Raw genomic sequence first — 57,671 nt, 5'->3', positions numbered from 1 at the left:
ATTTTACATCAATTAATTCTTCAGCTTCTTCTTGTTCTGGATTATTTGCTGTGATTTTTATTTGATTGTTATGTACATACAATCTTATTCCGCGGAATTTTTCATTAGATAAAATTGCTACCCGAGATAAAGCATTTCTTAATTCATCACATGATACTTCTAGTGGTTTATCCGGATTACGAGGTAGTACTCGTTTATAGTCTGGAAATCTTCCATCAATCAATTTTGATGTAAAAGTGAAATCACCAAGATTAACACGTAAATTATTATTTCCAATTTGTATATTAATCGGTTCCTCATTATCACCAACAAGTTTTGCAAGTTCAATTACCCCTTTTCTTGGAAGAATTACCGAACAAGCAGCAGAAATATTTTGTCCAATAGGTTGAGCACAAAATGCTAAGCGGTGACCATCAGTTGCAACTGATTTTAATAAACCATCCTCAATTTCAAATAACATACCATTTAAATAATATCTTACATCTTGATTAGCCATTGAGAATTGAACTGCATCAATAAGTCGTTTTATGGTTTTTTGTGGGACGGAAAGATCAATGTCACTTTGCCAATTTTCAAGATTAGGAAAATCACTAGCAGGTAATGTCGTTAAAGAAAATTTACTTCGACCAGATTGAATGATTAATCGATTATCGTCAACCGTTATTGAAATTTGAGCATTACTAGGCAAATTACGACAAATATCGAGAAATTTTTTCGCGGGAACCGTTGTTGCACCAGGCTCATTTGCCTCGATCAAAGGTAAATGAGAAATCATTTCAATTTCGAGATCTGTACTTGTCATTGATAAAACATTATCACTTACTTGTAATAATAAATTACCTAAAATTGGTAGCGTCGGACGACTACTGAGTGGTGCGCTAACAAGTTGCAATGGTTTGATAAGTTTTTCGCGATCAATAATAAATTTCATAATGTTGATTCTTTTTTTAGGTTGATAATGTTCGAATTAAATTAGAATAATCTTCTTTAATATCATTGTTTTCTTCTTTTAATTCTGCGATTTTACGGCATGCATGTAATACTGTTGTATGATCTCTCCCTCCAAATCCATCACCAATTTCAGGAAGACTTTTGTTTGTTAACTCTTTCGCTAATGCCATTGCAACTTGACGAGGTCTTGCAACGGATCTTGAACGACGTTTTGATAACAAATCAGATACTTTGATCTTATAATATTCAGCAACTGTTTTTTGTATATTTTCAATAGTTACAAGTTTTTCTTGCAAAGCAAGTAAATCTTTTAGAGCATCTTTTACAAAATCAATAGTAATAGATTTACCAGTAAAATTAGCATTAGCAATAACGCGATTAAGCGCGCCTTCTAATTCACGTACATTGGAACGTAGACGTTTAGCAATAAAAAAAGCAACCTCTTCTAATAGCTTAATATTATTTTCTTCAGCTTTCTTCATTAAAATTGCCACACGTGTTTCAAGTTCTGGTGGCTCTATTGCTATTGTTAATCCCCAGCCGAAACGTGATTTTAAGCGATCTTCTACGCCATTTATCTCTTTTGGATAGCGATCAGAAGTTAATATAATTTGTTGATTACCCTCTAGTAACGAATTAAAAGTATGAAAGAACTCTTCTTGTGAACGTTCTTTATTAGCAAAAAATTGTATATCATCAATAAGTAATGCATCAACAGAACGATAATAGTTTTTAAACTCTTCAATCGCATTATTTTGCAAGGCTTTTACCATATCTTGAACAAAACGTTCTGAATGCATATAAACAACTTTTGCATTGTCTTTTTCTTCAATTATTTGATTACCAACAGCATGCAATAAATGGGTTTTACCTAATCCAGTTGAACCATATAAAAATAATGGGTTATAAGCTTTTCCTGGATTCTGAGCAACTTGTTTGGCAGCGGCAACAGCAAGTTGATTAGACTTACCTTCAACAAAGCTATTAAATGTGTGTTTATGATTAATACCAGAATGATAAGTGTGGTTACTATTACTTTCTTTAGTCATTTTCCAAGCAGGAACAAGTTCTGCTTTTGGTTGTTCATTTTTGACTTTTTTATCCATCGAAAGAGTTGAGCCAACTTCAAGATGTAATTTCAAAGAATCGTTATTAAAATGCTTATTTAGTAATTGAGATATTGTTGTTAAATATTTATTCCTGACCCAATCTAAAACAAATCTATTAGGGGCATAAATATAGAGTTTGTTATCAATCATTTCCGCTTGCAATGGTCGAATCCATAAATTAAATTCAGTTGTCGGAAGCTCTTCTTGTAATTGAGAAAGACAATCTTGCCAAATAGCGGTAGGCACAGCAACTCCTTTAATTTTAATTACTAACAATGCTTTTGTAATTATAATCTTTTTTATGGGTAATTTATAGATAGAAGCGACTATATAATTTTAATGAATAAATATTATATAAATAAAAAAACCCGGGTTAACCGGGTTTTTTAGTAGAAGTAACTATTAATGTGTTGTATCAATAACTCTAACTTCTTGAATGTTACGAGCTTTAACTTCAATTTCAACACGACGATCTGGTGCTAAACATGCTTTTAAGTTAGCGCCACGAAGTGCATTACATTTAGTACCTGTAACTGGTTGTGTTTTGCCTACACCTCGAGCACTAATTAAATCAGCTGGAACACCTTTTTCTACTAGGTATTTCATTACTGAATTTGCACGTTGTTCAGAAAGTTTTTGATTATAGGTATCTGAACCAATGCGGTCCGTATGACCAATTACAACGATAGCACTTTGAGTTGGGTTAATTTTAACAAGAGATGTTAATAAGTTGTCTAATGCTTGACGACCTTCAGCTTTTAAGTCAGATTTCGCATAAGAAAATAAGACATCTTCATTTAATACATAACGGTTTTCTTGTGTTTTAACTTCAACTTCTGGTGGCGTTACAGTTGGTGAACCTAAACGGTAAGTAATACCTAAAGTTAACAAGCCTGCGTCTGGTGATGCATTAGTTTTAGTGTGAATATGTTGAACATATTGATATTCTAAACGAGTAGAGAAGTCTTCATCAAAGCGATAGTCAAGACCTAATGCATAAACAGGAGATAAATCAGTTTTTGTACCACCATGTCCGTAATAATCTTTAACTGAACCGCTATTTTTCCATTTAGCAATAGTTACCATTCCACCTGCACGACCATAAATATCAAGGTCATCAGAAATGAATGATATTGGATAGCTTAATTTACCGGTTAAAGAAACACCTTGTGCCGACACTTTGCTGTGACCTAGATCACGGTGTGTTCCTTGACTATTGTAACTTTGTTTATATTTAGCAGAACCTAACCAATCATAGCCTAATTCAAATGCTAAATAAGGATTTGCTTGGAAACCAAGAAAAGCACCGCCGCCAATATTACTACGATCAGAAGTACTAACACCAACGTTAGAGTTTTCACGGATTTTATTTGCATCTAATCTGTAGAGTTCAGACCAACCTAATTTAGCACCTGTATAAAAAGTATTATCTTCATATGCTGCATTAGCTGCAGTAGCTGTTAAGCTTGCAACTGCGATTGCTAGAGCTAGAGTTGTTTTTTTCATTTTTTGCCTCAACTTTAATGTTGTTATAGACGATGTTTAGTTTCCTTTTGTTTAAATTTCACTTTAAATAAAAGAATAATTACTTATTGTTGTATTAATTATGGTATACATAATCTCATTTGATTATAGCATATCTTATATGCAAATCTACATTTAATAATATTGTGTTCAAAAAAATTTGAACAATGTTATCAAAATATTTTGTTAACCACTGTAGAGAAATCATTAATTGTATTTGATAACACTCTTGACATAATAAAAAAGTCAGCTTCAAGTCGTTTATCAGATTCATCTGAACTTATATCTTCGTTTTCATCTAGTATAGTAGAATCAAATTTAATTCGTTTAAATGTTAGGTCAGAATTAGCGATAAAGTTAACGCCTCTTTCATCGACAATTTTCATTTTAGTAATCCATTTACCAGAATCAAAATGAACGCGCATTTCATCGCTTGTGATTTCTTGATTTTTACAGCTAATAATTCCGTTGCCTTCAAGTGGATCTTTAAGTTCAGCTTGGTCACCTAACATAAAGGGTGAGAAATTGAGCTTCTCTTTAACCCATGTTGTCATAATCTGTTCAAGCGGTTTATCAATTGATAATGGAGTTAATGCTAATGTTCCAAGTTCTTTACGTAAAATTGCTAGAATATCTTCGGCTTGTTTAAAACTACTACAATCAACAACAATACGTTTGTTTTCAGTATCAATCCAAAGCCAATAATGATTATATTTACTAAAAGCCCTTGGCATTAAGTCAATCATAACTTCATCTTTTAAGTTAGCTTTCTCGTTTTTTGTTAGTTTCCTACTCAAAGCTTGTTCTTGTTTATCAATTTTTTCTAATAAAGTTTGTTTAATGACGGGCGCTGGTAATATTTTGGTTTCTTTTTTTATACGTAATAATAAATGTCCTTGCATATCGACAATAAAATCATTTTGATTATTATCATTATAAGGTGAAACCCAACCCATTTTTGTTGTGTCTAAGTTGCCACATGGCGTAAACAGGTGAGATTTAATTGCTTTTTCAATAGTATCTTTGTTAAGTAAAGTGTCATTATTCAATTGGTAAATAATGGCATTTTTAAACCAGAGCATGTATTTATCGTTCCTAAAGTGTGTTTATAGTTGTTATTTTAGCATGTTTAGTTTTTATTGACTGCCTATAAACTGTAAAACAGCTATAGTTTTATTATTGATCTGAACTTTGCCTATTTCTAAAGTTAGAATTTATAAGATATACCCATATAAATAGATGTTACTGTACTATTATCAACCATTGGACTGTCTGCAGCATCGCCAGTTAATTTATCAATATGTATACTACCAAATGTGGCAATATTATCAGTTAATAAATATTGTGCTCCTATTTCAGCGTAGGGCGTGAATGAACTGTCAGCATTAAAGTAATGTAAATTTGAACGGGAAGATTCTTTATGAGAAATACCATAATAATAATCGTTATGTCTGCTGTTTGCCCAGTTTATGCCTATGGTTGGAACAATTATTAAGCTACCTTGCATATAAGGAATACTATAATCAGTATTGGCTAATAAACTATTACTTTCATTTAATACATCAACCCCTATACTACTAGAAAAACTTCCAAAATTGGTATCAATAGAGTATTCAATTTCTGCTAATAAGGTTGAGTGACGGCTATCAAGAATTCTTAATTGATGATTATCGGAATCATGTGGTTTAAATTCGTTAGATAAGTAACGTGCTCCAATAGATAAACTTTGATTATTTGTATTATAAGCATAAATACCAGCAGATAAATCATCTATAAAAAATAGACCATTATCATAATCAATATGGGGAACTGGATAAAATTTTGAACTATAGTTTTTGTACGGAGAATTTCCCCAACCAATACCTAATCCGATAGATGTTGAGTTAGCGGATACTATAGGTATAGTTGATAAAGTAATTATTGATAAAATAGAAATTGCATAAAGTGTTTTTTTCATCTTTTTTATATCCATTTAAGTAATAATGCTATATCTAATAGAATATTATTCATCTGGATTCATGGTCACACAATCAATACATTAATTGTACATTGTAACAAATGAATTTCCTTAATAATAATGTCATATTTTATCATGTTTGAATATCGATTAGTGAGATAACTTATGAGTAAACCAAGTCTAGAAATGATTAATAGTCGTCCTGATGATGCAACATTATTAGCAGATGAAGCAAAATATTGTTCTTTCGGTGACACAGTACATTATGTTGAACCGCCAAAAATTTTTGATGGCTGTGAAGGTAGCTATATGTATGACAAAGAAGGCAAAGCTTTCCTTGACTTACAAATGTGGTATTCTGCATGTAATTTTGGTTATGCCAATGAACGTTTAAATAATGTCCTAAAAAAACAAATTGATACCTTGCCACAATGTGCAAGCCAATACTTACATCCAACCAAAATTGAATTAGCTAAAACGATTGCTCAAGGTATGGAAAAACGTTTTGGTTATGAAGGTCGAGTTCATTTTAATGTAGGTGGTTCTCAATGTATTGAAGACTCATTAAAATTGGTGCGTAATGCTTCGGGCGGTAAATCATTAATGTTTGCCTTCCAAGGTGGATATCATGGTCGCACATTGGGTGCATCTTCAATCACATCAAGCTATCGTTATCGTCGTCGTTATGGCCATTTTGGTGATCGTGCAATGTTTGTACCGTTTCCATATCCTTTCCGTCGTCCAAAGGGAATGACCGCAGAAGAATATGGTGAACATTTAGTTGCTGAATTTGCGCGCTTATTCGAAACCGAATACCACGGTGTTTGGGATCCAAAAGTTGGTCAAGCTGAATATGCGGCATTTTATGCTGAACCTTTACAAGCAACGGGTGGCTATATTGTTCCTCCACGTAATTACTTTAAAGGTCTTAAAAAAGTTTTAGACCAATATGGTATTTTATTAGTGGTTGATGAAATCCAAATGGGCTTCTATCGTACTGGTAAATTATGGTCAATAGAACATTTTGATGTTAAACCTGACGTAGTAGTATTTGCGAAAGCATTAACTAATGGTCTTAATCCATTAGGTGGATTATGGGCACGTGAAGAATTAATTAATCCTCAAGTATTCCCTGTGGGCTCAACTCACTCTACTTTTGCTTCAAATCCTCTTGGTACAGCTGTTGGTCTTGAAGTGTTAAAAATGACCTCTGAAACAGATTATGAAAAGATGGTTATGGATAGTGGTACTTATTTCCTTGAGGGTCTGAAAACCTTAGAGAAAAAACATAAAGAAATTGGTGAAGTTGATGGTTTAGGTTTAGCGCTTCGAGCAGAAATTTGTACTGAAGATGGCTTTACAGCAAATAAAGCATTAGTTGATAAGATGGTTGATATCGGTATGTCAGGTGATCTTGACTGGAAAGGGACCAAGATGGGGCTAGTGCTTGATATTGGTGGTTACTACAAAAATGTTATTACTTTTGCTCCATCATTACATATTTCTCGTCAAGAAATCGATCAAGGTATTGAATTACTCGATCAATTAATCACACGTGCAAAGAAAGAACTTTAATAGTTTAACTTTATTCATTCCTTCCTGCCAACTTTTGTTGGCAGGTTGCGTTTTATAGCCAATCATTTATTAGATTTATGAATTATATCAATCAGTTAGAAAAAAATGAATTAATAGACAGTTTTTTAACTTATCCGCCACAGAATTTTTCAGCTTGGTTAAGCGATGATGGTGTACCTATTTTTTCTGCCAAGTTTGATTTACTTACTACCGCAAGTGATGATTTTAAATATAAGATTCAAAAATTTCCTTTATATAAAAAATGGCAACACTGGTTACAGCCAAAAACATGTTTTGTTGGAACAACTGTTTCGGAATATACATTATTAACAGATAAGATTGATGCAAATCAATTAGCTAAACATCTTAAAATAACTTATGCTAAACAATATCCTTTTATGATTGTTAAAGATCTTCCCTTAGAATCTCCGTTATTAAGTGAACACGATAATCACTATTCAAAGCAGCTTATTGCAGCGTTGAAAGAACAAGGATATATTGAAGTTGAAGGACAAGCATTAGCTTGGGTACCTATTGATTTTATTGATATTAATGAAATTTTTTCTCGTTTTTCGTATAGTCGTCGTAAAAATTTTAGAAGAAAATTAAAATCACGGGAAAAATTAGATATTAATGTTTTGCGTAGTGGGGATGAATGCTTTTTTAATCAAGCAGTTCAAGACGAATATTATCAACTTTATCTTAATGTTTATCAGCAAAGCGAAGTACATTTTGATTTATTAACTAAATCATTTTTTGTTCAATTGTTACAAAGCAAAGCAGCTAAAGCCCATATCTTCACTTATCATCATAATGGCGAATTTATTGGTTATAATATCTGTTTTGAAGTAAATAATAAGCTGGTTGATAAATATATCGGCATGGTTTATCCACAAGCACGCAAACTAAATCTTTACTTTGTAAGCTGGTTTTTCAATCTTGAATATGCATTGCAACAAGGATTTAATTATTATATTGCAGGCTGGACAGATCCTGAAGTAAAAGCATCATTGGGTGCTAAATTCACATTTACTAAACATCTAGTGTATATTCGTAATCCAATATTACGTGTAATATTACGCAAATTGATAAGTCACTTTGAAAGTGACAAGGGGAGAGTATCATGACCTGTCCGATTATACTCAATTTCGATAGAAGTGTAGGTGAGATAAATAATGCTAGAACAATCGATGTGATAGAATGGCAGGATGCCATTCGCTTTGGCTGTACCGAAAAAAAATTCTGTCACTTTGAAAAAGTGTTACAACAATCTCTACCAGATAAATATGGAACAGTATTAATGGGAAGTGGTGATTTTCACCATGTTTCATTATTATTGATTGAACGTTTAGCTAAACAATATTCGGCTAGTAATCCTATTCAAGTTGTCGTTTTCGATAATCATCCTGATAATATGCGTTATTTATTCGGTATACATTGTGGTTCATGGATTAGTTATGTGGCAAATTTACCTTTTGTTAGCCATGTACATGTATTAGGTATTACATCTCAAGATATTGGTCTTTTCCATTTTTGGGAAAACAGATGGTCACCACTTTTCCATAAAAAACTAACTTATTGGAGCTTAGATGTTAATGTTGCTTGGGCAAAAAAAATTGGTTTAAGTCATGCTTTTCGCGATTTCGCTACACCAGCTGATCTCATTGCTAGCTTCCTTTCAGAACAATATCATAGTACACAGCCGATTTATTTATCAATTGATAAAGATGTATTGAGTGAGGAAGTCGTACATACCAATTGGGATCAAGGTAAACTACAAACTTATCATATCCTTGATACTATCACATCAATCAAATCACGGCTTATTGGTAGTGATATTACAGGCGAACTTTCTATATGGAGGTCGTCAAATTGGTTTAAACGTTTTCTTAGTTCACTAGATAAACAACCAATGATATCATCTGATGATCTTTCCAATTGGCAGCAAGAGCAACATCAACTTAATCTAACGTTATTAAAAGCCCTTTCAGGATAAACTATTGTAAAAAAGTTTGAGAAAATATAGGTGTTTGAGTATAAAACTCAGACCTACTTTTCCAATATTCTAAACAAATCTAAGAATGGTGATTAGAAGAATTCTGTTTAGATAATTTGCTTTCCGCTAATGCTAAAAACAAAATACCAGAAACAATTAAAATTGTACCAATTAATTTAAATAACGTAATTGGTTCATTAAATAACCAAATTGATACAATCATTACTGTTACTAGTTCAAAGTGAGATGCGGCAAATGCTGGACCTACTGGTGCTTTTTTTAATAGCGTCATCCAAGTAAAAAAAGTGAAAATATATCCAGTAATTGAGATATAAATCCAAGGATTAGTAAAAACACGTACTAACCAATCAATACTCATTTCTAAAGGTTGTGCATGGATAGCTGTTAATTTAAAGCTGCATTGTGCAATAGTATCAAAAAAAAGTAATATTGAAAAACCAATAATATAGAATCTCGCCATATTAAGACATTCCTACAAAAATGACGCCAGCTGTAATTAATAGCATGCCAATTAAACGATAAAAGGTAAGCAATTCTTTGAAAATAATACGTCCAACAAGCATAATAGTAATAATATTAAATGAGGCCAGCAATACACCTTGTGAAAGTGGAACTAAGGTTAAAAACGCCAACCATAATAAAAATTCAGCAACATAAGATATAATGCCAATCCAAATCCAATGATTTTTTGATAAATCTAGCCAATAATACCAACCATCACGATTATTCGGTGAAGTAGCCGCAAATTTAAAAGCGACTTGCCCTAAGGTATCAAAACAGATGTTACTAACCCAAAGTATGATTACTAACGGTGACATTATGCTTCTATTCCTTCTGCTATGTTATTGAAGAATGTGATGCACTCTTTAATCACTTCTCGACGTTGACTATCAATTGTTATTAAATGATAACTCTCATTTAAGATCACTAGTTTTTTTGAGCCAGAAACGTGTTTTTCAACTAGTTTTGCATTGGTTTCAATATTGGCGATATCATCATTACCTGAATGCATAATTAAACATGGTGAAACAACTTTTGATAGCTGTGCTCGCACATTCTTGGCGAGTAATTGCATTTCAGCAAGTGCTGGGAATGGGTTTCCTGCAAGTCCTGCTGAAGCAGCATCACCATTTAACATGCTTTCAGATACGACGGCTCGAATTCGTTCATCTTTAAGTCCATAAGGCGGTTTTTCAATAAAAGAAACTTTTTGAAAAATCCCTAATTTTTTAAAATAGACTAACAAAAAGAAGAATTTTTTTGCCCAAAAAGGCATACTCCAGCCATCATAATAAAAAGTTGGTGCTAAAACTCCAACCCCCTTAATCTGATCAGGTCTGTCAGCAGCTAGTTTGAGTGCTAATAGCGCACCCATTGATAACCCAGCAACAAAAACATTATCAACATGTTGGGCTAAGTAATTAGCACCTTCTTGTACGCTTTGGTACCAATCTTGCCAAGATGTTTTACAAAGATCAGCTTCCGTACCACAATGACCAGCTAGTTGAATAGCATAAACTGTAAAACCAGCCTTGTGTAAACCATTAGCTAAGATTCGCATTTCATTAGGAGTACCTGTTAAGCCATGAATTAGTAATACACCATTTTTATTACCAGGTAAAAAATAAGATAAATCTTGCATTGTACTCATTATTCTTCCTTTATTATTTTACTATCATGATGGGAATTAAAGAATGTTGTGCTTGTTTTAACGCTTTGGTCACATCAGCAAAACTATTGATAGCACAGTGCATAATCTTATTTTTTTCGCAGTAGTTCACAAGCTTGTCTTTGGCAAAAACATAATCAACATTATGTGATACACAGTAATCTGAGGTACCATCTCCTACATAAAGTATTTGGGGAAAATATTGTTGTTTTTTAACATGATTGCATTTGCAATTACCACTTTGTTTAATACAATCCTTATTGGCATAAGGAAATTCAAGTCGCCAACTACGAGCATTATTATGAAGTAACTTATTGGCAAAAATGGGTAAATTTTCAATACTATGACGCTTTAATACAAACTGGATTGCGTAATCTAACCCATCACTCACCACGTGCACAGGAATATTATTTTGTTGGGTATAATTTATAAAAGATTTAAACATTGGGTCAATTTCAATTTTGGAAAGAACTTGATTGACTTCTTCTAAGCTAGCATCCATTAAAGCAATTTGTTTGCTCATGCATTCTTGAGAACCAATTTTGCCATTAACCCACAATTCTTCGAGCTCATCACAACCATCTTGACCGAAATAACTTAGTAATGTATCAGTTACATCTTTAACACTGATGGTTCCATCAAAATCACATAAGACGATAGGGGTCTGATGCTGAGTATAAGATGGATGAAAAAGATGGGTAGCAATTGATGAAAAAGTATTCATTTTAAAATTAAAATAGTCTAATTATAGATAATGGCATAAATTCTCTCATAAAGAAGATTTAAACTTTGTGGGCTCTTTGTATATATTTTGTAACGAGGGTGAAATTGTCTGTATAATGAGGTTTCACTAGGTATAAGCTATAGTAATGAGAACCTATAATGAGCGAACGTATATTAATCATTGAAGACGACCCAAGATTAGCCAACCTCATACAAGTATACCTTGTTCGGCAAGGCTATATCGTTGACTGGCATAATAGTGGCGAAGGTGCAGAAGAAAAAATTCACCAACTCAATCCAGATTTGGTCATATTAGATGTCATGTTACCAAAAAAATCAGGTTTTGATATTTGTCGTGATATACGTGGGTGGTTCGCCAACTTTATTTTGATCATGACAGCCAGTGAAGATAACATTGATGAAATTGTAGGACTCGAACTTGGCGCTGATGATTATTTGGCAAAACCAGTTGAACCAAGGTTATTGCTTGCTCGAATTCGCGCCTTATTACGACGAAAACAGATAGAAACTGAAAAAGATAATGGCAAAGAATTAGTTATACCTTTAAATAATAAAACCCTTATTTTTGATAATTTAGTTATAGATGGTGAAAATAGGAAAGTAATATTACAAGAGCAAGAGATAGATTTAACTACCGCTGAATTTGATCTTCTATGGTTATTAGCCAATAATGCTGGAAACATTCTATCTAGGGATGATATTTTTTCACAAGTTCGCGGTATTGATTTTGACGGTAGCGATCGTTCAATTGATTCCCGTATATCAAGACTTCGCCGTAAATTACTTGATGATCCTGACAATCCATCACGAATTAAAACAGTTCGAGGAAAAGGTTATTTATTTATGCGTGAAGGGGACAGTCATTGAGCCATTTATTAGCCAAACCACTATTTTTCAATCGACGAATTGTATTTTATCTGGTTATTTTACTTTCTTTGCAATGTATTATTGCTTATGGCGCTTTATTGGTGTTTGACTCTTTACCTTCCTCGTTAACCGATATGCCTGATGACCATGTTGTATTTCGTGAGTCACAACGAGGTACTGTAAACTTGATTCGGATGAGAATTAACGAAAATAAAAATCGACCTTTGCAAGAAGTTGTTGACGAGTTACAACCTTATTTTGGCTACTCAATAGAAATTTTACCAATCGATATTGCTTTGCCCCATTCAGTTTCTCACGAATTAAAAAATCTTGGTTTTTCTTATGATAGTGATAAAGAAGTCGTCTACATTGATTTAAATGATGGTGATTTATTACAATTAGGCCCTATCGTGATGCGCGATATTTTACAGTCTAACACTATGTCATTAAGTGTTTTTTTAATTATTTGGGCGCTATTTAGTGCGATAATCTTTTTCATTCTAATCTATTTCGCTTTTAGTGCAGTTTGGAAAGATTTAGTAAACATAAGACAAACTGCAGAACAGCTTGGGCAGGGCAATTTGAAAGCTAGAACTGAAAACGTTAAAGGTTGGTTATTTAAACCGCTAGCAAATGTACTGAATAATATGGGAACACATATAGAACATTTAGTTAGTACTAATCAAACTATTTCTCATGCTATGGCGCATGAATTGCGTACCCCGCTTGCCCGTATGCGATTTGAGCTCAGTATGCTTGAAGAATCTAATGATGAACAAGAAAAATTGCTTTTACAAAAAGGGATGAGTGATGATATTAACGAACTGGAAACCTTAATTAGTGCCAGCTTAAATTACTTTAAAATGCAACAAAGTAATATTGAGTTAAATTTAACACAAGTTTCATTAAAACAATGGGGTGAAAAAGTTTGCCAATCTTTAGCACTATTTAAACCTAAAGGATTTGAGTTAACATGCAATAGTCAAGATGTTTTAGCTATAATTGATACTAATTTAGCAGAAACAATTGTTAAAAATTTACTTCTTAATGCATTTAAATATGCAACACATAAAGCAGTTTTAAATATTACAAAACAAAAAAATAGTGTAATAATTGAAATTGATGACGATGGTCCAGGCATTCCGTTTGAAGCGCGTGAAAAGATTTTTATGCCTTTTGCCAGACTTGATACCAGTCGAACACGTTCTACTGGTGGTTATGGTCTTGGATTAGCTTATGTCAAATTAATGGCAGAGTTTCATAATGGTAATGCTTTCGTTGTTACCAGCCCTCTTGGTGGAGCAAGGTTTGTGGTTTCATTGAAGTCTAGCTATCCTTAATTATTTTTTTATAATTAATCCGTTATTATTAAAATTAATCATAATTGTGAAGTTCCTGTAATATATTTATAGGAAGCTATCATAAGATAATATTTACTCTATTGAACTGTGAGGTAAATATTATGATCGATGACTCAAAGCATTCAACTCCTAAATCTTATTGGATTAGATTAGTTGTTATTTTCTTTTTGGGTTGGATTGTTATTTATGCCGGAAGATCTGTTTTAAGTCCTTTAGTAGGTGAGTTACAAACTCAGTTTGGTTTAACTAAAGCCCAAACAGGGGGCATTATGAGCTTGTTTTTTCTTGCTTATACATTGTTTCAAATACCATCAGGCGTTCTTGGTGATAGAATAGGTCGTAAACGTGTTTTAGTTACAGGATTTTTTCTCTATGCTATCTTTATAGCTTGTGTATATTTTGCGTCTTCATTCTCAACTTTCCTTATACTTTGGATATTAGCCGGTGCGGCACAAGGATGTTATTATGGACCACAATATGCCTTATCTACCGAAGCAATCCCCAAAAAATGGATAACATTAGGTAGTGCAATTATTGGTAGTGGTATGTCATTTGGTATCGCGATGGGATATTATCTTTCAAGTGTGATGATTTCGCTTTTCAATACTTCATGGAAAATACCGTTTGTGATGGTTGCAATTCCAATAGTAATAGTTACTCTTTTAATGATTTTTTGTATTAAAGAAAAAGGAAGTGCTTTAGTTGAAATATCAAGTTCTCAAAAAATTAATTTTTCTCAACTTTTTAAAAATCGTAATCTTGTTTTAGCTTATATCACCATCTTTTGTTCTATTTATGCTTTCTTTGTTATTATTACTTGGTTGCCAAACTATCTTGAAGTAGAAAGGGGCATGAACAAAATAGAAGCCTCACAAATTGCATCAATTGTGCCTTGGATCTCAATTATTGGGACAATATTATGTAGTTATATTTCTGATAAATTGGGTCGTCGCAAACCTGTAATATTATTTATGATGCCATTATCACTAATTGCAATTTTTTCAATAGTGTATTGTCATTCTTATATTGAACTTATTGCAGTGCTTGTATTATATGGTTTTATTGGTAAAATTAGTTTAAATCCTGTACTGATAGCTTTAGTTGCTGATAATGCTCCTAAAGTATCATTAAGTACTGCATTTGGGCTGTATAATTTTTTTGGCATGACTGCATTGATTTGTGCTCCTTATTTTACAGGTTTGATTGCCGATAAAACAGGAAGTTTAAATAGTGGTTTTTACTTAGCGGCAGTTATTACAATGGTTGGAATAACCGCAATGCTATTTGTCAGAGAAAGACAAACTGCTAACTAAATTTAACATATCGTAATGATATTATCTATTTTTAATCATCGTTACTTGCAGGTTATCTTGTCAGAAATCACAGATATGCATAAATTGTAATAAAACATATTGTTTTATCAATATAAAAAGTCTGTTTTTTCCATTTCCGAAAAACAAAAAATTTGTTATATTCTTTGGTCAAAATGATAAAAAGTGATCGAACAAATTTTTAAATTCGTCGTTGAAATATATAATCAGAGGTTTTTTTATGAGCGGTTCACTACCGGCTGAGACTGATAATCGTCCAACAAATTTTATTCGCCAAATTATTGATGCAGATCTTGCAGCAGGAAAATATAAAACAACGCATACTCGTTTTCCACCGGAACCAAATGGTTATTTACATATAGGTCATGCTAAATCAATATGTTTAAACTTTGGTCTTGCTCAAGATTATCAAGGTAAATGTAATTTACGTTTTGATGATACTAATCCAGCTAAAGAAGATATTGAATATGTTGAGTCAATTAAAGAAGATGTGCGCTGGTTAGGTTTTGAATGGGATGGTGAAATTTGTTATTCATCTGATTATTTCGACCGTTTATATGAGTATGCTATTGAGCTTATCGAAAAAGGTCTTGCTTATGTTGATGAATTATCAGCTGATGAAATCCGCGAATATCGAGGAACTCTAACCCAACCTGGTAAAAATAGTCCCTACCGTGACCGTAGTGTTGATGAAAATTTAGTGCTTTTTAAACAAATGAAAGAAGGTAAATTTGCAGAAGGGAAAGCTTGTTTACGCGCTAAAATTGATATGGCATCCCCATTCATCGTTATGCGAGATCCTGTTTTATATCGCATTAAATTTGCAGAGCATCACCAAACAGGTAATAAGTGGTGTATCTATCCAATGTATGACTTTACCCATTGTATTTCTGATGCGATTGAAAACATTACTCATTCTCTCTGTACACTTGAGTTCCAAGATAACCGTCGTTTATATGATTGGGTATTGGATAATATCACCATTGAAGCACGGCCGCATCAGTATGAGTTTTCACGTTTAAATTTAGAATATGCAATAACTTCTAAACGTAAATTGACACTGTTAGTCACAGAAAAGATTGTTGATGGTTGGAATGATCCACGTATGCCTACTGTTTCAGGTCTACGTCGTCGTGGGTATACACCCGCTTCAATTCGTGAATTTTGTCGTCGCATTGGCGTAACAAAGCAAGAAAATACTGTTGAGATGAGCACGCTTGAGTTTTGCATTCGTGAAGATCTTAATGAAAATGCGCCACGTGCTATGGCTGTGCTTGATCCTATTAAAGTGATAATTGAAAACTTTTCAGAAACAATTGATGAAGTATTAAGCATGCCAAATCATCCTAATCGTCCAGAGTTAGGCAATCGTGAAGTAACTTTTACTCGTGAAATTTATATCGATCGAGCTGATTTTAGAGAAGAAGCTAACAAAAATTATAAACGTTTAGTTTTAGGAAAAGAAGTTCGTTTACGTAATGCTTATGTGATTCGTGCAGATCGCGTTGAAAAAGATGCAGAAGGTAATATCCAAACTATTTACTGTACTTACGATCCAGCTACGTTAAATAAAAATCCTGAAGATGGGCGTAAAGTTAAAGGGGTGATTCATTGGGTGTCGGCTAAATTTGCTAAGCCAGCTGAAATTCGTCTTTATGATCGTTTGTTTAATACGCCAAATCCTGGATCGGCTGATGACTTTTTATCAACCATTAATCCTAATTCTTTATTGATCAAAAAAGGTTTTGTTGAACCAAGTTTACAATATGCAGAGGTAGGTAAGGCTTTTCAATTTGAACGTGAAGGATATTTTTGTTTAGACAGCAAATATGCCTCAGATGATAATTTGGTATTTAATCGAACTGTGGGTTTGAGAGATAGCTGGAACGATGCTTAAGCTATAATATGTATGATATTCGCCGATTTAGATCGGCGAATTATCAATAATTTTATCTTTAATCTTCAAATTTAAATAACTTTGTTTGTTGATCTAAATAGTTAAGCAAATCGGGCATCCTATATTTACCTGCCATTAATTTTATATTTTCCGCAGCCTCTTCTAATGATATACCTAACGCGGTGACATATAAAGGATGTTTACTTTGCCCTCGAGCTACTTCAATTAAATATTCATTATTTTCATAAAAGGGCTTTTTAGCTACTCCAATAACGGGTATTTTCTTATCTAAAGTATTATATAAATAGCCTCCTAACCCTATCTTACCGTTATTCAAGTGTACATATCCATCAATAACAATAGTGGTAATCTTACTTAAATCAATTTTATTTAAAAGTGACATTATGCAAGGTAGCTCTCGTTGATAAAACTGACCTGATTGATAGGGGGCAACATTATTTTGATAGTCAATAATGATTTTTTCAATATTCGATTTATTATCGGTCCAATTATTAAATAAAATACCTACAGATTTTGCTTGGTTATTTATATAATAAACATCAATTGCAAGAATCATTTATCTTATTTTCCCTAAGTTATTTTATAAATCAATAGTATTGATATTTTCAAAATATCAAAATGTTAATATAGTTTTATCAAATCTGATAATACAATCTTTTTTATTATTCTACCTTTTTCATTTCTTTTAATAATTTCAAAGCTAAAAACATTAAAAATATTGAACCTGCAATTAAAACACCCCAAATTAACAATTTTAATAATATAGGTGATTTAGTTGAAACATTTTCTGTTTTAGATAATACTTTTTTGTTACCTAACTTGACATTATCACCTAAATAAGCTTCAGGCACATTTTGAGGGGATATTGAGTCATTAAGTAGTGCTTTTTCGCTTAATGAAGCGGGTTGAGCATTGGCTGACCCCCAAGCAAGAATGAAAGGTCCATTATTGGCACTGTTGAAAATAACACTCATTCGATAGCGATAAGCAGTCACGAGAGGAGCATCATTTAAAGAAGCATTAATTGCTTTGATTTTTAGCTGTTTAATATTTAGTACTGAATTATCAATTTTAATTGATTGACCTTTATCATCATTTATACGACGAAAAATATAATCATCAAGTTTATGCCACGTTTTATCATTATCACTAATTTTATAATAGATACTTGCAGGTAAGACAGTTCGCTCATTTTTTAGTTTAATTGAGAGTTCTTTTATTGGTAGTGATGTTGGTAACTGATAAATAGCCTCTTGCTCATTTGCAGAAATTAAATCGAAATTAATAGGATAAAGAGCCTTTGTTGGCATTTGTTTTCTTGACGTAAATGCAACTCCTTTAATACTAGGAACTATTTTCTTATCGGATTTTAATCGTAAAATCCAATAGTTAGATTTTAAATTAATACCGGACGGTAAATCGATAGTATTAACTTTTAATGATTGATTATTGTTGTTATCGGTCAAGGACATTATAGGAATATCATTAATTGCAGTTTGCCATTTTTTTAAATCATTACTATAAAGTAGGTTAGCTGTTGCTTGCCAATTCAGATTTTTGGATGTATCAAAATCAATAGATAAACGACTGAATGGTTGTTCTAACTTAATTTCATTAGGGATTTGTAACAAGTAGGTTGCACTATATTCCTCCTGTTTACTCGTGTCATCAAGGTAAATTTGCACATTTTTATTATTGATATTAATACTGTATTGATCTATTGGAGGCTTATTTTGTTGTTCCTCTTTTTTATAAGATTGTTGAGTATTATCTAATGAGTATACAGTGACAGGAAAGGTGTCATTTTCATCATATTGTTGATAAACATTCACTAAGGCAAAAGGCACTAGTTGACCTTTATGATTGAAAACGCGTACATCATCTAATGTGTTTGATAATGTTTGAGTATAAACTTCACTGGTCAAGTCTATTCGATTATACATGCTAGTATTATCGCTAATTTCTATTATAGCGCCATAAGCATATTGATTAGTTTGATCAGTTGCTTGACACAATCCACTTATTAGCAAAAGGGAGCTGAATAAGATTTTCTTCATAATTTTCTATCCATTAATATAAATAATTATTTAGGAACTTAATTTTCTTTTAACTGCGAACAAATCAATTTTATTTTTCCTGAATTTTTCAAAATAATCACTTAAAGTCATTAAGTTAAATTGTATTTTTAATCTTTTTATATTATTTTTTAATTTTTTATGGCTATATTTTCATCACTTTGTTTTGGCGGTATAGGTGCTAAGTAACCGATTAATAACATTAATAATGCTATGCCAATAAATGCAAATGCACGTAATAAACCATCAGTTTCTTGTATATCAACAAATATTAGTTTAATAATTACGGTGATTTGAATTAACTGTCCGCTATACCATATTTTACGAAAAGAATAACGGTGTCCAATGGCGATTAAAATTACAGCGCTTAGCATCCAGAGAAGCGATGCGGTCATTTGTACAATATTATTGTGCCACAAAGTATGTGTGTTCCAAGTGATATCAAATATTTGACTCAAACAGCGCAATACGACACTATTACCCCAAAGAAATGTTAAGGTTGCTAACGATATTAAAACCCAATTAGGTAATGGAATGTTCCAGCTAACAAAGTCAGTTGTTTTATTGTCAAATTGCACATAATTTGTCATTAATTTTATCCAAACGCTAAACATGAGTAAGCTAAAAATAGCACTTTCTTCAAGTGGATTAATAATTGGAATATAACTCCAATAGATAATTTGACCACTCATGCTTAGACCCGCAACCAAATAGTATGCAATGTATCCAGTTAGGGGAAGTAAGCCCACAGCCCAATAACTTTTTATTAATAAGAATGAAGTAATATATTGGCGTTTAATAAGAAAATAAAACAGTAAAATAATACTACATGCGATGGTTGCCATTAAACTCCATTTTATGACTTCATATCCCCATGGTAAGGCATCGAATATATGAATTAATTCTTGAAGTAACCAGTATAATAGCATCCAAAACAGGCTAATATGTAGTAAAATTAGATGGTTATCATTTATTAGATTATTATTAATTTTTGCTGAATTTATTTTATATAAATAAACATAACAGCTTATGAACGTTATGATCCAAGCTAAACTGCAAATCCAATAGTCTGATAAATAATAACATGAGGCGCTCTCACTTTTATATAAGCTTATAATCAGTGCAATCCAGAGTAATAACATCCCATTACATATAATACTCCAATTAATTTTTCTACCTATGAAATACCATAACCAAACTGAAGCAGTTTCACATAATAAAATTAATGAAATTTCAAAAGGGGTTTGATCTAAAAATAGTGGAACACTCAATAAAATCCATAATATCCAACTAATAATAGAAATAGATAAATAAGATAATTTTATCACTCTAGTTATTTCAGTTTTTTGTCCATAGTAATGCCACAAACAAGCATTAATAAATAAAATAATACTGCTTATTCCTGAAAGTAAAGTGAATAATATTGGGGTTATTTGATTATATGCTAAAGATATCAATACCGAAATGATACCTAGTAACGTGATTAATACACCAAATAAAGCTGTTCGGTAATATTTTTGAGATAGCGTAATCCAAGTAATGGCTGTTCCTTCAAACATCCATAATAAAGCGGTCCAATTGGCGCTAAGTGCCAGCGGAATAGATAATGTAATAAATGAAACCCCAATAGCTAGCCAAAATAATGATATTGTTTTAGCTAGTGATTTCCATTTATGTAAAATAATATAGGCACCAGCAAGATAGAATAATCCAAATCCTAATGATGAAAATGCAGGACCAAATTCCCACTGTTGAGTAATAGCATATTGTAATCCAAACCCGCATAATGGTGCACCAAATAGTAACAGCAAATCAATTATATTTTGATACTCTTCTGTACGTATGCTTCGGACTGATAATAATACAGCTAAAATCCCGTAGATAACTAAATTGGCAAATATAAATATTTGACATTCAATATAGAATTCTGAAGTGAAATTATTTATTCCCCAAACTAACGAGATGACAAAAGTAAATAAAAATCCTAATAAATTAAGACTTCTCCAAGATTGTGTGATACTGATTAGCAATATTGCTGTTGAAATCATTAAATAATAACTAAATAATGCAACATGGTTACCAGAACCGTCAGATAATAAAATTGGTGTTACATATCCCCCAACACAAGCAATAATTGCCAAGCTCATCGCTCTTTGTAATATTGCAAATAAAATACTGGTAGAACATATAACAACTAAAATAGCAAATGTAAGTAAAGCTGGAACTAACTCGTATAACTTGAAAGCTGCAAAAATAGTAAGGTATAAAACAGCAATACCCCCTCCCTGTAAAATAAGGGCATAAATTTGGCGTTTTAATCGTAATTTCCATCCAGCAGCTAATAATCCAATACCTAATATTACGGCACCTAAAATTCTGATTTCAGGTGACATGTAGTTATGCTCAATACTATATTTAAATAGATAAGATAATCCTAAAAACAGGATCACAATTGCAACTTTCGCAATGATATTACCTTTAATTAACCAATTGAAAAAAACATAACCGATATTGATTTCATTGTTGTCTGATTGTTTATGGTTTGAATTAAATGTATCTTGTGACACCTCTTTAATTTCAGGTTGACTATCTGAGTTGGTTATAGGTATTGATGATGCTTGCTCTGTAACTGTTTGTTTTTCAGAATATTGTTCATTATGTTCAATACCCACTACTTTTTCAGCTATTGGTTCTAAATTAGTTTGATTAGCTAAGTCATCTAAAGCTTGATCATTTTTTTCATTAAATGCCAAAGTTGAGAATGTTGATTCTTGATGGTAGTGACTTAAAGGCTGTTTTACTTCTATTTCTGGTATTAATGATTCCGAAAAGTTTTCTGTTTCATCACAATGAGTATTAACCATTGATTGAGTTATTTCGGCACTTTGTTTAATTTCAATAGGATTGTTTTTGTTTTGGGGATCAAGATTGTTATTAACTGTAGGATTGGAAGATGTTTGATCTGTATAATTTTCTTCTTCTTCAACATTAGTCTTATTTGATACATAATGTTGCTGCGTAAAAGATAAAAGATGTTTTTGTAATTCCGTCAGTTGATTTTGTAATACCCAAATTTGTTCTTTTAAATTAGAAATATTAACAAATACTCCAATAAATAGAGCGATAATAATGAGGAATAAAAAAATAAATTCCACTTTAAATTTTCCTTATGATTCATAAAAATGATAATTACTGTTTATAGTTTTTATCAGTAATATGTATTTTATTTTATAGTAAATTAATATTTTTGCATTAATTTACTTATATTTAGTTAATTTTGATATCATTTTTTTAAATTTGTAGTGCTTTAGATATCAGTTTCTATCATGGTGCTATCTATTTAGCTGGTCAAGTAATATTATCTGCAATGTTTGATTACGATTTTCACTTTTTCAAAAGTAGCCTCTTTTTCTCGATTGCCTAAAAATTTTCATTTAAATCAAGTATTTTTTCTCATTAATCGATGTTTTTTTATTGAGTAACTTAGGTTAGATTTTCTAATAGCAAAACAGGTGTACTTCTTTGTCGTAAATTAGGTAGGGCTAACTTTGTCTAGTAGAAATTTATTTAACATATAAATAGAATCTTGTTGATTAACACTGCAACTACTTTGGGTTTAGTTCTGTATAATTAAATAATATGTATAAAGTAGAATAAAGGGTTAATGTTTATTTATAAAAATAATTAAAACATGATGTTGTGAATTTCTCTATTATTTTATATTCAGTGTTTATCAAAAATTTATGTAATTTAATATTTTTTTATCAACTCAATATAAACTGTTTTTAAGATAGCCATAATGTACAGTTTCTTTTATACTATTGTTCTATTTTTTACCTGTTTTGGTTTCAAAAAGAGTAATTAGTATGAAAATTTTAGCTGGTTCTTCTGCTTTATCCGCATTTCGTATTAGTAAAATCCTATCTGTTTGTCATGAAAAATCCATTCCTGTTATTAACCTTGAAGCACAATTTGTCCATTTTATTGATTCAATTAGTGAGTTCACAGTTGAGCAACAATTAACACTTGATAAGTTATTACAATATGGTCCCAAATCTGTTCACATAGATAAAGATTGTAATACCAACAAACAACTTTTTTTAGTCACCCCACGTGCCGGTACGATTTCCCCATGGTCATCAAAAGCAACTGATATTGCTCACAATTGTGGATTAACTCAAATTCATCGTATTGAGCGAGGTATTGCTTATTATGTTGTAACACGTTCGCCTTTGACGCAGCCTCAGCAAGATAAATTTGCCGAGTTGATTCATGATCGTATGATGGAAACCGTATTAACCAGTTTTGATCAAGCTGAACAATTATTTAAAGTCGATGAACCAGCGCCAGTAACTGTTGTGGATTTATTAGGTCAAGGGCGTCAAGCATTAGAAGAGGCTAATATCAAGTTAGGTTTAGCGTTAGCATCTGATGAAATTGAGTATTTAGTTGAAAATTTTCAAAAATTAAATCGTAATCCGACAGATATTGAGCTGTATATGTTTGCTCAAGCAAACTCAGAGCATTGTCGACATAAAATTTTTAATGCAGATTGGATTATTGATGGTGTTAAGCAACCTAAATCACTGTTTAAAATGATCAAAAATACTTTTGAAAATACACCTGATTATGTGTCATCTGCTTATAAAGATAATGCTGCGGTTATGGATGGTTCTAAAGTAGGCAGATTTTTTGCAGATTATGGTAATCGAATTTACAGTTATCATCAGGAGTATGCTGATATTTTAATGAAGGTTGAAACTCATAATCACCCAACAGCAATATCACCTTGGCCGGGCGCAGCAACGGGTAGTGGAGGGGAGATTCGTGACGAAGGTGCGACAGGAAAAGGCGCTAAACCAAAAGCTGGATTAGTTGGTTTTTCTGTTTCAAATTTACGAATTCCGAATTTTGAACAGCCGTGGGAACAAGATTTTGGTAAACCCGACAGAATTGTAAGTGCTTTTGACATTATGATGGATGGTCCTTTAGGTGGTGCCGCATTTAATAATGAGTTTGGACGTCCCGCGTTGTTAGGCTATTTTCGTACCTATGAGGAAAAAGTAAATAGCTTTAATGGTGAAGAAGTTAGAGGTTATCATAAACCTATTATGCTAGCTGGTGGTTTGGGAAATATTCGTCGCGAACATATCCAAAAAGGGGAATTCCCTATCGGCTCAAAATTAATTGTTCTTGGTGGACCTGCCATGAATATCGGTTTAGGAGGAGGGGCGGCCTCTTCAATGACATCAGGGCAATCTCATGCTGATCTTGATTTTGCATCAGTTCAACGTGATAACGCTGAAATGGAACGTCGTTGCCAAGAAGTAATCGATCGTTGCTGGCAACTTGGTGATGAAACCCCTATTTTGTTTATCCATGATGTTGGTGCTGGTGGACTATCTAATGCTATGCCGGAACTAGTTAGTGATGGTGGCTGTGGTGGTCAGTTTGAACTGCGCAAAATATTAAGTGATGAGCCAGGCATGTCACCGTTAGAAATTTGGTGTAATGAATCACAAGAGCGCTATGTATTGGCAATACATCCAGAAAGCCTTGAATTGTTTGATGAACTTTGCCAACGTGAGCGTGCTCCTTATGCAGTAATCGGTGAAGCAACAGTTAATAAATCAGTGGTTTTACATGATGAATATTTTAATAATAATCCGATAGATTTACCGTTAGATGTTTTATTAGGTAAACCCCCAAAAATGCTACGTGAAGTTAAATCTCAACAAGCTCATGGTGATAACTTTTCAACAGATGATATTAATTTATATGATGCTGTTAAACGGGTTTTACATTTGCCAACTATTGCTGAAAAGACTTTTTTAATTACCATTGGTGACCGATCAGTAACAGGAATGGTCGCACGCGATCAAATGGTTGGACCTTGGCAAGTGCCTGTAGCTGATTGTGCGGTGACTACAGCTAGTTTAGACAGTTATTATGGTGAAGCCATGTCTATTGGTGAACGCGCTCCAGTTGCTCTGCTTGATTTTGCTGCATCAGCAAGATTAGCTGTTGGTGAAGCAATTACCAATATCGCGGCGACTAACATTGGTGATATTAAACGGATTAAACTTTCGGCTAACTGGATGGCTGCTGCGGGTCATCCTGGTGAAGATGCCGGTCTGTATCAAGCAGTTAAAGCCATTGGCGAAGAGTTATGTCCTGCTTTAGGGTTGGCGATTCCTGTTGGAAAGGATTCAATGTCAATGAAAACAACATGGCAACAAGATGGTGAACAAAAAACAGTTACTTCACCGTTATCGTTAGTAATTTCCGCATTTGCTCGTGTTGAAGATGTTCGTAAAACTGTCACACCACAATTATGTACAGATGAAGATAATTTATTATTGCTTATTGATTTATCCAAAGGTCATCAAGCATTAGGAGCAACTGCATTAGCTCAAGTTTATCGTCATTTAGGGCAAAGAACAGCTGATGTTCATGATGCTAATGAATTAGCGGCTTTTTATCAAGCTATCCAAACATTAATCGCTGAAAATATGTTGATTGCTTATCATGATCGTTCGGATGGTGGTTTATTGGTTACCTTAGCGGAAATGGCATTTGCCGGGCATTGTGGTATTGATGTTGATATTCATACACTAGGTAGTGATGTGATTGCTTCACTATTTAATGAGGAACTGGGTGCCGTTATTCAAATTCATAGTAGGGATTTAGATAAGGTTATAGCATGCTTTAAACGCTTTGGGCTTTCTCATGCGATTCATACGTTAGGTAAAGCTGAAGCAGGGCAGCAATTCATTATACGTAATAATGCTGCTGTAGTTTATAGTGAATCTCGTTTAATGTTAAGAACGTGGTGGGCTGAAACCACATGGCAAATGCAGCGTTTACGCGACAATCCAGTGTGTGCCGATCAAGAACATCAGGCTAAACAAAATGAGGACGATCCGGGCTTGAATGTGCGACTTACGTTTGATCCAACGCAAGACATTGCCGCGCCTTATATTGCAAAAGGAGTGAAACCGAAAGTTGCAATATTACGTGAACAAGGTGTTAACTCTCATGTTGAAATGGCGGCTGCATTTGATCGAGCTGGTTTTGAATCAATTGATGTCCATATGACTGATTTATTATCAGGTCAGGTGACATTGGATCAATTTAATACTCTTGTTGCTTGTGGTGGTTTCTCATATGGTGATGTTTTAGGAGCAGGAGAAGGCTGGGCTAAATCAATTTTATTTAATGAACAAGTTAGACATGAATTTGAACAATTCTTTCATCGCAATGATACTTTATCACTCGGTGTCTGTAATGGTTGTCAGATGATGTCGAATTTGAAAGAGCTAATTCCTGGCGCTGATTTATGGCCTCGTTTTGTGCGTAATTTATCAGAACGATTTGAAGGACGTTTTAGTTTAGTTCAAATTCAATCTAGCCCTTCATTACTGTTTACTGATATGGCGGGTTCACATATGCCAATTGCGGTATCACATGGAGAAGGGCGAGTTGAAGTTCGTGATGATGTTCACTTATCTAATTTAGAAGCATCAGGATTAATTACTGTTCGTTACATTAACCATTTCGGCGATGTAACGCAGCAGTATCCTGCTAATCCAAATGGCTCACCAAATGGTATTACGGCGGTAACTTCAAATGATGGTCGTGCAACTATTATGATGCCTCACCCAGAACGAGTATTTAGAACCGTAACTAATTCATGGCATCCTGATAATTGGGGAGAAGATAGTCCATGGATGCGAATATTTCGTAATGCACGTAAACAGTTAGGGTAATGTAATATAAAAAAACGCCGACATTTGTCGGCGGTTTTTTTGTTAAGTGAAAATGGTTACATTAAACACTAGCATCTTGTGTTTGTCTTGCTACAAGTGGTTGTGATAACGTACTTGCCATTTTTCGAAGTAATGTTTCTGTTTCATTCCAGCTGATACAAGCATCGGTCACGGATACTCCATATTTAAAGTTTTCTTTTGGTTGCTCAGAAGATTGATTACCTTCAACCAAATTACTTTCAATCATCACTCCAATAATTGAGTTATTGCCATGTTTGATTTGCTCAATAATTGAATCGGCAACAATTGGTTGGTTACGGTAATCCTTATTAGAATTGGCATGACTACAGTCGATCATTAAATTTGGTAACAACCCTGCTTTTTTCATCTGTATTTCACATAGTGCGACATTTTCAGCATCATAATTTGGAGCTTTACCCCCACGTAAGATCACATGTCCATGCGAATTACCGACAGTTTGTAAAACCGTCACTTGACCTTGCTGGTTGATACCTACAAAGCGGTGAGGCATAGAAGCTGACTTCATGGCATTAATTGCGACATCTAAATTACCATCTGTACCATTTTTAAAACCGACTGGCATGGATAAACCTGATGCCATTTCACGATGGGTTTGTGATTCTGTGGTTCTTGCACCTATGGCAGACCAGCTAATTAAATCGGCAATGTATTGTGGTGTGTTTGGATCCAATGCTTCGGTAGCGATAGGTAAACCAATTTTAGTGATATCAAGTAATAATTTACGGGCTTTTTTCAGTCCATGCTCAATATCAAATGAACTATCCATATGTGGATCGTTTATCATACCTTTCCAACCAACAGTTGTTCTAGGTTTTTCAAAGTAAACACGCATAACAATAAATAAATCATTACTGACTTCGTCAGATAATTTTTTTAATTTATGTGCATATTCAATGGCTGCTTGAGGATCATGGATAGAACATGGGCCACAGACAATAAGTAATCGCGGATCTTTTCTTTCTAAAATATCAACTACAGTTTTGCGTGATGAGGCAATTTGGTTTTCTAATTCTGGAGAAAGTGGATAAAGTTGTTTTATTTCATCAGGGGTGATTAACATATGCTCATCTCTAATTCGAACATTATTCAAAGTATCTTTTAACATTTTGCTTTCCTTATGAAAATCTTTTAAACATTTTATATGTAAAATATTAATTACATAAACGTCCACTATGTAAACACAGAATTACATAATAGTAAATAGAATTTTTAATTTTTATATCATTATGATGTTTTTATAATGTTTTATACGCTATATAATGGCGTTTTTTATAAATTAGTGAATTTATAAGTTATCCGTTAGTGGTGTAATAAAAAGTTTACAAACAATCTGCTTTTTAATTTATCATGGATAATGGACATTAGTAGCGACTGGTTTTTGTTAACAAATAGTTGTAATGTGTAAAATTGTTAATTTAGGAACAATAAGCAATGCATCAACAAAGACGATATATTCATATAATGGGGACTATAATTGAAATATGGTTGTTGGACGATAATGCAGAAGTGTTATTAAATGAAGCTGAAAGGCGGTTGATAGATTATGAGCGCCGTTTTAGTGCCAATAATCCTAAATCAGAATTAATGAAGATAAATCATAATGCTGGTGTTAAATTTGTGTCAGTTTCAGCAGACCTTTTTGCATTAATTAGGATTGGTAAAATCCAAAGTACTATTGATAATAGTTTTTTAAATATTGCAATAGGGCCTTTAATTCAAACTTGGCGAGTTGGTTTTTATGATGCTAGATATCCTTCTGATATAGAAATACAACAAAAATTAAAGCTTATTAATCCTAATAACATTGTTTTAGATGAATCTAATAATTCAGTCTTTCTTGCTCAATCGGGAATGGCTATTGATTTAGGTGCATTAGCTAAAGGTTTTTTTGCTGATAAAATCATTGAGTTTTTTAAACAACAAAATGCCAAAGCAGCATTTATTAATTTAGGCGGAAATGTTCTAACTTTTGGTGATTGTCCTTTTCATGATGATGGATACTGGCGAGTTGGTATTCAGAATCCTTTTCAACCGAGAGGAAATGTTATCACTGCGCTAAAAATTAAAAATCAGTCAGTGGTAACATCAGGTATCTATGAACGAACATTTAATTATAATGGCAAAACCTATCATCATATTTTTAATAGCCAAACCGGGTACCCCGTAGAAACAGATCTAGCCAGTATCAGTATTGTGTCAAAAAAATCGCTAGACGGTGAAATTTGGACTACTCAGCTTTATGGTGCAAGTGCTCAGTATGCTATATCAGCTATAAATAAAATACCTAACATTGAAGGAATGATTGTTACAGTTAATCATAAGTTTGCTTGCTCAGATGGTTTACCTATTCAATAAATTATTTTATAAATTAAATTGTATTAGTCAAATGACATCGCTTCACGATTAAGGGATGATATAAAAATATCAACAAGTCCCTTTTCTGCTGAATTTAAAGTTTTATTTGCAGAGTACGCAATAAAGTAATTAACCGAAATCAGTTCTAATGGCAGTGGTAATAAATTATAAGCTTGATCATTTTTTTTATTACAAATATTGACACTTTCTGGAATGAAAGTGATACCAATTCCTTTTTTGGCTAACTCAACAAGAGTGAAAATATTACTACTTTCAAGAATTATTTGGGGTTCAATTTTATATTTTTGAATTAGATATTCAATCTGATGACGAATTGCAGAGCCATGCGCTGTTAAAATAAGTTTTTCTTGTAGTAACTTTTTTATAAAATCATCATTACATCCAAGCATTTTAGGATTTTCTTGATAAAGTTTTGAGCTTTGCGGGATTAGCGCATAATAGCAATGTTTGCCACAAGCATGACTAATTAAGTTTTGTGATATTGTTTCGGGATTTTGTCCAATAAAAAAATCCAACATATTATTTTCTGTTTTTTCTTCAAGACTTGTTGGCGTATATTCATGTAATTCAATTTTTATATTTGGATATTTTTGCATAAATGCAGGCAAAAATAGTGGCAGTAAATATGTACCTAAACTAGGTAATACACCTATTTGAATTACGGTGTAATTTGTATCCGTGTACTTTTTGATTTTTCGTTTAAATTGTTCTTGTTTGTCCACCAGTGAAACTAGATATTGATAATAAATTTTACCTGCTTCTGTTAATTGTAAAGGAATCGTTTGACGATTAATGATTTCAATACCAATTTGGTTTTCTACTTTTTTTATTGTTTGCGTTAAATATGATTGAGAAATATAAAGATTTTTTGCAGCTTTGGTAAAATTGCCATGTTTAAGTAAAACATCAATGTATTGCAGCATATTTAATGAATTTATTTTAGTCATTTTATATCTCATTTCCTGTTTTACTATGTTATAACAAATTGCTTATAACCCTATAATTAATCAGCTATTTCACAAATGGATTTTTCTGTTCTAAACTAACTTTTATAAGCATATTACCCAAAAATAAACATACTAAATCTAATAATTAAATATACAACTGTTTTGCGGGATTTCTAAAGAATTTATTTTGAAAAAGTTAGATATTAATAAAATTTGTACTGAAAGGTACTAAGTGAGGTTTTAAAGTGAAATTTATTGGCATAGTTGGCACAAATTCGGATCGTTCAACTAATAGAAAATTACTCCATTTTATGAAAGCGCATTTTGCAGACAAAGTAGAAATTGAAGTCTGTGAAATTAAGTCGTTGCCCGCATTTAATGAACCTAAAGATAAAACGCCACCTTCAACAGTAAAAGAGTTATCAGATAAAATTGAAGATGCTGATGGGGTAATTATAGCCACACCAGAATATGATCATTCAATTACTGCTGCTTTAAAAAGTGCTATTGAGTGGTTGTCTTACACAACTCGTCCACTAATTAATAAATGTGTGATGATTGTGGGAGCTTCTCATGGCTCGTTAGGTTCTTCAAGAGCACAGGCACATTTACGGCAAATTTTAGATGCACCAGAGTTAAAAGCACGAATTATGCCAAGTTCAGAATTTCTTTTAGGGCATTCTCTCCAAGCTTTTGATGAAAATGGTGATCTTATCTACCACGATAAAGTTAAAGAATTAGATGAATGTTTCGATGAATTCATTTTGTTTGTTACTCTTACTAATGAATTACTCAAGAAAGCAAAATTTAATACGGAACAAAATAAGAAATTTAGTTGGAAACAAGCAGCTGAAGAAGGAGCACTATAATGAAATTAATTGGAATTGTTGGAACAAATGCTCAGGAATCTTATAACCGTATCTTATTACAATTTATGCAAAAACATTTTGCTAATAAAGCTGAAATTGAAATATTAGAATTGATTGATGTGCCAATGTTTAATGAAACAGATGATCAATCTAATAATCTGGTTATTCAGAATTTTAATAATAAAATTATACAAGCAGATGGTGTAATTATTGCTACTCCAGAACATAATCATTCTATTCCATCAGCACTAAAAAGTATTATTGAATGGCTATCATTTAATTTACATCCATTTGATGGCAAACCAGTGATGATTGTAGGTGCTTCTTATGATGTGCAAGGTTCATCAAGAGCACAATTACATCTAAGACAAATATTTGATGCGCCAGGTGTAAATGCCACTGTTATGCCAGGCTATGAATTCTTGCTTGGACGAGCACATGAAGCATTTGATGAAAAAGGTAATCTCAAATCAGAACGCACTATTGATTTCTTAGATAGTTGTTTTTTCCGTTTTATTCGCTTTACCCAAGTTGTTAGGTTACTTAATGTTCCAGAGGAAATCTCTTTTGAACCGGGAAGATATTGCGTTACAGCACCAGGTCATAACGGTGATTTACCAATGGTGGTTGTATTGTCGAATGATCGTATTGAGTCAATTGATATTGATACTGAAGGTGAATCAGAAGGCATTGCTGATGTAGTATTTAAACGTATTCCATCACAAATTCTTGAAGGACAAACTCTTAATGTGGATATTTTATCTGGTGCCTCCGTCACCAGTAATGGTGTGATTGATGGTGTGGCTAAAGCAATTAAGATGGCTGGTGCTAATCCTGATGTTTTACGTAAACGACCAAAAGCTCCAAGTGCGATTGATAATAGCGATGTGCAATATGAAACTGATGTGGTTGTCGTGGGTGCTGGTGGTGCTGGTTTATCCGCTGCAGCAAGTGTTTTACAAGAAGGTAAAAAAGTTATAGTTGTTGAAAAGTTCCCTGCTGTCGGTGGTAATACTGTCCGTACGGGAGGACCAATGAATGCGGCCAATCCTAAATGGCAAAATACGTTTGCTGCTATTGCTGGTGAGAGTCATACTTTACAAGAAATTGCCACAATGGATGAGTCGACTATTGATTCTGAATATCTTAATGATTTTAAAATATTAAGACAGCAAATTAATGATTATCTGGCTGAAAATAAAGATAAGACCGGTTATTTATTTGATTCTGCGTTGTTGCATCGTATCCAAACCTATCTTGGCGGTAAAAGAACTGACCAGTTAGGCAATGTAATTTATGGTCAATACGATTTAGTTAAAATTTTAACTGATGAAGCGTTAGATTCCGTTAAATGGTTGGAAGATATTGGTGTTGAATTTGATAAACATGATGTGACAATGCCTGTTGGGGCATTATGGCGTAGAGGTCATAAACCACTAAAAAGTGAAGGTTATGCTTATGTTTCAGCATTACAAAAATATGTTGAAGAGCATGGCGGTATAATCATTACTGATACAGCAGTAAAAGAGCTATTTGTTGAAAATGGACAAGTTGCAGGAGTGATTGGCAGTGGTTTAAATGGTAAAAAAGTTACTGTGAAAGCTGATGCAGTTATTTTAGCTTCTGGTGGTTTTGGTGCTAATACCAAAATGTTAAAAGAATATAATACCTATTGGACAGAAATTGACGATGATATTAAAACATCTAATTCGCCTGCTATTACTGGTGACGGTATTGTTTTAGGTCAAAGTGTTGGAGCTGATCTTGTTGGTATGGGCTTTTCACAAATGATGCCTGTTTCTGATCCTGAAACAGGTGCGTTGTTTAGTGGATTACAAGTTCCTCCTCAAAACTTCATTATGGTTAATAAGCAAGGTAGGCGTTTTGTTAATGAGTATGGTAGTCGAGACAAACTTACCCAAGCTGCAATTGATAATGGTGGGTTATTTTATTTAATTGCTGATGAAGCAATCAAGAAAACTGCTTATAACACTTCTCAAGAAAAAATTGATAAACAAATTGCGGCTGGCACATTATTTTGTGCTAATACTTTAGAAGAGTTAGCACAAAAACTGGGTATGGATGCAAACGTCTTCAAACAGACTATAACTAATTATAATAGTTATGTTGATGCTGGAAACGATCCTGAATTTGGAAAAGATGTTTTTGATTTAAAAGTCCAAATTCCTCCATTTTATGCTACACCAAGAAAACCAGCCGTTCATCATACTATGGGAGGACTAAGGATTGATACACAAACCCATGTGTTAGATAAATCAGGACAAAAAATTAAAGGCTTATATGCCGCAGGTGAAGTTGCTGGCGGTATTCATGCAGGTAATAGGCTTGGTGGTAATTCATTAACCGATATATTCACTTTCGGACGAATTGCTGGCAAGACTGCATTAAAGGATATAAATCTAAGAATGGAGTCTAATAATGGTAAAAGCAAAAAATTATGTTAACAGATGGATTATTCTAGTTGCATCAACATCAATATTACTTTGTACTGGTGCTATTTATGCCTTTAGTGTTTTTGCAGGACCGTTAAGTATTGCAAAAAATTGGAGTATGTCAGATGTTATGATTGCATTTGGCATAAATTCAGCCGTTGGACCAATTCCTATGATATTAGGTGGTTTTTTAACGGATAAAGGTTTAGCTAAATGGTCTAGTGTTATTGGTGGTTTGTTGTTTGGGCTTGGGTTTTATCTGAGTGGTTATGTGACCAGTCCTTTGATGCTTTATATTACTTATGGTCTATTAAGTGGTTTTGGACAAGGATTAGCTTATTCAGGTTGCTTAAGTAATACAATTAAATTCTTTCCAGATAAACGTGGACTTGCATCAGGCATTATTACTGCCGGTATGGGAGGTGCAGCAATTATTGCTGCACCAATCGGTAACTATTTGATTGAAAGTTTTAATGTGCTGTATGCATTTAAAATTTTAGGTTGTACCTATATCGTGGTTGTTATGGTTGCTAGTTTTTTTATCAAAGTGGCACCAGCCAATTATCAACCTGAAGGTTGGGTTCAAGCAAACAGTCAACAAAGTAAACCTATTATTAATAAAAACTGGCAAGAGATGTTAAAAACGCCATATTTTTATCTAATTTTCTTTATGTTAGGTACTGGCGCTTTTTCCGGATTGATGATTGCTTCAAATGCTTCTGGTATTGGACAAAATATGTTTGGATTAACATCTGCTCTTGCTGCTTTTTATGTCAGTTTATATTCACTAAGTAATTGTGCTGGGCGAGTAGTATGGGGCACTGTATCAGATAAATTAGGAAGAAATAAAACATTAGATATTATCTTTTCGGTAATTATATTTGCTTTTATTTCGTTTTTATTTATTCCATCACAAGCAGGATTTGCCATTGGGATAATCGCACTTGGCTTATGTTTTGGAGGCGTAATGGGTGTTTTCCCACCAATGGTGATGGAAAATTATGGTCCTATCAACCAAGGTGTTAACTATGGCATCATCTTTGTTGGTTACTCTTCAGCTGCATTTTTTGCGCCAAAACTAACTGCTGATATTCTAGTCAATAATGATGGTGATTATACTAAAGCATTTTATATTGCAATTGCGGTGGCGTTCTTGGGGCTAATATTAAATCTTATTTATAAACAGATTAAAAAAACAAAAATGTAAAATTAAGTTATTTTTATTATAAAAAATGAAAGGCGTAATGTATCACGCCTTTTATTTTATAACAGAAATATTTAATATTATTAAAAATAGAGATTTAAACTTGTTGTATAGATTCAAATACTATCTCTTTTTCAATTCCATCAATAATTTCAGCATGTCCAATTTTAGTTGGTATTACTAGGCGTAATTGTCCTGATAGGACTTTTTTATCGCGCATCATATGTGGAAGGTAAGACTCTATGGACATTTGTTTAGGTTTTATTACAGGAAGTTTAGCTTTAATTAACAAGTTTTTTATACGATAAATATCATTATCTGTTAATTTATTTAATAATTTAGCGGTTTGAGCTGCCATGAGTATACCAACACTGATAGCTTCACCATGTAACCAATTGCCATATCCAAGTTCAGCCTCAATTGCATGCCCATAAGTATGACCTAGATTTAATATAGCGCGCATATCTTGTTCAGTTTCATCAGCTGCAACTATTTGGGCTTTAAGTTGGCAACAGCGATAAATACAGTAACTGAGTGCTTTGACATCTAGATTGAGTAACTCTTCAATATGTATTTCTAACCAATTAAAGAAATCTTCATCTAAAATAATCCCATATTTTATGACTTCGGCCAGACCTGCGGAAAATTCACGTTGAGGTAGAGTTTTTAAGCAATTTAAATCAATAACAACTGATTGAGGTTGATAAAAGGCACCAATCATATTTTTACCTAATGGATGGTTAATAGCTGTTTTACCACCGACTGAAGAATCAACTTGTGATAATAGTGTCGTAGGCACTTGAATAAACTTAATTCCTCGTTGGTATGCCGATGCCGCAAAACCTGCAACATCACCTATTACGCCACCACCTAAAGCAATAAGTATGCTGTTACGTGTATGATTATTAGCAAGCAAAGCAGTTAAAATAGTATTCCATGTTTCCATGGTTTTATATTTTTCTCCATCTGGAACAATAATGGAATCCGTTTTCACACCATTCTTTTCTAGCATATCAATTAATGGTTGTAAATAAAGTGGAGCAATAGTTTCATTGGTAGCGATTAACACGCGCTGACCTGCCTGAAGTTTAAAATGGTGGAATTCATTTAGTAAATTTTCACCAATAATTATAGGATAACTACGTTTGGCGAGTGCTACATTTAAAATCTTTTGCATAATAATTTCCAATCCAGTCAAAGCTAATTTATTACTTCATGTTAACGATAAAAAAGTGGCAGCGCAACTTAGAATCATTTAAACTTAACGCCAATTTTTATTTGTGATTTTGAATTTTATATGTCTTTATCTACTGTTTTAGCACAAAAGAATTGGCGAGTTGGCGATATAGAGGGTAATACTGAACAAATTGTTGAGTTAATACATTGCCATTCATCTAATGACCTTATTATTTTTTCGGAACTTGCTATCTGCGGTTATCCGCCAGAAGATTTAATTTATCGTGCTGATTTTAAAGATCGGTGTGAAAAAGCGCTATCTTTAGTTCAACAGGCTAGCACTGATTGTGCTGTAATTATCGGTCATCCGCATTGGCAAGATGGACATATCTATAATGCATTATCCTTTTTTTATGCAGGAAAGTTATTAACGCGATATCACAAACAACAGCTACCTAATTATGATGTTTTTGATGAGAAGCGTTATTTTACCGCAGATAATCAGAGTTGTATTGTCGATTTTAAAGGTAAAAGAATTGGATTATTAATCTGTGAAGATCTTTGGCAAAATCAGCCTATCGATCAAATTAGTACCCAGAATGCAGATTTAGTAATAACTATTAACGCTTCTCCTTATGACTATGAAAAGCAGCAGCGTCGACACGATTTAATCAAAGCCCATGCCATTCGAACCCGATTACCTATTATTTATGTTAATCAAGTTGGTGGTCAAGATGAACTTGTTTTTGATGGTGGGTCTTTTGTTTGCAATGAATATGGTGATATTGTTTGCCAACTAAAATCTTTTGTAGAACAAGTCACTTGTTTTGAATTAGGTGTACCTAACCAAACTACCCTTGCTGAAGATGAAAATCATCCTTTAGCGTCTATATATGATGCATTGGTACTTGCAACACGTGATTATATTACCAAAAATGGTTTTCAAGGCGCAGTATTGGGTCTTTCTGGTGGCATTGATTCAGCGCTAACATTAGCTATTGCGGTTGATGCACTAGGCAAAGATAAGGTGCAGGCTGTTATGATGCCATTTCGTTACACGGCTGACATTAGTATTGCTGATGCCAAAGAAGAAGCTGAAATATTAGGCGTGGAATTTGATATTATTTCGATTGAACCAATGTTTGATGCGTTTATGTCATCTTTAAAACCTATGTTCGCAGGGACACAAAAAGATACTACAGAAGAAAATTTACAAGCGCGTTGTCGTGGCGTTATTTTAATGGCTTTATCTAATAAAAGACGACGTCTGGTATTAACAACTGGTAATAAAAGTGAGATGTCAGTGGGTTATGCTACGCTTTATGGAGATATGGCTGGAGGCTTTGATGTGCTCAAAGATGTACCTAAAACTATGGTGTTTGCATTATCAAAATATCGAAATACCCGTTCATATGTTATTCCTGAAAGGGTAATTACCCGTCCTCCTTCAGCTGAATTGGCTCCAGATCAGAAAGACGAAGATAGTTTACCGCCATATGATATTTTAGATGGAATATTGAAAGGTTATGTTGAACAAGATCTTTCTGTTGAACAACTCATTGAGCAAGGTTATGATGAAATTACAGTTAGACGTGTTATTAAACTGGTTGACATTAATGAGTATAAACGACGTCAGTCAGCTGTTGGCCCAAAAATTACAATACGTAATTTTGGAAAAGGTAGACGTTATCCAATAACATCTGCATTTGGATTTAAAAATTGGTGATCTCGAATTGAGGAAAAACAAGTATGAAAAAAATTGAAGCTATTATCAAACCATTCAAATTAGATGATATTCGAGAAGCGTTAGCCGATCAAGGTATAACGGGTATGACCGTTACTGAAGTGAAAGGTTTTGGTCGTCAAAAAGGGCATACAGAACTTTATCGTGGCGCTGAATATATGGTAGATTTTTTACCAAAAGTAAAAATTGAGCTTGTAGTTTCTGACGATATTTTAGAAACGTGTATCGAAACCATTATGAAAACTGCTCAAACTGGCAAAATCGGTGATGGGAAGATTTTTGTTTATAATGTCGAGCAAGTTATTCGTATTCGTACTGGAGAAATGGATGACTCGGCAATTTAGTTAAATTTATTTGATATCAGGGCGTTCTTGTTTAAGTAATTCTACTGTGACAATACCTTGAATTGAACAAATTAGCAGATTCATATTTGCTCCTTTTTCAAGTAATAATAGCTTTTCAGTTGTATCCGGGGCAGGAATGGTTTTTACACCAACTACTGTACCGGTATTTTCATTCCATACATGTATTTCATCATTAATATTACGAATCATTGGATTAGCAATATAAAGCAAATTGTCTTCCATATTTTTCCAATCAATGAAATCCAACGTATCTTTAATTTCGTTTATATCATTGTCAATAATAAATCCCCAAAAATAATATTTCCCCATTTTTCCTAGATCCATGGCACTATCGTAATAACCTTTAATTATTAAATTTTTATAAGTCATAGGAATTTTGAAATAAGTATAGTTTTTATTGGTATCTGTACGATTTTCGACAGAAATATAAGCTTTATTCTTATCAAAGGTTTGGATATTTGTATATTTTTGCAATTCACTTTTGTTAGCATAAACTTCTTTGAAAAAATTAGGATTACAAAGAGTCAATGATTGTATTAATGCAAGTTTATCTGCAGTTGCAGCAGATGAACACAACAAAAAAAACAAAATAACAGCAATTTTGACCATGTTAATGTGAATTGACAATGATTGAAACCATATAATTCTTAGTACGTTGATTGTATAATTTTTACAACATAATAACAATGTTAAAGCATCTTTTCTTTTTAAAGAATTATTAAGATTTGTTTATTTATAATTAGTTTTATTTTAGAAACGAATATTAGAAATATAAAAATATATTTTATCAAGTATTAATCTCATTTATGTCTATTTATGGAAGATAGATCTCAAAAATATGAATTTATTAAAAAAAATAGTTTGATTATTAAATTATTTACTATAACTTAATTTAAGTAGTAAGTTAATTATGTTATTCAATTAATTAAGTTAAGTAGAGATAAATTATGAGTTCAACATTTACAAATAAAATCCTTAAGGATTTATCTTCCTTTGATGATATTTCAATCAAAACTTTTTTTGGGGGATTTAGTATTAATAGCAAAGGAGTAATGTTCGGTTGGATTGGCGAACAGGAGTTTTATTTAAGAGGTCATTCTCATTATCGATCTGTTTTTATCGAGTTAGGTATGACAACTTTAACCCTACCTTCAGGTATTTCGACAAAATCGTTAGATTATTACAAGGTAAGTGATGAATTATTTGAGGATTCACAAACATTTCATTCCATGGTTAAAATGGTTATTAAATATGCTCAGTTAGAACAAGATGAGAAACTCAAGTTAAAAAAGCAGCGAATTAAAACACTCCCTAATATAACACTATCATTAGAAAAATTACTATTTAGTGTTGGTATTACCAATATAGAAATATTTTATAAAGTAGGATATTTAGAAGCATATCACAGGATGAAAAATAAAAATTCTCGTATTTCAAATAATGTTTTATTTATTTTATATGGCTCATTGAATCATCGTCATGTTGCATCATTATCTAATGCAACTAAAAAACAGATTGAATTAGCATATGAAGATTTTTTAAAAGACAAAGAAGAAAATTAATGATTTAATTGTTAATTAATTTTGTTAACAGTTATCTTAATTATGGTTAATATTTTAAGATAACTGTATTTGATTATATTAATATATGTAAATTATATATTATTGTGTTATGTAGATGACCTTCTACGAGGTGCGCGTTTAAAAGTTTTTGGTGAGGGTAAATCAACTAATAATGCAGATGGATCATATTGACTAACGGGAATGGTATGATTAATTGCTTTTTCAATTGCCGGTAAATTTTGAGAATAACGTTCACAAGCAAGTGAAATTGAGTAACCTTCAGCCCCTGCACGTCCAGTTCTTCCAATTCTATGACGATAGTCATCACAATCATCCGGCAGATCATAATTAAAAACATGGGTAACATCAGGAATATGTAAACCACGTGCGGCAACATCCGTTGCGACTAAAATATCTAGATCGCCACGAGTAAACTGTTCTAAAATTGACAAACGTTTTTTCTGAGCAATATCGCCGGTTAATAGCCCTACACGATGACCATCTGCAATTAAATGTCGCCATATTTTTTCACAGGCCACTTTAGTGTTAGCAAATACGATGCAGCGATCGGGCCATTCTTCTTCAATAAGTGTTTGTAGTAGGGCAAGTTTATCTTCATTGGATGGAAAAAATAGCTCTTCTTTGATACGGTGACCAATTTTTTGCTCAGGCTCAACCTCAACATATTGTGGATTATTCATATGCTCAAAAGCTAATTCACGTACATTATGTGTTAATGTTGCTGAAAATAACATGGTCAATCGTTTTGAAGGGGGAGACATGTGTTTAAAAATCCAGCGAACATCGCGTATAAAACCTAAGTCAAACATACGATCGGCTTCATCCAAAACGGCAACCTGAATTGCTTCTAAATTTATATAATTTTGTTTGGCATAGTCGATTAATCGCCCTGTGGTAGCAATTAAAATATCTACGCCAGCTGATAACATTTTTAATTGTTTATCATAGCCATCACCGCCAAAAGCTAATCCTAATTTAAGACCTGTTTCTTCAGATAATACTTCTGCATCGTGATAAATTTGTACCACAAGCTCTCGAGTTGGGGCTATAATGATTGCTCTAGGTTGGTTTGCTTTATGATCCGGTAACGGTTCATGATTTAATAAATGATTAAACGTTGAGGCCAAAAAAGCAATGGTTTTACCTGTTCCTGTCTGTCCTTGCCCAGCTATATCAACTCCATTTGTTGTTAACGGTAATGTTTGTTCTTGAATTGGCGTACAATAAGTAAAGCCTTTCTTATCAAGTGCTTTTATCACTAGAGGATGCAATGGAAATTGACTAAAAGTTGTTTTGGTAAGATAAGATGGAATCATTGTGGTTTCAAATGTAATTATCAAAGTTTAAGAATTATAGCATATTAGTCATACAGACATCACTAATAATTATGTCCTATTATACTAATTACTAGTGGAAAAACAGAAAATTTATTAATATTATAAATATAAATATTTATTGGGGGATAAACAAATGAGTAATAATATTGTTTCACTTTCTGAAGCGACATTTGACAAACAAATCAATGATGCTGAAAAACCAGTATTGGTTGATTTCTGGGCCGAATGGTGTGGACCTTGTAAAATGATAGCACCAATTTTAGAAGAGGTTGCACAAGAATATGGTAATAAAGTGATCTTTGCTAAAGTAAATATTGAGGAAAATCCTAAAATAGCCCCTAAATTTAATATACGTGGAATCCCTACATTATTGATTTTCAAACATGGTAAAGTTGTTGCAACACAAGTTGGAGCCTTATCTAAAGCACAGCTTAAAAGCTTTATTGATGAGCAACTTTAATTGTGTTAAATAGTTATTACAAATAATAAGAGTAATGAAAATTACTCTTATTTTTTATTTTAAATAAATACATCTCTGTACATAAAGTATAATTAAGTATAGACATAGTACCTTTTTTAGTGTACATTGCTAACCTCTTACAAGAACTCCTTTCTGCAATCCATTGTTTTTATTGATTAAGTGGGTAAACAGTTTATATCTAAACGCATATTATCATAAGAAATTAATAATTGATTGCGTTTGTTTATTGCCAGAAAGAGGTTTTTATAAGTAAATTAAAAAATATACAAAAAATAAATAGCGGTAATTGCAAACATATCAATTTTATCCTCAAGAATTTTTAAAATTATGAATTTAACTGAATTAAAAAACACTTCTGTCTCCGAGCTTGTAACGCTTGGCGAAAAAACAATGGGTCTTGAAAATCTTGCTCGTCTTAGAAAACAAGACATTATTTTTGCAATTTTAAAGCAGCATGCTAAAAGCGGTGAAGATATTTTTGGCGATGGCGTACTTGAAATTTTGCAAGATGGGTTTGGTTTCTTACGTTCTGCCGATAGTTCATATTTAGCTGGACCTGACGATATTTATGTATCACCAAGCCAAATTAGGCGATTTAATTTAAGAACAGGTGATACAATTGCTGGTAAAATCAGACCACCAAAAGAAGGCGAACGTTATTTTGCTTTACTTAAAGTTAACGAAGTTAATCATGATAAACCTGAAGATGCTCGCAATAAAATCCTCTTTGAAAACTTAACCCCACTTCATCCAAACTCTCGATTACGTATGGAACGCGGTAATGGTTCTACTGAAGATATTACTGCTAGAGTACTTGATTTAGCTTCACCGATTGGTAAAGGTCAACGTGGTTTGATTGTCGCACCTCCGAAAGCTGGTAAAACCATGCTTCTACAAAATATTGCACAAAGTTTGGCTGTAAACCACCCTGAGTGTGAACTTGTGGTATTGATGATTGATGAACGTCCAGAAGAAGTCACTGAAATGCAACGTTTAGTAAAAGGTGAAGTAGTTGCATCAACTTTTGATGAGCCTGCTGCAAGGCATGTTCAGGTTGCTGAAATGGTTATTGAACGGGCTAAACGTTTAGTAGAACATAAAAAAGATGTTATTATTTTGCTCGATTCGATTACCCGCTTAGCTCGAGCCTATAATACGGTTGTTCCATCATCAGGTAAAGTATTAACTGGTGGTGTAGATGCAAATGCATTACATCGTCCAAAACGTTTTTTTGGTGCTGCGCGTAATGTAGAAGAAGGTGGTAGTTTAACTATTATTGCAACTGCACTGATTGATACTGGTTCAAAAATGGATGAAGTTATTTACGAAGAGTTTAAAGGTACTGGTAATATGGAGGTACATTTATCTCGTAAAATTGCAGAGCGACGTGTATTCCCTGCAATTGACTTTAATCGTTCTGGCACACGTAAAGAAGATTTAATGACTTCACCAGATGAATTACAGAAAATGTGGATTTTGCGCAAAATTCTTAACCCAATGGGTGAAATCGACGCGATGGAATTTTTAATTGATAAACTTGCCATGACTAAAACGAATGATGAGTTTTTTGAAATGATGAAGCGTTCATGATTTGCGTAATGAATACTAAATATCATTAAAGTTGCTAAAAAAGCCGTATTATATCTGATACGGTTTTTTTGTGGAAAAATATAACGTAATTTAAAAAACTTAAATAAGTTTTAGGTATTGTTAAAAAGCCTTAGTGTTTAAGGTTATATATAGATTTAATATAGGAGCCAAATCATGTCTAAACAACAAATCGGTGTTATTGGAATGGCAGTTATGGGGCGCAATCTTGCTCTCAATATTGAAAGTCGTGGATTTTCTGTTGCTATCTATAATCGTTCTAAAGATAAAACAGAACAAGTAATGGCGGAGCATTCTGATAAGCAATTGGTTCCTTACTTCACTATTGAAGATTTTGTAAATTCATTAGAAAAACCTCGCCGTATCCTTATTATGGTTCAAGCCGGTAAAGGAACAGATGCCGTTATTAATGAGTTACGTCCACTATTAGATAAAGGTGATATTATTATTGATGGCGGAAATGCGTATTTTGAAGATACCATTCGCCGAAATAAAATGCTTTCCGAAGAAGGTTTTAACTTTATTGGGGCCGGTGTTTCTGGTGGTGAAGAAGGTGCATTAAAAGGTCCTTCAATTATGCCTGGAGGTCAAAAAGAAGCATATGCATTAGTTGCACCTATTTTAGAAAAAATAGCCGCTAAAGCTAATGGTGAACCATGTGTTGCTTATATTGGTCCAAATGGTGCGGGTCATTATGTCAAAATGGCGCATAATGGGATTGAATACGGTGATATGCAGCTTATAGCTGAAAGTTATTCAGTTTTAAAACATGTTGTAGGCCTAACCAATGATGAATTAGCTAATGTTTTTTCTGATTGGAATAAGGGTGAATTAAATAGCTATTTAATTGAGATTACGGCTGATATTTTTAAATTTAAAGATGAAGAAGGCAATTATCTTGTTGATGTGATTTTAGATGCTGCAGGTAATAAAGGTACGGGTAAATGGACAAGTCAAAGTGCTTTAGATCTTGGAGAACCTTTATCATTGATAACTGAATCGGTATTTGCTCGTTATCTTTCTGCAATTAAAGATCAACGTGTGGCTGCATCGAAAGTATTAAAAGGTCCTAAACAGAATCCTTATGCTGGTGACAAGAAAGAGTTGATAGAAAAAGTGCGTAAAGCACTGTATATGGGTAAAATTATCTCCTATGCACAAGGGTTTGCACAGTTAAAAGCTGCTTCTCATAAATATCAATGGGATTTAAATTATGGAGAAATAGCCAAAATCTTTAGGGCTGGATGTATTATTCGTGCACAATTCTTGCAAAAAATTACAGATGCCTATGCAGATAATAATGAGATTGATAATTTGTTATTAGCACCTTATTTCAATCAAACTGTCGAAGTTTATCAACAGTCATTGCGTGATGTAGTCTCGTTAGCTATCCAACAAGGTATTGCGGTGCCAACGCTTTCGGCAGCTATAGCTTATTATGATAGTTATCGTTCTGCTGTATTACCAGCTAATTTAATTCAAGCACAGCGAGATTATTTTGGTGCTCATACTTATCAACGTATCGATAAAGAGGGTGTTTTCCATACTGATTGGTTAAACATTGAGTCATAATTATTTTTAATGTAAGCAATAATTTTTTTAAAAGAGTGTAAGATTACCTTACACTCTTATAAGAATTGTTTTCTTATCATCCAATAAACTCATTCAAATTTTTTAAGCTACCTATAAAAAGACTTGTGGTGCTTGATCTTTGCTTTGTCAAGTAATTTTATTTACTAAAAAATCTGGAAAAACACAATATATGGTGTATAATTCAATTATATTTACTATATGTAGTATCATCTAAGCAATGTGAAAATTCCGGTCTATATCAAATAACGTCTAATATTCTAATAAAAAAATCAATTGTTTTAATCATTACAATTAACATGAGTATTAATATTGATATAAATCCTATGCTAACTACTATTTATTAATGAATGTTGAGGAGTATATATGCCTGTAGTAATTAAACGTGATGGTTGCCAGACCTCATTTAATGAAGGTCGAATCAGAGATGCTATCGTTAAGGCAGCAGTTGCTGCTAATGTTAATGATCCAGATTATTGTGCTGCTGTTGCCCAAGAGATTACTAAGCAAATGGCTGAGCGTGAGAGTGTCGATATTAACGAAATTCAAAACGCAGTTGAAAATCAGCTGATGTCAGGCCCTTATAAAAAGTTAGCAAGAACCTATATTGAGTATAGACATGATCGCGATCGAGAACGTGAACAACGCAGTCGATTAACTCAGGATATTCGTGGTTTAATTGAACAAAGTAATGTTGCAATCTTAAATGAAAATGCTAATAAAGATAGTAAAGTTATTCCTACGCAACGAGACTTGCTTGCGGGGATTGTGGCAAAGCATTACGCTAAACAATATCTATTACCTAAAGAAATTTCACGAGCCCATGATTGTGGTGAAATTCATTATCATGATCTCGATTATGCACCATTTTTCCCGATGTTTAACTGTATGCTAATCGATTTAGATGGTATGTTAACAAATGGCTTCAAAATGGGTAATGCTGAAATTGAACCGCCAAAATCAATTGCAACGGCTACGGCAGTAACAGCGCAAATTATTGCTCAAGTTGCTAGTCATATTTATGGTGGAACAACTATAAATCGTATTGATGAAATTTTAGCTAAATTTGTCACTATCAGTTATCAAAAACATAAACAAGTAGCAGAAGAATGGAATATTTCAAATCCAGAAGCTTATGCTGAAAGTCGTACTCAAAAAGAGTGTTATGATGCTTTTCAATCTTTAGAATATGAGGTTAATACTTTACATACTGCTAATGGTCAAACTCCATTTGTTACTTTTGGCTTTGGTCTAGGGACAAGCTGGGAGTCACGCTTAATTCAAGAGTCAATTCTTAAAGTTCGTATAAAAGGTTTAGGTAAAAATCATAAAACCGCTGTTTTTCCAAAATTAGTTTTTGCAATTAAAGATGGAATTAATCATAAACCAAACGATGTAAATTATGATATTAAGCAACTTGCATTAGAGTGTGCAAGCAAACGTATGTACCCAGATATATTAAATTACGATAAAGTCGTTGAAGTTACTGGTTCATTCAAAACGCCAATGGGATGTCGAAGCTTTTTAGGTGTTTATGAAGAAGATGGTCATAAAATTCATGACGGTCGTAATAATTTAGGCGTAATTAGTTTAAATCTTCCACGTATTGCAATTGAAGCGCATGGCGATGAATCGCAGTTTTGGAAAATTTTAGATAACCGTTTAGCTCTATGCAAAAAGGCCTTAATGACACGTATTGCTCGTTTAGAAGGGGTTAAAGCCCGTGTTGCACCTATTTTATATATGGAAGGCGCTTGTGGTGTGCGACTAAAAGAAGATGATAGCGTGTCTGAAATATTCAAAAATGGTCGTGCTTCTATTTCATTAGGCTATATCGGTATTCATGAAACTCTAAATGCACTTTATGGTAATCAAACTCATCCATTTGATAATGAAACTTTACGTCAAAAAGGTATTGCCATTGTTGAACATTTACGTAAAGCAGTAGAACAATGGAAAGATGAGACTGGTTATGGTTTTAGCTTGTACAGTACGCCAAGCGAAAATTTGTGTGATCGTTTCTGTAGACTTGATACTGCTGAGTTTGGCATCATTTCTGGTGTCACTGATAAAGGTTATTATACAAACAGTTTTCATCTTGATGTTGAGAAAAAAGTTAATCCATACGAAAAAATTGAGTTTGAGAAAGCTTATCCACCAGTAGCAAATGGCGGATTTATCTGTTATGGAGAATATCCTAATATGATAAATAATATTAAAGCATTAGAAGATGTTTGGGACTATAGCTATAGCCGAGTACCTTACTATGGTACTAATACACCTATTGATGAGTGTTATGAATGTGGTTATACGGGTGAATTTTCTTGCACCAGTAAAGGCTTTGTTTGCCCAAGTTGTGGTAATCATGATTCATCTAAAGTCTCAGTAACTCGTCGTGTTTGTGGTTACTTAGGTAGTCCTGATGCCCGTCCATTTAATGCTGGAAAACAAGAAGAAGTCAAACGTCGAGTTAAACATTTAAATAATGGTCAAATTGGTTAATCATTGTTTTAAAAAATATGAATTATCATCGCTATTATCCTGTTGATGTTGTAAATGGCGAAGGAACCCGTTGTGTACTTTTTGTTGCTGGCTGTGAACATCAATGTCCGGGTTGTTATAACAAAAGTACATGGGGAGTTAATTCAGGTTCGCCGTTTACACAATCACTTGAAGATCAAATCATTAAAGATTTACAAGACACAGAAATAAAACGTCAAGGATTATCGCTTTCTGGCGGTGATCCTTTACATCCAAAAAATGTTCCTGCAATATTAAAACTTGTTAAACGTGTTAAATCTGAATGTGATAACAAAGATATTTGGTTATGGACAGGGTATAAACTTGATGAATTAAGTGCCGATCAGCAAGAAGTTGTATCTTATATTGATGTGCTAATTGATGGTAAATTTGTTCAAGAACTAGCTGATCCTCGACTATTATGGCGAGGAAGCAGCAATCAAATCATTTATCGTTTTAAGTAAAGCTTTAGAATTATTGTTGTGATTTATGTAAATTTAAAAGATAAGAAATTGCTTCTCGATAATTAATTTCGAGATTTTCACTACTAGATGATGTGATATGTAAATCTGTAATTTTGCCATTATCAATACCATAAACCCAGCCGTGTAAATTTGCTCTTTGACCGCGTTGCCATGCTGATTGAATAATTGTTGAATGGCCTAAATTATAAACTTGTTCAATAACATTAAGTTCACACAAAATATCTAATCTGATATCTGGTGGAAACTCACCAATAAGAGAACTATTACGAAACCATAAATCACGAATATGCAGCAACCAGTTATTAATTAATCCTATGTCAGGGTTTTCAACTGCAGCTCGTATTCCACCACATCCTAAATGTCCACATACTATAATATCTTCTATTTTTAGCACATCAACGGCATATTGCACAACAGATAGACAATTAAGATCTGTATGAATAACCAAATTACCGACATTTCGATGAACAAACAATTCGCCGGGTTTTAGCTTAATTAATTTTTCAGCAGGAACTCGGCTATCTGAACAACCAATCCATAAAAATTTTGGATTTTGTGCAATGGCAAGTTGTTTAAAAAATTCGGGATCTTCTTGCTCTATTTTTTCTGACCATTCGTGATTAAAACGGATTAAATCATTAACATCAAACATGGCAACTATTCCTTATTTTTTATATATTTATTATTATTAGGTTATTTAATTGGTATAAATTCTATACTAATTAATTCGTTTTTATATGTTGAATCTTACTTTTCATAATAAGTTTTCGCCAAATTGGAGTAGTTAATATTTTGGCTTTAATAATCTTGCTATATAGTTTAAGGCGTAACGGTATTGTTTTTTGATAATATCGCTTATTTGGTTTCGGTTGACCACTATTTAATATTTTGCTTAAAATTTCAGCGCTGTCAAGTGCATAACTGATTCCCTCTAAAGAACTTGCACTAATAAATCCTGCCGCTTCACCTATTAAAAATATATTTTCATTGCCAGTATAAAAGTCACGGAAACGATTAGGATAGATAACTAAACATTTTTCAGCTTTCACCGGCTCACCAAAGATAAAACCTTGTTGTGTTAATTTTTGTTTTAATTGCTCAAAATGTTTATTGGCATTTTTTTTAGGAAATGCTCCACCAAGTATAAAATAGCCATCTTTAGACATACTCCAAGCATAGCAATTGGTTAATTGGTTATCAAAAATACAAGAATAAAAAGGATTTGAATGTTTTTCAGTAAACCATTGTTGAATTGCTACATATTGTCTGATGGAATGATTGGGATAGCGCATTCGTCTAACAACTGAATTTGCACCATCAGCGCCGATTACGTATCGAGCGGTAACATTCTGTTCTATTTGATTTTCATCGACAAAAGTAATTTGATAACCATCAATGATTCTTCTTACTTCTTTACACAGAGTGTTATGTAAAACTGTAACTGTGGAGGGAATAAGTGACTTTAACCATAGATCAAACTTATGTCTATCAAAACTAATATAGCTACGTTGATAGTTACGGACTAGTTTAGTTTGTAAATCTATAGTTTTGACACTGAAAATTTGTGGATTGGTTAAAATATCAGTTGGAATATTTAATTTTTGTCTAATGAAAGATTTTTGAGCATCGTTTGCCAATAATCCTCCACAAGGTTTATGAAAACCTTTATCACCAGTTTGATATTTTTTATCTAAAGCAATAATCTTAAAAGATGGGTTAAGTAAACGCGCTAACGTACTACCTGCAGGGCCAAGACCAATGATTGCAATATCGTAATCCATATTATTATATTACTTACTCAATAAATTTAAAAAAGCTTGTCATATTATCATATATAAAATAAAAAATGACTATTATGGTTATACTCTTGCTAATTTTGGTTTTTGTAAAGATCTTTCAGGTTAACTATACGTTTGAGTATAAAAAAGATGGTCAAATCACCAATAAAAGAAATTATTTTTTATTGTGTTAAACATCTTCTAATTTTTAGCTAGCAATAGTTTTTAAAAATTCTTGATTCAAATCATCAAATGGCAAAATACGACTAATGACGACTAATCGAGATATTTTTTCAGAAGGATCTTGCCATGAAGAACCATAATCGAAACCAACAACTTTATGTACTCCTTGAACAATCAAACGTTGCGGGTTATCTTTAATCGCTAATACACCTTTATACCGTAACATGTCATTACCATATTGCTCAACCAAGTTTTCCATAAATGAACCTATCTTTTTCAAATCAAGTTCACCAGCTTCAAAAAGATAGGAGCAAATATTATCTGTCCATGATTGAGTTTGATTTTGTAATGGAAGAATTTTAAAGTTAGTTTCAATTTTTTTTAATGGATTGACAACAAAAAAACCTTTATTAATGATTAAATCATCATTTAAATCGAATGAATGAATATCAATCCATTGTGATTTTGGTATTTGTCCATTTATCGCAACAATGATTGCAGCTTTATTATTAATTTTATTAATTCTACTAATAATCTCATTTTTTTGCTGTTCATTTACACAGTCGGTTTTAGTAACGATAATTCGATCAGCAAATCCAATCTGTGAAAGCGCTACTCGATGTTCATTTAAGTGTTGCAAAATATGTTGAGCATCAACTAAGGTAATAATAGCATCAAGTTTAATCGTTTCACGAATCAAGTCGTCAATAAAAAATGTTTGAATAATTGGGGCCGGATCGGCAAGTCCTGTTGTTTCAATAATAAGACGATCAAATGTTAATTCACCAGCTATGCGCTGGGCATGTAATTTATGAAGTGCATCAGTAAGCTCACCTTGTACGGTGCAGCAGATGCAACCATTGGTCATCTCAACAATTTGAATATCGCAATGGGTATTTAATAAATCGCTATCAAGATTTATTTGACCAAATTCATTTTCAATAATGATTATTTTTTCGTTACGATTATTTTCTAATAAATAATTGATTAATGTCGTTTTACCTGAACCGAGAAATCCTGTTAATAAAGTAACAGGTAGCGGTTGTAAAATAATTGGGTTTGTCATTTGTTATCTCTAAATTTTAGCAACATTTAAATCCACCTTTACCACCATAACGTGTATCTTGTCTTTCTTTAAAAAATTCCTCATAAGTCATAGGCGTTTGTTCAGGATGGGTTAGTTTCATGTGTTGAACATAATTATCATAATCAGGGATTCCGACCATAAGCTTAGCAGCTTGGCCGAGATATTTTCCTGCTTTGGCAAGTGAATCGAACATGTTATATCTCTTAATTATTTTGAATAAGAATATTAGAAGTTCTAATTTTTTCTCGTAAGCGACTGTATTAATAATTAACACATTTTCAATATAAGGTGCTATCTAAATTGAGTCAATCCTTGATTTTAAGTAATTTATAACATTACATAAAAAACGACAATATTATTGAATAATAATCGATAAAATTTTTCCTAAACTCTTTTAATGAATTAAATATATTTTACTAAATTGATTTATATATTATTAAATAACTTTTATAATATTAACCAATTTATTATTTATTAGAGTTTTATAATGGAAAAGTTTCTCCTTAAAGGTCCAACTTCTTTAAACGGTGAAGTTATTATTTCAGGTGCTAAAAACGCGGCTTTGCCTATATTATTTGCGGCTATTTTAGCTGAAAAGCCTGTAGAGCTAAAAAATGTACCTAAATTAAAAGATATTGATACTACACTAGAGCTATTAAGTCAGTTAGGTGTGAAATGTCAACGCAATGATTCTGTCCACCTTAATGCGGCTCATCTTAATAATTATTGCGCACCTTATGAACTGGTAAAAACTATGCGTGCTTCCATTTGGGCGTTGGGACCGTTGGTTGCCCGTTTTGGTCAAGGTCAGGTTTCATTACCTGGCGGTTGTGCGATTGGTGCAAGACCTGTTGATCTTCATATTACTGGGCTTCAACAATTAGGTGCAACAATTGTTTTGGATGAAGGATATGTTAAAGCTACTGTAGATGGTCGATTAAAAGGCGCTCATATTGTTATGGATAAAGTGAGTGTTGGCGCTACAGTGACGATTATGTCTGCTGCAACTTTAGCCGAAGGTAAAACGGTAATTGAGAATGCAGCATGTGAGCCAGAAATTGTTGATACAGCTAAATTCTTAAATATGCTTGGTGCTAAAATTACCGGTGCAGGAACAATGCGCATTGAAATTGAAGGCGTTGAAAGTTTAGGTGGTGGTACGCATGAAATTGTTTCAGATCGAATTGAAACAGGGACTTTTTTAGTAGCTGCTGCTATTTCAAAAGGAAAAATTACTTGTCGTAAAACTGATCCAAACCTGCTTGATGCTGTCATATCAAAATTAAAAGAAGCGGGTGCACATATTGAAGTCGGTGACGATTGGATTTGTTTAGATATGCAAAATAAACGAGCAAAAGCTGTAAATATTCATACTGCCCCGCATCCCGGTTTTCCTACAGATATGCAAGCACAATTTTCATTATTAAATATGGTTGCTGAAGGTACTGGAATTATTAAAGAAACGATTTTTGAAAATCGATTTATGCATGTGCCAGAATTAATCCGTATGGGTGCTAGAGCAGAAATTGAAGGTAATACATTAATTACTCATGGTGTTGAAAAACTCAGTGGTACACAAGTAATGGCGACAGATTTGCGAGCGTCAGCAAGTTTAGTGTTGGCTGGTTGTATTGCAGAAGGTTCTACAATTGTTGATCGTATTTACCACATTGATAGAGGTTATGACAATATTGAAGAGAAACTAAGAAGTTTAGGAGCCAATATTGAAAGGGTGAAATAAAATTCATCATAATTAAAACTTAAATAAGTTATTTATTGGTAGAAAGGAGTACAATAATGATGAAACAAGCACTAGTCTTTTTATCTGAAGGTTGTGAAGAAACAGAAGCAGTAACAACAATTGATTTACTCACCAGAGCTGACATTAAGGTCATAACTGCTAGTATTTCAAATTGTTGTGAAGTTAAATGTTCTCGTGGAGTAACAATTTTAGCCCAAAAAACTATTTCAGAAATTCAAAATGAAAATTTTGATGTGGTTATTTTACCTGGTGGTGTGAAAGGCGCAGAAAATTTTCGAGATTGTTCGTTATTAATCGAAATATTGAAAAAAACTCATCAGGCTGGTGGTGTTATAGCGGCAATTTGTGCTTCTCCTGCAATAGTTTTGCAACATCACAATTTATTTCCAAATGCATATATGACAGGTTACCCATCTACTAAAAGTGCATTTAAACTTTGGAAAACGGATAGAGTATATTTTGATGAGCAAAATAAAGTTATTACTAGTCAAGGTCCTGCGACATCAATTGATTTTGCTTTAAAAATTATTGATGTTTTGGTCGGGCAAAAAAAGGCAGCTGAGGTTGCTCAGCAATTAGTCCTTCCAGTGGGAGTTGAATCCTATCAATAAAAAGGTACCAAATGTCAAACTCACATTTGTACGAAAAATTAGTTAAAAAAGCAACATTAATTGCTGTTTTAATATCTATATTTCTAATTTTTATAAAATTTATTACCTGTTGGATAACAGGTTCAATAAGTTTATTTGCATCATTGTTAGACTCAAGTATTGATTTACTTGCTTCTGGTCTTAATTTCTTTTTGGTACGTTATGCTTTAAAACCAGCTGACGATGATCATACCTTTGGTCATGGTAAAGCTGAATCACTTGCAGCGCTAGCGCAAAGTACATTTATTATAGGTTCGGCGACAATTTTATTACTTTCAAGTATTAAGTCTATTGTTCATCCTAGTGAACTACAAGCACCATTGTTGGGAATTACTGTTTCTGCCATATCTACGGTAATTACTTCTATACTTGTTTTATACCAAAGACATGTTGTAAAACTTACTCAAAGTAAGGCCATTCAAGCTGATATGCTACATTATTCTTCTGATATGTTAATGAATATTGCAGTTATCATTGCTCTCTTTTTAAGCTGGTATGGAATTTCTTTTGCAGATGCTGCATTTGCATTCTTGATTGCTTTATATATTTGTTATAATGCTTATAAGATTTCTTACAATGCGATACAGGATTTACTTGATAGAGCATTACCAGAAAGTGATAACGAGAAAATTGCTAATATTGTTGAATCATATCCGAATGTTCATGGTTTTCATGATTTAAAAACTAGGCAAGCTGGCCCCATAAAATTTATTCAATTACATATAGAACTTGATGATAATATGCCTTTAGTTAAAGCACATGCTATAGCTGATTCAATAGAAAAGCATATTGCTGAGATCTTTTCTCCTGCAACAGTAATTATTCATCAAGATCCAATTTCTGTTGTACCAATTGAAACGACACGGTAGAAAAAAACACCAAAATACCTTTTATCATCTATTGTTAGAAATCTGTTAAGACTCTATAATAATCAAAAGTTAATTATTAGGAGTTATTTTCTATGATAAAAAAAATAGGTATTTTAACTAGTGGTGGTGATGCACCAGGGATGAATGCAGCCATACGAGGAGTAGTTAGAACTGCTTTAACGGAAGGGTTAGAAGTTTTTGGTATTTATGATGGTTACTTAGGTCTTTGTGAAGATCGAATTACTAAGTTAGAACGTTCTAGCGTGTCAGATATCATTACTCGTGGTGGTACATTTCTCGGTTCTGCTAGATTCCCAGAATTTAAAGATAAAGCAGTAAGACAAAAAGCTATTGAAAATTTGAAAAAACATCAAATTGATGCTTTAGTCGTGATTGGTGGTGATGGTTCTTATATGGGGGCTATGCGTTTAACAGAAGAAGGTTTCCCATGTATTGGTTTACCAGGTACCATTGATAATGATATTCGCGGAACCGATTATACGATTGGTTATTTCACCGCACTAAGTACTGCTGTTGAAGCTATTGATAGATTACGTGATACCTGTTCTTCACACCATAGAATATCTGTGATTGAAATTATGGGGCGAGATTGTGGTGATTTAACATTAAATGCTGCAGTTGCTGGTGGTTGTGAATTCATGATTATTCCAGAAATGTCCTATACGAAAGAAGATTTAATCGAAGAAATTAAATTAGGTTTTGCAAAAGGTAAAAAACATGCAATTGTAACCGTTACAGAGCATATGTGTGATGTTAACCAGCTTGCAGCAGACATTGAAGCAGCTGTTCACCATGAGACTCGTGCAACAGTATTAGGTCATGTTCAACGAGGTGGTTCTCCTGTTCCTTACGATCGTATTTTAGGTTCACGCATGGGTGCTTATGCTGTTGAATTATTACAACAAGGTCATGCAGGAAGATGTGTAGGCGTTCAAAATGGTAAATTGGTACATCATGATATAATCGACGCTATTAATAATATGAAGCGTCCATTTGATGTAGATCTTTATAATACTGCAAAACGTTTATTTTAGTTATTAATATTATGTCGATTAAATAATCTACATAACTATAAATAATTATAAAACATTTTTAAGAATTGAATGATTGATAGAACGCATTTTCAATCATTCATTTATTAAATTTTTTCTTAATGTTCAGCTAATTTACATACTATCAATAAACTTAATTTATCTTTTTGATAATAATTTTATATTCACTTATTGATATGTATTTTTTTATTCAGTTTATTAAATTTCAAATTCCAAATAATAGTTTAAATAGCAGGAAAACATTATGTCATTGAGTTATTTAGAAGATAACGAACGCTTTTATGTCTGTGATACAAATAATAAACAGATAGCCGAGATGACTTTTACTCGAATAGGAGAGAATCAAGCTACTATCAATCACACTTACATAGATCCCGATTATCGAGGTCAAGGTATTGCTGAGAAATTATTAGATCTTGTTGTAAAAAAGTTACAACAAGAAAACCGTAAAATTATTCCTATTTGCTCTTTTGCTATTAAAAAATTGAACAAATAAAATTAAATCTACTAATTTAAATAATTTACAGATTTTAATTAACAAATTGTCAAGTTTTATTTTAAATATTATTTTTTTAAATGTTAGTTCCAGTTATTTGAATATGTGGTAATGTATAACTATATATATCTTAGCATAGTATTTTGATTTTAAGATGGAATCTGCCAAACCTCAAAAAATTTATTCTATTCACATATTGCGCGGTGTTGCAATTATTATGATTGTTTTTAGCCACTGTTTAGGTGTGTTTAAAAACTCTAGTCTAATTGCGAATAGTTATTTATTCTCTTTTTTAAATTTGTTTGCATTTAATTTCACAACTTTTTTTGTGTTAATTGCTGGATTTTTGTTTCAACATTTGACGTACAAATATGATACTAAAACATACTATTTATCAAAATTTAAAACAGTAGTATGCCCTTATATTTCAGTGTCTATTTTTTGTTTTTTCTTTTATCACTATCAATATCTATCGGGATTACCATGGTACTCCTCAACTGAACCTAGCATTATCAGCTCAATAATTAAAATGATGTTAACTGGCACGCAGCTTTTACCTTTGTGGTTTATGCCAATGATAATTATTGTATACCTAATGGGACCACTTCTTTTTTATTGGTCGAAAAAGAATTTAATTGTGGCAGGTCTAATAGCTATGTTTTGGGTGGTAATGTTTACCAAACCTGATTTTACAAAGCCACTTCTAAACTTGTTACATTATGGTCCAGTTTATTTAATTGGTATGATGCTTAAACAAAATTATGAAACTATTATGAAGTCTGTGAAAGATAACTTGTTATTAATTATCCTTCTTTTCGGTTTATGTTTTTTTATTCCATTTGCCTATCGTTATATGGATTATTTTGGTATTCAAAATCTTTATTTTGATACTTTGCAAAAAATTATTTTATTTATACTCGCCCTTTATTTTTTAGATGGATTAAATCATAAAGTTAATGAAGGAAAGATTTATAAATTCTTTTCCTATATGGCAAACGTAAGTTTTCCTATCTATTTTATTCATGAAATTATAGTTATAGAACTTGAGCGTCAGCTTTATATGTCACCAATGGGTGATATTATTAAGACAAGTAATGGTGAATTAGCATCATTAGGGGCAATTAGCTTTTTAGTTTCAACTTTAGTGATAAGTGTCATCATTGCTAACATAATAAAATTAGTTTTCAAAGACAAAGCAAAATATCTTATTGGGGGAATGCGTTAAAACAGGTTTAATAAACTTCCAACGTTAACCGTTTTAAAATAAATGTCCGAGTCCATTAGATAAGAAAATATCTGAAGCTTATTATATATTGAATATTATTTTCAGATTAGCAGAAAAAACTACCACCCATTAATTATCACATGGGTGGCACTTAATCTTTCCAAAAATAATTTTTTTACTGATTGTAATAAAACTATCCTATTAACCAATTTAGTATCATTATATAAATCTTGATAAGAAAAACTTTAAGCATTGAATAATGTAAAACATGGTCAGTTTAATAACCAGAGCATTAAAAAATAACGTTCTTATACAATTTTAGTCGATTAAATGCTTTTCTACTAAAAACTACAAAAGCCTAGTAGTCATCTAATCTTTTCGTTCTATTATTTATCTTGAAAATTAGAAAAATGCGTGCACAGCTAAATTTTACTTGGTTTGTGTGTGTAAAATCATGTTTTTTATTGTTTAATTTTCATTTTTATTACTAGTTTGAAAGGTTTTCTATAAAAGAATTAGGCCAAAAAAAATGCAAACAGAAAAAAAATAGCAATAAACACTTGCAGTAAAATTTAAAGTGCCTATAATGCGCATCCACTGACACGGCGTCAGCGATAAGCAGACGAAAAAGGTGTGAGTGAGCAAGGTCAAAAATTTTGAAAAAAGATCTTGACGAATAAAAAGGTGTAGCGTAGTATACGCATCCCTTGAGACAGCAAACTAAATAACAAAACATTTAGTTAAATGAAAAAGCTGTCAGCTCTTTAAAAAGAAGAAACAGACAATCTGTGTGGGCACTTGCGAGACGAAAGATTAAAAGTCTACGGACTAAAAAATTAAGTCTTGATAAGTGACACTGAAGATTCATTTGAATTATGTCAGAGACAGTTATTGAGCATCA

General features: G+C 32.7%; 47 protein-coding genes (1 of these 47 running past the window's edge). 26 read left to right on the top strand and 21 right to left on the bottom strand.

Annotated elements, in window-relative coordinates; translation table 11 throughout:
* The 5 genes from dnaN to H3S73_RS09210 form a co-directional block, all read right to left on the bottom strand.
* Positions 1-931: the 5' portion of a DNA polymerase III subunit beta gene (dnaN, locus tag H3S73_RS09230; RefSeq protein ID WP_039125981.1), read on the bottom strand. The gene continues 173 nt to the left of window position 1, outside the view; only the first 931 of its 1,104 coding nucleotides appear in the window; the start codon lies at positions 929-931; the stop codon falls past the left edge of the window.
* A 16-nt stretch (positions 932-947) separates the two neighbouring features.
* Positions 948-2,306: a chromosomal replication initiator protein DnaA gene (gene dnaA / locus H3S73_RS09225; RefSeq protein WP_198227548.1), complete on the bottom strand. Its 1,359-nt coding sequence runs from the start codon at positions 2,304-2,306 to the stop codon at positions 948-950.
* Positions 2,307-2,462: 156 nt separating this feature from the next.
* Positions 2,463-3,566, bottom strand: coding sequence for a porin OmpA (ompA, locus tag H3S73_RS09220; RefSeq protein WP_198227546.1), 1,104 nt, complete (start codon positions 3,564-3,566; stop codon positions 2,463-2,465).
* 191 nt (positions 3,567-3,757) lie between these two features.
* Complete coding sequence (locus H3S73_RS09215) at positions 3,758-4,666, bottom strand: recombination-associated protein RdgC (protein ID WP_198227544.1); 909 nt, start codon at positions 4,664-4,666, stop codon at positions 3,758-3,760.
* A 125-nt stretch (positions 4,667-4,791) separates the two neighbouring features.
* A complete protein-coding gene (locus H3S73_RS09210; RefSeq protein ID WP_198227542.1) occupies positions 4,792-5,541 on the bottom strand; it encodes a MipA/OmpV family protein in 750 nt (249 codons plus the stop codon).
* Between the two features lie 165 nt (positions 5,542-5,706).
* On the opposite strand from H3S73_RS09210, the gene H3S73_RS09205 reads away from it, so the two are divergent.
* From H3S73_RS09205 to H3S73_RS09195, 3 genes are all read left to right on the top strand, one after another.
* Complete coding sequence (locus tag H3S73_RS09205) at positions 5,707-7,116, top strand: aspartate aminotransferase family protein (RefSeq protein WP_232352494.1); 1,410 nt, start codon at positions 5,707-5,709, stop codon at positions 7,114-7,116.
* Between the two features lie 77 nt (positions 7,117-7,193).
* Complete coding sequence (locus H3S73_RS09200) at positions 7,194-8,243, top strand: GNAT family N-acetyltransferase (protein WP_198227540.1); 1,050 nt, start codon at positions 7,194-7,196, stop codon at positions 8,241-8,243.
* Positions 8,240-9,112 (top strand): arginase family protein, encoded by an 873-nt coding sequence (locus H3S73_RS09195; RefSeq protein WP_198236445.1) that lies wholly within the window; start codon positions 8,240-8,242, stop codon positions 9,110-9,112. The genes H3S73_RS09200 and H3S73_RS09195 overlap by 4 nt, the downstream gene beginning before the upstream one ends.
* A gap of 79 nt (positions 9,113-9,191) precedes the next feature.
* On the opposite strand, the gene H3S73_RS09190 is transcribed toward H3S73_RS09195, so the two are convergent.
* Genes H3S73_RS09190 through H3S73_RS09175 form a run of 4 tightly spaced genes read right to left on the bottom strand, consistent with a single transcriptional unit; the run spans position 9,192 to position 11,526 of the window.
* Entirely contained in the window at positions 9,192-9,593 is a 402-nt protein-coding gene (locus H3S73_RS09190; RefSeq protein ID WP_198227536.1) for a multidrug efflux SMR transporter, read from the bottom strand.
* A 1-nt stretch (position 9,594) separates the two neighbouring features.
* Complete coding sequence (locus H3S73_RS09185; RefSeq protein WP_065603399.1) at positions 9,595-9,951, bottom strand: EamA family transporter; 357 nt, start codon at positions 9,949-9,951, stop codon at positions 9,595-9,597.
* Positions 9,951-10,784: a carboxylesterase gene (locus tag H3S73_RS09180; protein ID WP_198227535.1), complete on the bottom strand. Its 834-nt coding sequence runs from the start codon at positions 10,782-10,784 to the stop codon at positions 9,951-9,953. The genes H3S73_RS09185 and H3S73_RS09180 overlap by 1 nt, the downstream gene beginning before the upstream one ends.
* 13 nt (positions 10,785-10,797) lie before the next feature.
* A complete protein-coding gene (locus H3S73_RS09175) occupies positions 10,798-11,526 on the bottom strand; it encodes an MtnX-like HAD-IB family phosphatase (protein WP_198236446.1) in 729 nt (242 codons plus the stop codon).
* 158 nt (positions 11,527-11,684) lie between these two features.
* Here H3S73_RS09175 and H3S73_RS09170 point away from each other — a divergent pair, with 158 nt between their 5' ends.
* The 4 genes from H3S73_RS09170 (at position 11,685) to glnS (ending at position 17,002) form a co-directional block, all read left to right on the top strand.
* Positions 11,685-12,413: a winged helix-turn-helix domain-containing protein gene (locus H3S73_RS09170; protein WP_198227533.1), complete on the top strand. Its 729-nt coding sequence runs from the start codon at positions 11,685-11,687 to the stop codon at positions 12,411-12,413.
* Positions 12,410-13,753 (top strand): ATP-binding protein, encoded by a 1,344-nt coding sequence (locus tag H3S73_RS09165; protein WP_198236447.1) that lies wholly within the window; start codon positions 12,410-12,412, stop codon positions 13,751-13,753. The genes H3S73_RS09170 and H3S73_RS09165 overlap by 4 nt, the downstream gene beginning before the upstream one ends.
* Before the next feature lie 122 nt (positions 13,754-13,875).
* Positions 13,876-15,087 (top strand): MFS transporter, encoded by a 1,212-nt coding sequence (locus tag H3S73_RS09160; protein WP_198236448.1) that lies wholly within the window; start codon positions 13,876-13,878, stop codon positions 15,085-15,087.
* 238 nt (positions 15,088-15,325) lie between these two features.
* Complete coding sequence (glnS, locus tag H3S73_RS09155; RefSeq protein ID WP_039125995.1) at positions 15,326-17,002, top strand: glutamine--tRNA ligase; 1,677 nt, start codon at positions 15,326-15,328, stop codon at positions 17,000-17,002.
* Between the two features lie 58 nt (positions 17,003-17,060).
* Here the strand turns inward: glnS and H3S73_RS09150 are convergent, their stop codons facing one another.
* From H3S73_RS09150 to H3S73_RS09140, 3 genes are all read right to left on the bottom strand, one after another.
* On the bottom strand, positions 17,061-17,579 hold the full coding sequence (locus H3S73_RS09150) for an endonuclease V (RefSeq protein ID WP_086326340.1): 519 nt from the start codon (positions 17,577-17,579) through the stop codon (positions 17,061-17,063).
* Positions 17,580-17,685: 106 nt separating this feature from the next.
* A complete protein-coding gene (locus tag H3S73_RS09145; protein WP_198236449.1) occupies positions 17,686-19,080 on the bottom strand; it encodes a DUF3999 family protein in 1,395 nt (464 codons plus the stop codon).
* A 149-nt stretch (positions 19,081-19,229) separates the two neighbouring features.
* On the bottom strand, positions 19,230-22,253 hold the full coding sequence (locus H3S73_RS09140) for a DUF2339 domain-containing protein (protein WP_198236450.1): 3,024 nt from the start codon (positions 22,251-22,253) through the stop codon (positions 19,230-19,232).
* Positions 22,254-22,964: 711 nt separating this feature from the next.
* Here H3S73_RS09140 and purL point away from each other — a divergent pair.
* Entirely contained in the window at positions 22,965-26,867 is a 3,903-nt protein-coding gene (gene purL / locus H3S73_RS09135) for a phosphoribosylformylglycinamidine synthase (RefSeq protein WP_198236451.1), read from the top strand.
* Between the two features lie 61 nt (positions 26,868-26,928).
* Here the strand turns inward: purL and H3S73_RS09130 are convergent, their stop codons facing one another.
* Entirely contained in the window at positions 26,929-28,014 is a 1,086-nt protein-coding gene (locus H3S73_RS09130) for a 3-deoxy-7-phosphoheptulonate synthase (protein ID WP_198236452.1), read from the bottom strand.
* 326 nt (positions 28,015-28,340) lie between these two features.
* On the opposite strand from H3S73_RS09130, the gene H3S73_RS09125 reads away from it, so the two are divergent.
* The gene (locus H3S73_RS09125) at positions 28,341-29,264 is read left to right on the top strand and encodes an FAD:protein FMN transferase (RefSeq protein ID WP_198236453.1); all 924 of its coding nucleotides are present in this window, start codon (positions 28,341-28,343) and stop codon (positions 29,262-29,264) included.
* Positions 29,265-29,287: 23 nt separating this feature from the next.
* Here the strand turns inward: H3S73_RS09125 and H3S73_RS09120 are convergent, their stop codons facing one another.
* Positions 29,288-30,232, bottom strand: coding sequence for a LysR family transcriptional regulator (locus tag H3S73_RS09120; protein ID WP_198236454.1), 945 nt, complete (start codon positions 30,230-30,232; stop codon positions 29,288-29,290).
* 245 nt (positions 30,233-30,477) lie between these two features.
* On the opposite strand from H3S73_RS09120, the gene H3S73_RS09115 reads away from it, so the two are divergent.
* The 3 genes from H3S73_RS09115 to H3S73_RS09105 are packed head-to-tail and all read left to right on the top strand — an operon-like array spanning position 30,478 to position 34,761.
* Complete coding sequence (locus H3S73_RS09115; protein WP_198227517.1) at positions 30,478-31,101, top strand: NADPH-dependent FMN reductase; 624 nt, start codon at positions 30,478-30,480, stop codon at positions 31,099-31,101.
* A complete protein-coding gene (locus tag H3S73_RS09110) occupies positions 31,101-33,566 on the top strand; it encodes a flavocytochrome c (protein WP_198236455.1) in 2,466 nt (821 codons plus the stop codon). Before H3S73_RS09115 ends, H3S73_RS09110 begins: the two co-directional genes overlap by 1 nt.
* Complete coding sequence (locus H3S73_RS09105) at positions 33,541-34,761, top strand: OFA family MFS transporter (protein ID WP_198236456.1); 1,221 nt, start codon at positions 33,541-33,543, stop codon at positions 34,759-34,761. The genes H3S73_RS09110 and H3S73_RS09105 overlap by 26 nt, the downstream gene beginning before the upstream one ends.
* A gap of 94 nt (positions 34,762-34,855) precedes the next feature.
* On the opposite strand, the gene aroB is transcribed toward H3S73_RS09105, so the two are convergent.
* A complete protein-coding gene (gene aroB, locus H3S73_RS09100) occupies positions 34,856-35,935 on the bottom strand; it encodes a 3-dehydroquinate synthase (protein WP_198236457.1) in 1,080 nt (359 codons plus the stop codon).
* A 120-nt stretch (positions 35,936-36,055) separates the two neighbouring features.
* Between aroB and H3S73_RS09095 the strand changes: the two genes are divergently transcribed.
* Together H3S73_RS09095 and glnB are read left to right on the top strand one after the other, a co-directional pair.
* Positions 36,056-37,660, top strand: coding sequence for an NAD+ synthase (locus tag H3S73_RS09095; protein ID WP_198236458.1), 1,605 nt, complete (start codon positions 36,056-36,058; stop codon positions 37,658-37,660).
* Positions 37,661-37,683: 23 nt separating this feature from the next.
* On the top strand, positions 37,684-38,022 hold the full coding sequence (glnB, locus tag H3S73_RS09090) for a nitrogen regulatory protein P-II (protein WP_039126013.1): 339 nt from the start codon (positions 37,684-37,686) through the stop codon (positions 38,020-38,022).
* A 6-nt stretch (positions 38,023-38,028) separates the two neighbouring features.
* Here glnB and H3S73_RS09085 read toward each other — a convergent pair whose 3' ends face one another.
* The gene (locus H3S73_RS09085; protein ID WP_198227506.1) at positions 38,029-38,670 is read right to left on the bottom strand and encodes a hypothetical protein; all 642 of its coding nucleotides are present in this window, start codon (positions 38,668-38,670) and stop codon (positions 38,029-38,031) included.
* Between the two features lie 320 nt (positions 38,671-38,990).
* Between H3S73_RS09085 and H3S73_RS09080 the strand changes: the two genes are divergently transcribed.
* Positions 38,991-39,605: a TfoX/Sxy family protein gene (locus H3S73_RS09080; RefSeq protein WP_198227504.1), complete on the top strand. Its 615-nt coding sequence runs from the start codon at positions 38,991-38,993 to the stop codon at positions 39,603-39,605.
* A gap of 107 nt (positions 39,606-39,712) precedes the next feature.
* Here the strand turns inward: H3S73_RS09080 and rhlB are convergent, their stop codons facing one another.
* Positions 39,713-40,942: an ATP-dependent RNA helicase RhlB gene (gene rhlB, locus H3S73_RS09075; RefSeq protein ID WP_198227502.1), complete on the bottom strand. Its 1,230-nt coding sequence runs from the start codon at positions 40,940-40,942 to the stop codon at positions 39,713-39,715.
* Positions 40,943-41,096: 154 nt separating this feature from the next.
* Here rhlB and trxA point away from each other — a divergent pair, with 154 nt between their 5' ends.
* The 5 genes from trxA (at position 41,097) to nrdG (ending at position 47,626) form a co-directional block, all read left to right on the top strand.
* Entirely contained in the window at positions 41,097-41,423 is a 327-nt protein-coding gene (gene trxA, locus H3S73_RS09070; RefSeq protein WP_198227500.1) for a thioredoxin TrxA, read from the top strand.
* A gap of 348 nt (positions 41,424-41,771) precedes the next feature.
* The gene (gene rho, locus H3S73_RS09065) at positions 41,772-43,034 is read left to right on the top strand and encodes a transcription termination factor Rho (protein WP_065565045.1); all 1,263 of its coding nucleotides are present in this window, start codon (positions 41,772-41,774) and stop codon (positions 43,032-43,034) included.
* 174 nt (positions 43,035-43,208) lie between these two features.
* Positions 43,209-44,624: an NADP-dependent phosphogluconate dehydrogenase gene (gene gndA / locus H3S73_RS09060; RefSeq protein WP_198227498.1), complete on the top strand. Its 1,416-nt coding sequence runs from the start codon at positions 43,209-43,211 to the stop codon at positions 44,622-44,624.
* A 384-nt stretch (positions 44,625-45,008) separates the two neighbouring features.
* Positions 45,009-47,144: an anaerobic ribonucleoside-triphosphate reductase gene (gene nrdD, locus H3S73_RS09055; RefSeq protein WP_086326909.1), complete on the top strand. Its 2,136-nt coding sequence runs from the start codon at positions 45,009-45,011 to the stop codon at positions 47,142-47,144.
* A 17-nt stretch (positions 47,145-47,161) separates the two neighbouring features.
* Entirely contained in the window at positions 47,162-47,626 is a 465-nt protein-coding gene (gene nrdG / locus H3S73_RS09050; protein WP_039126027.1) for an anaerobic ribonucleoside-triphosphate reductase-activating protein, read from the top strand.
* 10 nt (positions 47,627-47,636) lie between these two features.
* Here nrdG and can read toward each other — a convergent pair whose 3' ends face one another.
* The 4 genes from can to H3S73_RS09030 form a co-directional block, all read right to left on the bottom strand.
* Positions 47,637-48,299 (bottom strand): carbonate dehydratase, encoded by a 663-nt coding sequence (can, locus tag H3S73_RS09045; protein ID WP_198227496.1) that lies wholly within the window; start codon positions 48,297-48,299, stop codon positions 47,637-47,639.
* Positions 48,300-48,369: 70 nt separating this feature from the next.
* Positions 48,370-49,428, bottom strand: a complete 1,059-nt coding sequence (locus H3S73_RS09040) for an FAD-binding protein (RefSeq protein WP_198236459.1) — start codon at positions 49,426-49,428, stop codon at positions 48,370-48,372.
* A gap of 205 nt (positions 49,429-49,633) precedes the next feature.
* Positions 49,634-50,674 carry a GTP-binding protein gene (locus H3S73_RS09035; protein ID WP_198236460.1) on the bottom strand — a complete coding sequence of 347 codons (1,041 nt, stop codon included), beginning with the start codon at positions 50,672-50,674 and terminating at the stop codon, positions 49,634-49,636.
* A gap of 16 nt (positions 50,675-50,690) precedes the next feature.
* Entirely contained in the window at positions 50,691-50,888 is a 198-nt protein-coding gene (locus tag H3S73_RS09030) for a YbdD/YjiX family protein (protein WP_198236461.1), read from the bottom strand.
* Positions 50,889-51,182: 294 nt separating this feature from the next.
* Between H3S73_RS09030 and murA the strand changes: the two genes are divergently transcribed.
* From murA to H3S73_RS09000, 6 genes are all read left to right on the top strand, one after another.
* Positions 51,183-52,436: a UDP-N-acetylglucosamine 1-carboxyvinyltransferase gene (gene murA, locus H3S73_RS09025; RefSeq protein ID WP_198227490.1), complete on the top strand. Its 1,254-nt coding sequence runs from the start codon at positions 51,183-51,185 to the stop codon at positions 52,434-52,436.
* 56 nt (positions 52,437-52,492) lie between these two features.
* Complete coding sequence (locus tag H3S73_RS09020) at positions 52,493-53,068, top strand: DJ-1 family glyoxalase III (RefSeq protein ID WP_198236462.1); 576 nt, start codon at positions 52,493-52,495, stop codon at positions 53,066-53,068.
* An 11-nt stretch (positions 53,069-53,079) separates the two neighbouring features.
* Positions 53,080-53,976, top strand: coding sequence for a cation diffusion facilitator family transporter (locus tag H3S73_RS09015; RefSeq protein WP_198236463.1), 897 nt, complete (start codon positions 53,080-53,082; stop codon positions 53,974-53,976).
* A gap of 92 nt (positions 53,977-54,068) precedes the next feature.
* Entirely contained in the window at positions 54,069-55,031 is a 963-nt protein-coding gene (gene pfkA / locus H3S73_RS09010) for a 6-phosphofructokinase (RefSeq protein WP_039126051.1), read from the top strand.
* A gap of 262 nt (positions 55,032-55,293) precedes the next feature.
* A complete protein-coding gene (locus tag H3S73_RS09005) occupies positions 55,294-55,545 on the top strand; it encodes a GNAT family N-acetyltransferase (protein WP_198227484.1) in 252 nt (83 codons plus the stop codon).
* Positions 55,546-55,699: 154 nt separating this feature from the next.
* The gene (locus tag H3S73_RS09000) at positions 55,700-56,770 is read left to right on the top strand and encodes an acyltransferase (RefSeq protein ID WP_198237258.1); all 1,071 of its coding nucleotides are present in this window, start codon (positions 55,700-55,702) and stop codon (positions 56,768-56,770) included.
* The last annotated feature ends 901 nt before the right edge of the window (positions 56,771-57,671 follow it).

The sequence above is a fragment of the Gilliamella sp. B14384G12 genome, assembly GCF_016101825.1.
GTDB classification, from domain to species: domain Bacteria; phylum Pseudomonadota; class Gammaproteobacteria; order Enterobacterales; family Orbaceae; genus Gilliamella; species Gilliamella apicola_N.
The sequence above is the reverse complement of the archived record's forward strand: the minus strand, read 5'-3'. Positions and strand labels throughout refer to the sequence as shown.

What these genes read in the sequence shown, in the direction of transcription:
- H3S73_RS09040 (WP_198236459.1), bottom strand. Translation starts at nt 49,428, where the DNA reads ATGGATTACGATATTGCAATCATTGGTCTTGGCCCTGCAGGTAGTACG.
- H3S73_RS09210 (WP_198227542.1), bottom strand. Translation starts at nt 5,541, where the DNA reads ATGAAAAAAACACTTTATGCAATTTCTATTTTATCAATAATTACTTTA.
- glnS (WP_039125995.1), top strand. Translation starts at nt 15,326, where the DNA reads ATGAGCGGTTCACTACCGGCTGAGACTGATAATCGTCCAACAAATTTT.
- H3S73_RS09020 (WP_198236462.1), top strand. Translation starts at nt 52,493, where the DNA reads ATGATGAAACAAGCACTAGTCTTTTTATCTGAAGGTTGTGAAGAAACA.
- H3S73_RS09180 (WP_198227535.1), bottom strand. Translation starts at nt 10,784, where the DNA reads ATGAGTACAATGCAAGATTTATCTTATTTTTTACCTGGTAATAAAAAT.
- glnB (WP_039126013.1), top strand. Translation starts at nt 37,684, where the DNA reads ATGAAAAAAATTGAAGCTATTATCAAACCATTCAAATTAGATGATATT.
- H3S73_RS09170 (WP_198227533.1), top strand. Translation starts at nt 11,685, where the DNA reads ATGAGCGAACGTATATTAATCATTGAAGACGACCCAAGATTAGCCAAC.
- H3S73_RS09120 (WP_198236454.1), bottom strand. Translation starts at nt 30,232, where the DNA reads ATGACTAAAATAAATTCATTAAATATGCTGCAATACATTGATGTTTTA.
- nrdD (WP_086326909.1), top strand. Translation starts at nt 45,009, where the DNA reads ATGCCTGTAGTAATTAAACGTGATGGTTGCCAGACCTCATTTAATGAA.
- H3S73_RS09015 (WP_198236463.1), top strand. Translation starts at nt 53,080, where the DNA reads ATGTCAAACTCACATTTGTACGAAAAATTAGTTAAAAAAGCAACATTA.
- murA (WP_198227490.1), top strand. Translation starts at nt 51,183, where the DNA reads ATGGAAAAGTTTCTCCTTAAAGGTCCAACTTCTTTAAACGGTGAAGTT.
- nrdG (WP_039126027.1), top strand. Translation starts at nt 47,162, where the DNA reads ATGAATTATCATCGCTATTATCCTGTTGATGTTGTAAATGGCGAAGGA.
- H3S73_RS09130 (WP_198236452.1), bottom strand. Translation starts at nt 28,014, where the DNA reads ATGTTAAAAGATACTTTGAATAATGTTCGAATTAGAGATGAGCATATG.
- rhlB (WP_198227502.1), bottom strand. Translation starts at nt 40,942, where the DNA reads ATGATTCCATCTTATCTTACCAAAACAACTTTTAGTCAATTTCCATTG.
- rho (WP_065565045.1), top strand. Translation starts at nt 41,772, where the DNA reads ATGAATTTAACTGAATTAAAAAACACTTCTGTCTCCGAGCTTGTAACG.
- H3S73_RS09105 (WP_198236456.1), top strand. Translation starts at nt 33,541, where the DNA reads ATGGTAAAAGCAAAAAATTATGTTAACAGATGGATTATTCTAGTTGCA.
- H3S73_RS09200 (WP_198227540.1), top strand. Translation starts at nt 7,194, where the DNA reads ATGAATTATATCAATCAGTTAGAAAAAAATGAATTAATAGACAGTTTT.
- H3S73_RS09125 (WP_198236453.1), top strand. Translation starts at nt 28,341, where the DNA reads ATGCATCAACAAAGACGATATATTCATATAATGGGGACTATAATTGAA.
- H3S73_RS09000 (WP_198237258.1), top strand. Translation starts at nt 55,700, where the DNA reads ATGGAATCTGCCAAACCTCAAAAAATTTATTCTATTCACATATTGCGC.
- purL (WP_198236451.1), top strand. Translation starts at nt 22,965, where the DNA reads ATGAAAATTTTAGCTGGTTCTTCTGCTTTATCCGCATTTCGTATTAGT.
- H3S73_RS09030 (WP_198236461.1), bottom strand. Translation starts at nt 50,888, where the DNA reads ATGTTCGATTCACTTGCCAAAGCAGGAAAATATCTCGGCCAAGCTGCT.
- H3S73_RS09095 (WP_198236458.1), top strand. Translation starts at nt 36,056, where the DNA reads ATGTCTTTATCTACTGTTTTAGCACAAAAGAATTGGCGAGTTGGCGAT.
- H3S73_RS09175 (WP_198236446.1), bottom strand. Translation starts at nt 11,526, where the DNA reads ATGAATACTTTTTCATCAATTGCTACCCATCTTTTTCATCCATCTTAT.
- H3S73_RS09110 (WP_198236455.1), top strand. Translation starts at nt 31,101, where the DNA reads ATGAAATTAATTGGAATTGTTGGAACAAATGCTCAGGAATCTTATAAC.
- gndA (WP_198227498.1), top strand. Translation starts at nt 43,209, where the DNA reads ATGTCTAAACAACAAATCGGTGTTATTGGAATGGCAGTTATGGGGCGC.
- H3S73_RS09035 (WP_198236460.1), bottom strand. Translation starts at nt 50,674, where the DNA reads ATGACAAACCCAATTATTTTACAACCGCTACCTGTTACTTTATTAACA.
- H3S73_RS09185 (WP_065603399.1), bottom strand. Translation starts at nt 9,951, where the DNA reads ATGTCACCGTTAGTAATCATACTTTGGGTTAGTAACATCTGTTTTGAT.
- pfkA (WP_039126051.1), top strand. Translation starts at nt 54,069, where the DNA reads ATGATAAAAAAAATAGGTATTTTAACTAGTGGTGGTGATGCACCAGGG.
- ompA (WP_198227546.1), bottom strand. Translation starts at nt 3,566, where the DNA reads ATGAAAAAAACAACTCTAGCTCTAGCAATCGCAGTTGCAAGCTTAACA.
- H3S73_RS09160 (WP_198236448.1), top strand. Translation starts at nt 13,876, where the DNA reads ATGATCGATGACTCAAAGCATTCAACTCCTAAATCTTATTGGATTAGA.
- trxA (WP_198227500.1), top strand. Translation starts at nt 41,097, where the DNA reads ATGAGTAATAATATTGTTTCACTTTCTGAAGCGACATTTGACAAACAA.
- H3S73_RS09190 (WP_198227536.1), bottom strand. Translation starts at nt 9,593, where the DNA reads ATGGCGAGATTCTATATTATTGGTTTTTCAATATTACTTTTTTTTGAT.
- H3S73_RS09080 (WP_198227504.1), top strand. Translation starts at nt 38,991, where the DNA reads ATGAGTTCAACATTTACAAATAAAATCCTTAAGGATTTATCTTCCTTT.
- H3S73_RS09215 (WP_198227544.1), bottom strand. Translation starts at nt 4,666, where the DNA reads ATGCTCTGGTTTAAAAATGCCATTATTTACCAATTGAATAATGACACT.
- H3S73_RS09205 (WP_232352494.1), top strand. Translation starts at nt 5,707, where the DNA reads ATGAGTAAACCAAGTCTAGAAATGATTAATAGTCGTCCTGATGATGCA.
- aroB (WP_198236457.1), bottom strand. Translation starts at nt 35,935, where the DNA reads ATGCAAAAGATTTTAAATGTAGCACTCGCCAAACGTAGTTATCCTATA.
- can (WP_198227496.1), bottom strand. Translation starts at nt 48,299, where the DNA reads ATGTTTGATGTTAATGATTTAATCCGTTTTAATCACGAATGGTCAGAA.
- H3S73_RS09005 (WP_198227484.1), top strand. Translation starts at nt 55,294, where the DNA reads ATGTCATTGAGTTATTTAGAAGATAACGAACGCTTTTATGTCTGTGAT.
- H3S73_RS09195 (WP_198236445.1), top strand. Translation starts at nt 8,240, where the DNA reads ATGACCTGTCCGATTATACTCAATTTCGATAGAAGTGTAGGTGAGATA.
- H3S73_RS09145 (WP_198236449.1), bottom strand. Translation starts at nt 19,080, where the DNA reads ATGAAGAAAATCTTATTCAGCTCCCTTTTGCTAATAAGTGGATTGTGT.
- H3S73_RS09150 (WP_086326340.1), bottom strand. Translation starts at nt 17,579, where the DNA reads ATGATTCTTGCAATTGATGTTTATTATATAAATAACCAAGCAAAATCT.